Annotated in this window: 68 protein-coding genes and 1 pseudogene (2 of these 69 running past the window's edge); 20 read left to right on the top strand and 49 right to left on the bottom strand. The window is 70.6% G+C overall.

From position 1 onward, the window contains the following. Positions 1-209, top strand: partial view of a glycerol kinase GlpK gene (glpK, locus tag AC4MBH_RS06465; RefSeq protein ID WP_491793623.1) — the end only. 1330 nt of this gene lie to the left of the window's left edge; the window shows 209 of its 1539 coding nt (coding positions 1331-1539); the start codon falls outside the window, past its left edge; it ends in the stop codon at positions 207-209. Position 210: 1 nt separating this feature from the next. Here glpK and AC4MBH_RS06470 read toward each other — a convergent pair whose 3' ends face one another. From AC4MBH_RS06470 to AC4MBH_RS06505, 8 genes are all read right to left on the bottom strand, one after another. Further along, positions 211-654 carry a hypothetical protein gene (locus tag AC4MBH_RS06470; RefSeq protein WP_491793624.1) on the bottom strand — a complete coding sequence of 148 codons (444 nt, stop codon included), beginning with the start codon at positions 652-654 and terminating at the stop codon, positions 211-213. 73 nt (positions 655-727) lie between these two features. Continuing rightward, entirely contained in the window at positions 728-1048 is a 321-nt protein-coding gene (locus tag AC4MBH_RS06475; RefSeq protein ID WP_491793626.1) for a hypothetical protein, read from the bottom strand. Further along, positions 1048-1926: a phosphatidate cytidylyltransferase gene (locus AC4MBH_RS06480; protein WP_491793628.1), complete on the bottom strand. Its 879-nt coding sequence runs from the start codon at positions 1924-1926 to the stop codon at positions 1048-1050. The genes AC4MBH_RS06475 and AC4MBH_RS06480 overlap by 1 nt, the downstream gene beginning before the upstream one ends. 26 nt (positions 1927-1952) lie before the next feature. After that, on the bottom strand, positions 1953-2507 hold the full coding sequence (frr, locus tag AC4MBH_RS06485) for a ribosome recycling factor (protein ID WP_491794131.1): 555 nt from the start codon (positions 2505-2507) through the stop codon (positions 1953-1955). A 60-nt stretch (positions 2508-2567) separates the two neighbouring features. Further along, positions 2568-3281, bottom strand: a complete 714-nt coding sequence (gene pyrH, locus AC4MBH_RS06490; RefSeq protein WP_491793629.1) for a UMP kinase — start codon at positions 3279-3281, stop codon at positions 2568-2570. A 154-nt stretch (positions 3282-3435) separates the two neighbouring features. Further along, complete coding sequence (tsf, locus tag AC4MBH_RS06495) at positions 3436-4245, bottom strand: translation elongation factor Ts (RefSeq protein WP_491793631.1); 810 nt, start codon at positions 4243-4245, stop codon at positions 3436-3438. A 33-nt stretch (positions 4246-4278) separates the two neighbouring features. Continuing rightward, positions 4279-5343 carry a 30S ribosomal protein S2 gene (rpsB, locus tag AC4MBH_RS06500; protein WP_491793633.1) on the bottom strand — a complete coding sequence of 355 codons (1065 nt, stop codon included), beginning with the start codon at positions 5341-5343 and terminating at the stop codon, positions 4279-4281. A 416-nt stretch (positions 5344-5759) separates the two neighbouring features. After that, positions 5760-6098, bottom strand: a complete 339-nt coding sequence (locus AC4MBH_RS06505) for a hypothetical protein (RefSeq protein WP_491793635.1) — start codon at positions 6096-6098, stop codon at positions 5760-5762. Here AC4MBH_RS06505 and AC4MBH_RS06510 point away from each other — a divergent pair. Then, a pseudogene (locus AC4MBH_RS06510) lies at positions 6024-6182 on the top strand (M23 family peptidase); the annotation flags it as partial. The gene AC4MBH_RS06505 and the pseudogene AC4MBH_RS06510 overlap by 75 nt on opposite strands. Before the next feature lie 204 nt (positions 6183-6386). On the opposite strand, the gene AC4MBH_RS06515 reads toward AC4MBH_RS06510, so the two are convergent. Beyond that, positions 6387-7286 carry a tyrosine recombinase XerC gene (locus AC4MBH_RS06515; protein ID WP_491794133.1) on the bottom strand — a complete coding sequence of 300 codons (900 nt, stop codon included), beginning with the start codon at positions 7284-7286 and terminating at the stop codon, positions 6387-6389. 563 nt (positions 7287-7849) lie between these two features. Between AC4MBH_RS06515 and AC4MBH_RS06520 the strand changes: the two genes are divergently transcribed. The 4 genes from AC4MBH_RS06520 to AC4MBH_RS06535 all read left to right on the top strand — a co-directional run bounded on the left by AC4MBH_RS06520 (position 7850) and on the right by AC4MBH_RS06535 (position 9261). Further along, complete coding sequence (locus tag AC4MBH_RS06520; protein WP_491793636.1) at positions 7850-8413, top strand: HNH endonuclease; 564 nt, start codon at positions 7850-7852, stop codon at positions 8411-8413. After that, positions 8410-8592: a hypothetical protein gene (locus AC4MBH_RS06525; protein ID WP_491793638.1), complete on the top strand. Its 183-nt coding sequence runs from the start codon at positions 8410-8412 to the stop codon at positions 8590-8592. Before AC4MBH_RS06520 ends, AC4MBH_RS06525 begins: the two co-directional genes overlap by 4 nt. Next, a complete protein-coding gene (locus AC4MBH_RS06530) occupies positions 8592-8891 on the top strand; it encodes a hypothetical protein (protein WP_491793640.1) in 300 nt (99 codons plus the stop codon). The genes AC4MBH_RS06525 and AC4MBH_RS06530 overlap by 1 nt, the downstream gene beginning before the upstream one ends. 115 nt (positions 8892-9006) lie before the next feature. Next, entirely contained in the window at positions 9007-9261 is a 255-nt protein-coding gene (locus AC4MBH_RS06535) for a hypothetical protein (RefSeq protein WP_491793641.1), read from the top strand. A 53-nt stretch (positions 9262-9314) separates the two neighbouring features. On the opposite strand, the gene AC4MBH_RS06540 is transcribed toward AC4MBH_RS06535, so the two are convergent. Together AC4MBH_RS06540 and AC4MBH_RS06545 are read right to left on the bottom strand one after the other, a co-directional pair. Continuing rightward, a complete protein-coding gene (locus tag AC4MBH_RS06540) occupies positions 9315-10157 on the bottom strand; it encodes a DUF5677 domain-containing protein (RefSeq protein ID WP_491793643.1) in 843 nt (280 codons plus the stop codon). A 155-nt stretch (positions 10158-10312) separates the two neighbouring features. Further along, complete coding sequence (locus tag AC4MBH_RS06545) at positions 10313-10609, bottom strand: hypothetical protein (protein ID WP_491793645.1); 297 nt, start codon at positions 10607-10609, stop codon at positions 10313-10315. A 180-nt stretch (positions 10610-10789) separates the two neighbouring features. Between AC4MBH_RS06545 and AC4MBH_RS06550 the strand changes: the two genes are divergently transcribed. After that, on the top strand, positions 10790-11071 hold the full coding sequence (locus AC4MBH_RS06550; RefSeq protein WP_491793646.1) for a hypothetical protein: 282 nt from the start codon (positions 10790-10792) through the stop codon (positions 11069-11071). Here the strand turns inward: AC4MBH_RS06550 and AC4MBH_RS06555 are convergent. From AC4MBH_RS06555 to AC4MBH_RS06565, 3 genes are read right to left on the bottom strand one after another with little or no spacing between them, the layout of a single operon-like run. Next, a complete protein-coding gene (locus AC4MBH_RS06555; protein WP_491793648.1) occupies positions 11068-11505 on the bottom strand; it encodes a hypothetical protein in 438 nt (145 codons plus the stop codon). The genes AC4MBH_RS06550 and AC4MBH_RS06555 overlap by 4 nt on opposite strands. Positions 11506-11546: 41 nt before the next feature. Then, positions 11547-12188 carry a DUF8453 domain-containing protein gene (locus AC4MBH_RS06560; RefSeq protein ID WP_491793650.1) on the bottom strand — a complete coding sequence of 214 codons (642 nt, stop codon included), beginning with the start codon at positions 12186-12188 and terminating at the stop codon, positions 11547-11549. Positions 12189-12225: 37 nt separating this feature from the next. Further along, entirely contained in the window at positions 12226-12861 is a 636-nt protein-coding gene (locus AC4MBH_RS06565; RefSeq protein WP_491793652.1) for a hypothetical protein, read from the bottom strand. An 812-nt stretch (positions 12862-13673) separates the two neighbouring features. On the opposite strand from AC4MBH_RS06565, the gene AC4MBH_RS06570 reads away from it, so the two are divergent. The 6 genes from AC4MBH_RS06570 (at position 13674) to AC4MBH_RS06595 (ending at position 17867) form a co-directional block, all read left to right on the top strand. Further along, complete coding sequence (locus tag AC4MBH_RS06570; RefSeq protein ID WP_491793654.1) at positions 13674-14345, top strand: HIRAN domain-containing protein; 672 nt, start codon at positions 13674-13676, stop codon at positions 14343-14345. 242 nt (positions 14346-14587) lie between these two features. After that, positions 14588-14800 (top strand): hypothetical protein, encoded by a 213-nt coding sequence (locus AC4MBH_RS06575; RefSeq protein WP_491793655.1) that lies wholly within the window; start codon positions 14588-14590, stop codon positions 14798-14800. A 96-nt stretch (positions 14801-14896) separates the two neighbouring features. After that, positions 14897-15646 carry a hypothetical protein gene (locus AC4MBH_RS06580; RefSeq protein ID WP_491793656.1) on the top strand — a complete coding sequence of 250 codons (750 nt, stop codon included), beginning with the start codon at positions 14897-14899 and terminating at the stop codon, positions 15644-15646. Positions 15647-15810: 164 nt separating this feature from the next. Then, entirely contained in the window at positions 15811-16323 is a 513-nt protein-coding gene (locus tag AC4MBH_RS06585) for a hypothetical protein (protein ID WP_491793658.1), read from the top strand. Positions 16324-16424: 101 nt separating this feature from the next. After that, complete coding sequence (locus tag AC4MBH_RS06590) at positions 16425-16583, top strand: hypothetical protein (protein ID WP_491793659.1); 159 nt, start codon at positions 16425-16427, stop codon at positions 16581-16583. Positions 16584-16634: 51 nt separating this feature from the next. Then, positions 16635-17867, top strand: a complete 1233-nt coding sequence (locus tag AC4MBH_RS06595) for a hypothetical protein (RefSeq protein ID WP_491793660.1) — start codon at positions 16635-16637, stop codon at positions 17865-17867. A gap of 1 nt (position 17868) precedes the next feature. Here the strand turns inward: AC4MBH_RS06595 and AC4MBH_RS06600 are convergent, their stop codons facing one another. The 3 genes from AC4MBH_RS06600 to AC4MBH_RS06610 all read right to left on the bottom strand — a co-directional run bounded on the left by AC4MBH_RS06600 (position 17869) and on the right by AC4MBH_RS06610 (position 19285). Next, positions 17869-18114, bottom strand: a complete 246-nt coding sequence (locus AC4MBH_RS06600; RefSeq protein WP_491793662.1) for a hypothetical protein — start codon at positions 18112-18114, stop codon at positions 17869-17871. Between the two features lie 70 nt (positions 18115-18184). Then, positions 18185-18499 (bottom strand): NUDIX hydrolase, encoded by a 315-nt coding sequence (locus AC4MBH_RS06605; RefSeq protein WP_491793664.1) that lies wholly within the window; start codon positions 18497-18499, stop codon positions 18185-18187. Between the two features lie 249 nt (positions 18500-18748). Beyond that, the gene (locus AC4MBH_RS06610; protein WP_491793666.1) at positions 18749-19285 is read right to left on the bottom strand and encodes a hypothetical protein; all 537 of its coding nucleotides are present in this window, start codon (positions 19283-19285) and stop codon (positions 18749-18751) included. Positions 19286-19504: 219 nt separating this feature from the next. Between AC4MBH_RS06610 and AC4MBH_RS06615 the strand changes: the two genes are divergently transcribed. Then, entirely contained in the window at positions 19505-19648 is a 144-nt protein-coding gene (locus tag AC4MBH_RS06615; protein WP_491793668.1) for a hypothetical protein, read from the top strand. Between the two features lie 583 nt (positions 19649-20231). On the opposite strand, the gene AC4MBH_RS06620 is transcribed toward AC4MBH_RS06615, so the two are convergent. From AC4MBH_RS06620 to AC4MBH_RS06650, 7 genes are all read right to left on the bottom strand, one after another. Further along, the gene (locus AC4MBH_RS06620; protein WP_491793669.1) at positions 20232-20858 is read right to left on the bottom strand and encodes a calcium-binding protein; all 627 of its coding nucleotides are present in this window, start codon (positions 20856-20858) and stop codon (positions 20232-20234) included. Further along, entirely contained in the window at positions 20855-21676 is an 822-nt protein-coding gene (locus tag AC4MBH_RS06625) for a TolB family protein (RefSeq protein WP_491793671.1), read from the bottom strand. The genes AC4MBH_RS06620 and AC4MBH_RS06625 overlap by 4 nt, the downstream gene beginning before the upstream one ends. A 432-nt stretch (positions 21677-22108) precedes the next feature. Next, entirely contained in the window at positions 22109-22960 is an 852-nt protein-coding gene (locus AC4MBH_RS06630; RefSeq protein WP_491793673.1) for a TolB family protein, read from the bottom strand. A 194-nt stretch (positions 22961-23154) separates the two neighbouring features. Then, entirely contained in the window at positions 23155-23661 is a 507-nt protein-coding gene (locus tag AC4MBH_RS06635; RefSeq protein WP_491794135.1) for a sigma factor-like helix-turn-helix DNA-binding protein, read from the bottom strand. 68 nt (positions 23662-23729) lie between these two features. Then, on the bottom strand, positions 23730-23948 hold the full coding sequence (locus AC4MBH_RS06640) for a hypothetical protein (RefSeq protein ID WP_491793675.1): 219 nt from the start codon (positions 23946-23948) through the stop codon (positions 23730-23732). 540 nt (positions 23949-24488) lie between these two features. Then, complete coding sequence (locus AC4MBH_RS06645; protein ID WP_491793677.1) at positions 24489-24794, bottom strand: hypothetical protein; 306 nt, start codon at positions 24792-24794, stop codon at positions 24489-24491. Between the two features lie 62 nt (positions 24795-24856). After that, positions 24857-25705 carry an ATP-binding protein gene (locus tag AC4MBH_RS06650; protein WP_491793679.1) on the bottom strand — a complete coding sequence of 283 codons (849 nt, stop codon included), beginning with the start codon at positions 25703-25705 and terminating at the stop codon, positions 24857-24859. 156 nt (positions 25706-25861) lie between these two features. Between AC4MBH_RS06650 and AC4MBH_RS06655 the strand changes: the two genes are divergently transcribed. Next, positions 25862-26461: a hypothetical protein gene (locus AC4MBH_RS06655; protein WP_491793680.1), complete on the top strand. Its 600-nt coding sequence runs from the start codon at positions 25862-25864 to the stop codon at positions 26459-26461. Between the two features lie 3 nt (positions 26462-26464). Here the strand turns inward: AC4MBH_RS06655 and AC4MBH_RS06660 are convergent, their stop codons facing one another. The 7 genes from AC4MBH_RS06660 to AC4MBH_RS06690 all read right to left on the bottom strand — a co-directional run bounded on the left by AC4MBH_RS06660 (position 26465) and on the right by AC4MBH_RS06690 (position 31789). After that, on the bottom strand, positions 26465-26620 hold the full coding sequence (locus tag AC4MBH_RS06660) for a hypothetical protein (RefSeq protein WP_491793682.1): 156 nt from the start codon (positions 26618-26620) through the stop codon (positions 26465-26467). A gap of 149 nt (positions 26621-26769) precedes the next feature. Then, entirely contained in the window at positions 26770-27153 is a 384-nt protein-coding gene (locus AC4MBH_RS06665) for a hypothetical protein (RefSeq protein ID WP_491793684.1), read from the bottom strand. A gap of 284 nt (positions 27154-27437) precedes the next feature. Continuing rightward, positions 27438-27596 carry a holin gene (locus tag AC4MBH_RS06670; RefSeq protein WP_491794137.1) on the bottom strand — a complete coding sequence of 53 codons (159 nt, stop codon included), beginning with the start codon at positions 27594-27596 and terminating at the stop codon, positions 27438-27440. A 141-nt stretch (positions 27597-27737) separates the two neighbouring features. Beyond that, complete coding sequence (locus tag AC4MBH_RS06675; protein WP_491793686.1) at positions 27738-28643, bottom strand: hypothetical protein; 906 nt, start codon at positions 28641-28643, stop codon at positions 27738-27740. A gap of 334 nt (positions 28644-28977) precedes the next feature. Further along, complete coding sequence (locus tag AC4MBH_RS06680; protein ID WP_491793688.1) at positions 28978-30900, bottom strand: pilus assembly protein TadG-related protein; 1923 nt, start codon at positions 30898-30900, stop codon at positions 28978-28980. Position 30901: 1 nt separating this feature from the next. Continuing rightward, positions 30902-31381 carry a TadE family protein gene (locus AC4MBH_RS06685; RefSeq protein WP_491793690.1) on the bottom strand — a complete coding sequence of 160 codons (480 nt, stop codon included), beginning with the start codon at positions 31379-31381 and terminating at the stop codon, positions 30902-30904. 99 nt (positions 31382-31480) lie between these two features. Further along, positions 31481-31789 carry a DUF2469 domain-containing protein gene (locus AC4MBH_RS06690; protein ID WP_491793692.1) on the bottom strand — a complete coding sequence of 103 codons (309 nt, stop codon included), beginning with the start codon at positions 31787-31789 and terminating at the stop codon, positions 31481-31483. A 26-nt stretch (positions 31790-31815) separates the two neighbouring features. On the opposite strand from AC4MBH_RS06690, the gene AC4MBH_RS06695 reads away from it, so the two are divergent. Further along, entirely contained in the window at positions 31816-32574 is a 759-nt protein-coding gene (locus AC4MBH_RS06695; RefSeq protein ID WP_491793694.1) for a YqjF family protein, read from the top strand. On the opposite strand, the gene AC4MBH_RS06700 is transcribed toward AC4MBH_RS06695, so the two are convergent. The 7 genes from AC4MBH_RS06700 to rpsP form a co-directional block, all read right to left on the bottom strand. Continuing rightward, positions 32503-33237, bottom strand: a complete 735-nt coding sequence (locus AC4MBH_RS06700) for a ribonuclease HII (RefSeq protein WP_491793696.1) — start codon at positions 33235-33237, stop codon at positions 32503-32505. The two genes, AC4MBH_RS06695 and AC4MBH_RS06700, sit on opposite strands and share 72 nt — an antisense overlap. 13 nt (positions 33238-33250) lie before the next feature. Beyond that, positions 33251-34057, bottom strand: a complete 807-nt coding sequence (gene lepB / locus AC4MBH_RS06705) for a signal peptidase I (RefSeq protein ID WP_491793698.1) — start codon at positions 34055-34057, stop codon at positions 33251-33253. A gap of 46 nt (positions 34058-34103) precedes the next feature. After that, positions 34104-34457 carry a 50S ribosomal protein L19 gene (gene rplS / locus AC4MBH_RS06710; protein ID WP_491793700.1) on the bottom strand — a complete coding sequence of 118 codons (354 nt, stop codon included), beginning with the start codon at positions 34455-34457 and terminating at the stop codon, positions 34104-34106. A 229-nt stretch (positions 34458-34686) separates the two neighbouring features. Further along, entirely contained in the window at positions 34687-35835 is a 1149-nt protein-coding gene (trmD, locus tag AC4MBH_RS06715; protein ID WP_491793702.1) for a tRNA (guanosine(37)-N1)-methyltransferase TrmD, read from the bottom strand. A gap of 3 nt (positions 35836-35838) precedes the next feature. After that, the gene (gene rimM / locus AC4MBH_RS06720) at positions 35839-36378 is read right to left on the bottom strand and encodes a ribosome maturation factor RimM (protein WP_491793704.1); all 540 of its coding nucleotides are present in this window, start codon (positions 36376-36378) and stop codon (positions 35839-35841) included. Between the two features lie 72 nt (positions 36379-36450). Then, a complete protein-coding gene (locus AC4MBH_RS06725) occupies positions 36451-36693 on the bottom strand; it encodes an RNA-binding protein (protein WP_491793705.1) in 243 nt (80 codons plus the stop codon). Then, positions 36693-37286 carry a 30S ribosomal protein S16 gene (gene rpsP, locus AC4MBH_RS06730; RefSeq protein ID WP_491793706.1) on the bottom strand — a complete coding sequence of 198 codons (594 nt, stop codon included), beginning with the start codon at positions 37284-37286 and terminating at the stop codon, positions 36693-36695. Before rpsP ends, AC4MBH_RS06725 begins: the two co-directional genes overlap by 1 nt. Before the next feature lie 225 nt (positions 37287-37511). Here rpsP and AC4MBH_RS06735 point away from each other — a divergent pair, with 225 nt between their 5' ends. Together AC4MBH_RS06735 and AC4MBH_RS06740 are read left to right on the top strand one after the other, a co-directional pair. Beyond that, on the top strand, positions 37512-39590 hold the full coding sequence (locus AC4MBH_RS06735; protein WP_491793708.1) for a sulfatase: 2079 nt from the start codon (positions 37512-37514) through the stop codon (positions 39588-39590). Positions 39591-39717: 127 nt separating this feature from the next. Further along, positions 39718-40254 (top strand): hypothetical protein, encoded by a 537-nt coding sequence (locus AC4MBH_RS06740; RefSeq protein WP_491793710.1) that lies wholly within the window; start codon positions 39718-39720, stop codon positions 40252-40254. A gap of 6 nt (positions 40255-40260) precedes the next feature. On the opposite strand, the gene AC4MBH_RS06745 is transcribed toward AC4MBH_RS06740, so the two are convergent. Further along, positions 40261-41343, bottom strand: a complete 1083-nt coding sequence (locus AC4MBH_RS06745) for an amidohydrolase family protein (protein WP_491793712.1) — start codon at positions 41341-41343, stop codon at positions 40261-40263. Between the two features lie 37 nt (positions 41344-41380). On the opposite strand from AC4MBH_RS06745, the gene AC4MBH_RS06750 reads away from it, so the two are divergent. Then, complete coding sequence (locus tag AC4MBH_RS06750; RefSeq protein WP_491793714.1) at positions 41381-42055, top strand: hypothetical protein; 675 nt, start codon at positions 41381-41383, stop codon at positions 42053-42055. Between the two features lie 9 nt (positions 42056-42064). Here AC4MBH_RS06750 and AC4MBH_RS06755 read toward each other — a convergent pair whose 3' ends face one another. Next, the gene (locus AC4MBH_RS06755; RefSeq protein WP_491793716.1) at positions 42065-42448 is read right to left on the bottom strand and encodes a hypothetical protein; all 384 of its coding nucleotides are present in this window, start codon (positions 42446-42448) and stop codon (positions 42065-42067) included. Further along, positions 42445-44016, bottom strand: a complete 1572-nt coding sequence (ffh, locus tag AC4MBH_RS06760; protein WP_491793718.1) for a signal recognition particle protein — start codon at positions 44014-44016, stop codon at positions 42445-42447. The genes AC4MBH_RS06755 and ffh overlap by 4 nt, the downstream gene beginning before the upstream one ends. Before the next feature lie 77 nt (positions 44017-44093). Between ffh and AC4MBH_RS06765 the strand changes: the two genes are divergently transcribed. Further along, positions 44094-44378 carry a hypothetical protein gene (locus AC4MBH_RS06765; RefSeq protein ID WP_491793720.1) on the top strand — a complete coding sequence of 95 codons (285 nt, stop codon included), beginning with the start codon at positions 44094-44096 and terminating at the stop codon, positions 44376-44378. A 37-nt stretch (positions 44379-44415) separates the two neighbouring features. On the opposite strand, the gene AC4MBH_RS06770 is transcribed toward AC4MBH_RS06765, so the two are convergent. The 8 genes from AC4MBH_RS06770 to smc all read right to left on the bottom strand — a co-directional run. Then, a complete protein-coding gene (locus tag AC4MBH_RS06770) occupies positions 44416-46653 on the bottom strand; it encodes a [protein-PII] uridylyltransferase (RefSeq protein ID WP_491793721.1) in 2238 nt (745 codons plus the stop codon). 265 nt (positions 46654-46918) lie between these two features. Beyond that, on the bottom strand, positions 46919-47257 hold the full coding sequence (locus tag AC4MBH_RS06775) for a P-II family nitrogen regulator (RefSeq protein WP_491793723.1): 339 nt from the start codon (positions 47255-47257) through the stop codon (positions 46919-46921). Continuing rightward, the gene (locus AC4MBH_RS06780) at positions 47254-48576 is read right to left on the bottom strand and encodes an ammonium transporter (protein WP_491793725.1); all 1323 of its coding nucleotides are present in this window, start codon (positions 48574-48576) and stop codon (positions 47254-47256) included. The genes AC4MBH_RS06775 and AC4MBH_RS06780 overlap by 4 nt, the downstream gene beginning before the upstream one ends. Positions 48577-48762: 186 nt before the next feature. After that, entirely contained in the window at positions 48763-49905 is a 1143-nt protein-coding gene (ftsY, locus tag AC4MBH_RS06785; protein ID WP_491793726.1) for a signal recognition particle-docking protein FtsY, read from the bottom strand. 34 nt (positions 49906-49939) lie between these two features. Continuing rightward, positions 49940-50143 carry a hypothetical protein gene (locus tag AC4MBH_RS06790; protein WP_491793728.1) on the bottom strand — a complete coding sequence of 68 codons (204 nt, stop codon included), beginning with the start codon at positions 50141-50143 and terminating at the stop codon, positions 49940-49942. 193 nt (positions 50144-50336) lie between these two features. Beyond that, complete coding sequence (locus AC4MBH_RS06795) at positions 50337-51149, bottom strand: methyltransferase domain-containing protein (RefSeq protein ID WP_491793730.1); 813 nt, start codon at positions 51147-51149, stop codon at positions 50337-50339. Then, positions 51146-51619 carry an acyl-CoA thioesterase gene (locus tag AC4MBH_RS06800; protein WP_491793732.1) on the bottom strand — a complete coding sequence of 158 codons (474 nt, stop codon included), beginning with the start codon at positions 51617-51619 and terminating at the stop codon, positions 51146-51148. Before AC4MBH_RS06800 ends, AC4MBH_RS06795 begins: the two co-directional genes overlap by 4 nt. Beyond that, on the bottom strand, positions 51619-54138 hold the 3' portion of the coding sequence (gene smc / locus AC4MBH_RS06805; RefSeq protein WP_491793734.1) for a chromosome segregation protein SMC. It continues 1056 nt past the right edge of the window; the window shows 2520 of its 3576 coding nt (coding positions 1057-3576); its start codon lies off the right edge, out of view; its stop codon occupies positions 51619-51621. The genes AC4MBH_RS06800 and smc overlap by 1 nt, the downstream gene beginning before the upstream one ends.

Genomic DNA, 54138 nt, shown 5'->3' on the forward strand with positions numbered 1-54138 from the left:
GGGCCGCCTACGCCGCCGGGCTCGCCGTCGGGTTCTGGCCCGACCTCGAGGGGCTCCGCGACAACTGGCACCAGGCCGCGCGGTGGGAGCCCACGATGAGCGAGGCGCTGCGGCGCCGCGAGCGCGCGGCGTGGGACCGCGCCGTCGAGCGCACCCTGGGCTGGGTGGTCGACGGCGACACCGTCGTCCCGGCCCGCCGGTTCGGCTGAGTCAGCCGTCGTTGTTGAGCAGGAACCAGAACGTCAGGGACACCACGGTGAGGACGACGGCCGGGGTCGTGAGGATGCCGAAGAGCATGTAGCGGGCGAACCTGCGGGTGCCGCCCGCGACCACCAGCCCGACGTTGACCGCCAGCAGCACACCGAGCGCCACCAGGAAGACCCACGGGTGCTCGCTCACGTCGTAGCCGACGACCAGGTCGAGGATCGCGCCGAGCAGGCCGAGGACGACGACCACGGCGAGCACCCCGGTGAAGAACCCGGCCAGCGGCGTGACGACCGGGTGGTCGCGGCGCCAGAACGGCACCGCGTCGTCGTCGTGCAGGTCGGCGCGGACGCCGCGTCGAGCGCCGCGACGCGGCCGGGCCGGTCGGTCGGCGTTCGCGCGGTCGGCGTCGTCGGCCGGACCGGTCCGGACGCCCTCGTCGGTGCTCATCCTGGTGATCGTAGGCCGGTGCTCCACGCCCGGAGGCGCGTTCACCCCAGATCGTGGCGGATCAGGTGGGGCGTCATGGGGCGCCGGCCGGGTCGGAGAGCAGGGCGGCCAGGCCCGAGATGACCCCCACGACCACGGCGACGGTGCCGACCGTGCCTGCCGCACACCCCAGCGCGGCGCCGAGCCACCACCGCCGGCGTCCGACCGCGACCGCCGCCACCAGCAGGGCAGCGAGGGTCGGCCAGCACGCGACCGCGAGGAGCAGCAGGTCGTCGAGGACCAGGTCGGTCGACATCAGCGCGAGAAAGGTGAGGAGGACCAGGGCGGGTCCGGCCGGGACCCCCAGCGCGAAGGCGGAGCGGCCGGGTCGGCGCGGGGCACCGGCCCCCGCCATCAGGTGAGGACCAGGTAGTGCAGCAACAGCCAGATCGGGGCGATGGTGGCCAGCAGCGAGTCGAGCCGGTCCATCAAGCCGCCGTGGCCGGGGATCACGTGGCTCATGTCCTTGATGCCGAGGTCGCGCTTGATCACCGACTCGCAGAGGTCGCCGAGGGTCGCCATCACCACGGCGATCAGGCCCAGGCAGAGCCCCACCCACCAGTCGCCCTCGAGCAGGTAGACCACGAGGGCCCAGCCGGCGGCGACGCACGCGATCGCCGACCCGACGAAGCCCTCCCACGACTTCTTCGGCGAGATGACCGGCGCCATCGGGTGCTTGCCGAACAGGACGCCGGCGATGTAGCCGCCGATGTCGGAGGCCGCCGTGACCAGGATGAACGCCAGGATGCCCTGCACGCCCTCGTCGTCGAAGCCGCCACCGCCGAGGCCACCCTCGGCGAGCATCAGCGCCACGAACGAGCCGAGGAACGGCACGTAGACCAGGGTGAAGACCGAGGCGGTGGCGGTCTTGACGTAGCCGTCGATGCCGCGGTGCAGCAACCACAGCATCACGACCAGCGCGGTGACCGCGGTCGCGGTGACCAGCGCGTCGGTGCCCCACAGGTAGGCCACGACGACCATCACGGCGCCGCCCACCATCAGCGGCTGCTCCGGCAGGTCGATGTCGTGGGCGAGCAGTCCCTGGCGCAGCTCCCAGATCGCCACCACCACCGCCACCACGACGATGGCCATGAAGGCCGGTTTCCAGACCGCCAGCGACGCGATGATCGCGACCGCCAGGACCAGACCGGAGGCGATCGCCGCCTTGAGGTCGCGTCCGGCCCGCCCGTGGTCCTTCTGGGGCGGTGCTGCCGGGCCGGGGGAGCTCGTCATCCTCGGCTGCTCGAGCCGTCGAGGTCTCAGACCTCGAGCAGCTCGGCCTCCTTGTTCTTCAGCATCTCGTCGATGGCGTCGGTGTGCTTCTTGGTCACGCCGTCGAGCCGCTTCTCGGCACCGGTGACGTCGTCCTTGCCGACCTCGCCGTCCTTCTCGAGCTTCTCGAGGTTCTGCTTGGCGGTACGGCGCAGGTTGCGCACGGCGACCCGGCCGTCCTCGGCCTTGGACCGCGCGAGCTTGATGTACTCCTTGCGGCGGTCCTCGGTCAGCTCGGGGAAGACGCAGCGCAGCACCTTGCCGTCGTTGGACGGGTTGACGCCGAGGTCGGAGTCGCGGATCGCCTTCTCGACGTTGGCCATCGCGCCCATGTCGTAGGGCTGGATCATGATGATCCGGGCCTCGGGAGCGGTGAACGACGCCAGCTGCTGCAGCGGCGTGGGGGTGCCGTAGTAGTCGACGAGGATCCGGTTGAACATCGACGGGGTCGCACGGCCGGCCCGGATCGCGGCGAACTCCTCGCGCGTCGATTCGATCGACTTGTCCATCTTGGAGTCGGCCTCGTTGAGGATGTCCTTGATCACGGTGGTCTCTCCTGGGTGAGGCGGGTGTGGCTGTCGGGGTGCGCGACGAGATCGGGATCAGGCCGGGGTCACCAGCGTGCCGATCTTCTCACCCCGGACGGCGCGCTGGATGCTGCCGGGCTCGGCGAGGCCGAAGACGATCATCGGGAGCTTGTTCTCGCGGGCCAGCGTGAACGCCGTCTGGTCCATGATCCGCAGGCCCCGCTCGAGCGCCTCGTCGTAGGTGATCTCCTCGATGCGGGTCGCCGTGGGGTCGAGCTTGGGGTCGGCGGTGTAGATGCCGTCGACGCCGTTCTTGTCGAACAGCACCACGTCGCAGCGGCTCTCGAGGGCCCGCTGCACCGCGACGGTGTCGGTGGAGAAGTAGGGCATGCCCATGCCGGCGCCGAAGATCACCACGCGGCCCTTCTCCATGTGCCGGATGGCGCGGCGCGGGATGTAGGGCTCGGCGACCTGGCCCATGGTGATGGCGGTCTGCACGCGGGTGTCGATGTGCAGCTTCTCCAGGAAGTCCTGCAGCGCCAGGCAGTTCATGACGATCCCGAGCATGCCCATGTAGTCGGCGCGGACGCGGTCCATGCCGCGCTGCTGGAGCTCGGCGCCGCGGAAGAAGTTGCCGCCGCCGGTGACGACCGCGACCTGGACGCCGGACTCGACGACGTCGGCGATCTCCCGGGCGATGGCCTGGACGACGTCGGGGTCGACCCCGACCTTCCCGCCGCCGAACACCTCACCCGAGAGCTTGAGGAGCACACGCTTGTAGCCGGTCATCAGGTCCTTCCTGCAGGGTCGCACCGAGGTTACCGGTCGGCGTACCGGATCCGGAGAGGGGCATCACCGTCGCCACCGGGGGCGGACGCACCAGGAGCGCCGCCGTGACCGGCGGCGCTCCTGGGGTGGAACGGGTGGAGCTGGGTCGACCGGGTCAGGCACCGACCTCGAAGCGGGCGAACCGCTTCAGGGTGGTACCGGACGCGTCGAGGACCGCCTTGACGGTCTTCTTGTTCTCGGTGACCGACGGCTGCTCGAGGAGCACGACGTCCTTGAAGAAGCCGTTGAGCCGGCCCTCGGTGATCTTGGCGATCGCCTGCTCGGGCTTGCCCTCCTCGCGCGAGGTGGCCTCGGCGATCTCGCGCTCCTTGGCGACGACGTCGGCCGGCACCTCGTCGCGGGTGAGGTACTGCGGGCGCATCGCGGCGACCTGCATGGCCGCGGTGCGGGCGGCGTCGGCGTCGCCGTCGTACTCCACCAGCACGCCGACGGCGGGCGGCAGGTCGGCCGCACGCTTGTGCATGTAGGCCACGACGTTGCCGTCGAAGTGCGCGTACTGACCGAGCTCGATCTTCTCGCCGATGCTGATGGCCAGCGCGTCGACGACGTCGCCGACGGTCTGATCGTCGAGCGGCACCTTGCGCAGGGCGGCGACGTCGGCCGGCTTGGCCGCCGAGGCAGCCTCGGCGATCTTCTGCGCGGTCGAGACGAAGTCGTCGTTCTTGGCGACGAAGTCGGTCTCGCTCTTCAGCTCGACCAGGACACCGGGCGCGTGCGCGACCAGGCCGGACGACGCCTCGCGCTCGGCACCGCGCTTCTGGGCCTTCGCCTCGCCCTTGATGCGCAGCAGCTCGACGGCCTTGTCGAAGTCGCCGTCGGACTCCTGCAGCGCGTTCTTGCAGTCCATCATCCCGGCGCCGGTGAGCTCACGGAGCCGCTTGACGTCGGCAGCAGTGAAAGCCATGGGTACTCCTTCGTACGTGGTGGGAGAAGCAGGTCAGGACTCGGTGGTCGCCTCGGCGGCGGCCGGCTCCTCTGCCGGGACCGCCGACTCGGCGGCCTCGGTGACCTCGGCGGCGGGGGCCTCGGCGGCAGGGGCCTCGGCGGCCGGGGCCTCGGCGGCAGGGGCCTCGGTGGCCGGGGCCTCGGCGGCGGGGGCCTCGGTGGCCGGGGCGGGCTCGGCGGACTCGGCCGCCTCGGTGGCCACCGCACCCTCGGACGACGCGCCGGTCGCCTCGGAGGCCGCGGCGTCGGGCTCGGCCGAGGTGGCCTTCTCGGCAGCCTGGGCGGCGTCACCGGTGAGCAGCTCGCGCTCCCACTCGGCCAGCGGCTCGGCAGCGGCCGGAGCCGCGTCGGTGCCGGTCTTGGCGCCCGAGCGGGCGATCAGGCCCTCGGCGACGGCGTCGGCGACCACGCGGGTCAGCAGGCCGACGGCGCGGATGGCGTCGTCGTTGCCCGGGATCGGGAAGTCGACGAGGTCGGGGTCGCAGTTGGAGTCCAGGATGCCGATGATCGGGATCTTCAGCTTGCGGGCCTCCTCGACGGCGAGGTGCTCCTTGTTCGTGTCGACGATCCACACGGCCGAGGGCGTGCGGGCCATCTCGCGGATGCCGCCGAGCGACTTGTTCAGCTTGTCGCGCTCGCGACGCATCTGCAGCAGCTCCTTCTTGGTGCGGCTGCTGCCGGCGACGTCGTCGAAGTCGACCTCGTCGAGCTCCTTGAGGCGGTTGATCCGCTGGTGCACGGTCTGGAAGTTGGTGAGCATGCCGCCGAGCCAGCGCTGGTTGACGTAGGGCATGCCGACGCGCGTCGCCTGCTCGGCGATGGCCTCCTGGGCCTGCTTCTTGGTGCCGACGAACATCACGGTGCCGCCCTTGGCGACGACGTCCTTGACGAAGGCGTAGGAGCGGTCGATGTAGGCCAGCGACTGCTGCAGGTCGATGATGTAGATGCCGTTGCGCTCGGTCATGATGAAGCGCTTCATCTTGGGGTTCCAGCGTCGGGTCTGGTGCCCGAAGTGGACGCCGCTCTCGAGGAGCTGGCGCATGGTCACGACTGCCATGGTGGTTCTCTTCTCCTGTGTCGGACGCACCCCGTCCGTGCACCCTTCGACCGTGAGCGCTCGCGCGCGGCTGGCAGGGCACACCGGTGCAGGTCCGGTTGGTTTTCAGTTCGTCGCCGCCGGCGGGTGCCGGAGGCCCTGACGCCCGACGCGATCCGACCAGACCGGCACGCTGTCCGGACGGGACTGAGGATCGACGCCCGCGGACGGGTCCGCGGAGAGGGCGTGCGAATTCCCGCTCGTGAGAGCAGGTGGGGCCAGCGTAGACGAGCGGGGGCGGCACCGACGAATCCGGCGGCCCTGGGGAAACATCCCCGAGTCGTCCACAACCACGCTCCCACGCCCCGTCGTCCACAGCCGCACCCGCGGCGCGGGCTGGTCGTCGGTGCCCGGGCCGATGCTCGCCCCATGACCCGTCACGCTCCCCCACTCCCCGCCGGCCCGCCCCACGCCGGCCCGACCCGGGCCCTGCGGCGCGCCTGCGTGTCCTGGCCGTCGCGTGGGCACTGGTCGTCCCGGCCGCGCCGCACCCGGCGGCCGGCGCGCCGCAGGACCCGGACCCGGTCGGCGTGTGGCCGCTGCGTCCCGAGCCCGAGGTGGTCGCCGCGTTCGACCCGCCCGACACGCCCTACGGCGCCGGGCACCGCGGCGTCGACCTGCGGGGCTCGCCGGGCCAGGTGGTGCACGCCGCCCTCGCCGGTCGGGTCTCCTACGCCGGCCGGGTCGCCGGCCGCGGTGTGGTCGTCGTCGATCACGGCGTGACCCGCACGACCTACGAGCCGGTCACCGCCACGGTCGCGGTCGGCGACCCGGTGCCGCGCGGCAGCCCCGTCGGCGTCCTGGAGGTGCCCGGGTCGCACTGCTTCCCGCGGTCGTGCCTGCACTGGGGCTGGATCGAGGGCGCGTCGACCTACCTCGACCCGTTGCGCCTGGTCGGCGCCGGCCCGGTGCGGTTGCTGCCGTTGTGGCGCGACGAGCCGGTCGGCCGCACCGGCACTCGGCGCGCTGCTCGGTCTGTTCGACTGAGACCGGTTGCCGCGGCGTCAGGCCCGGGGGTGGGCCTGCTGGTAGGCGCGACGCAACCGGTCGGCGGTGACATGGGTGTAGCGCTGCGTGGTGGCCAGGGAGGCGTGGCCGAGCAGCTCCTGGACCGACCGCAGGTCGGCGCCGCCCTCGAGCAGGTGGGTGGCCGCGGTGTGCCGCAGGCCGTGGGGCCCGATGTCGGGGGCGCCCGGCACCTCGGCGATCCGGCGGTGCACGAGGGTCCGCACCGCGCGCTGGTCGATGCGCCGTCCGCGGGTGCCGACGAAGAGCGCGGGTCCTGCCCCGTCGACCACCAGGCGGGGGCGTCCCTGCCGCACCCAGAAGTCGAGCGCGCGGGCCGCCGGGCGACCGAACGGCACGCTGCGCTCCTTGCGGCCCTTGCCGAGCACCCGGACGACGTTGCGGTCGCGATCGACGTCGTCGACGTCGAGCCCCACCAGCTCGCCGACCCGGATGCCGGTGGCGTAGAGCAGCTCGACCATCGCGATGTCGCGCAGCCCGACCGGGCTGCCGTCGTCGGCGGCCGCGACCGCCGCGGCGATCAGGTCGCTGGCCTCGTCGGCGCGCAGCACCGAGGGCAGGGTGCGGTGGGCCTTGGGCGAGCCCAGGGAGGAGCCGACGTCGGTCGGGGCGCGACCGGTGCGCGCCATCCAGGCGGTGAACACCCGGGCCGCGGTCGCCCGGCGGGCGATGGTGGTCCGGGAGCGTCCCAGGCTCTGCTGCTGGGCCAGCCAGCCGCGCAGCGCGCGCAGGTCGAGCTGGGCCGGGTCGGTGAGCCCGAGGCGTCGTGCGTGCTCGAGGATCCCGGCGACGTCGCCGAGGTAGGCGCGCACCGTGTGGGGGGCCAGGTCACGCTCGGCGACCAGGTGCCGCTCGTAGTCGGCGAGCACCCGCGCCATCGGCTCGGGCAGCAGCTCGCTGCCGGCGTCGTCGCTCACCCGGTGATCGTAGGTGCGGGTCGGCCCCTCACCCGCGACCCAGCGCGGTGAGCCGCCAGCCGCCGACGTCGCCCTCCACGAGACCTGCCTCCTCGAGCCGGGCCAGCGACCCACGCACCTCCCGCACGCCGAGACCGGCGGTGCGGGGCGATGGAGTCGGTGCCGGCGGGCGAGGCGGCCGGGACCGCGTCGAGCACCTGCCGCTGCCGCGTGGTCAGCAGGTCGCGCGCGGTGGCCGGCTCGCGGGGTGGCTCGACGATGCGCTCGCCGGCGGGCGAGACGAGCTCGAGCACGTCGGCCCCCGAGGTGACCAGGGCCATGGCACCGGTCCGGATCTGCTCGTGGACGCCGGCGGAGGAGGCGCTGGTGACCGGCCCCGGGACCCCCATCAGCGGCCGGTGGAGCCGGGCCGCCCAGTTGGCGGTGGAGTGCGCAGGGTGGTTCGCTGACCTGCGCAAACACCCCCGTAACCCGTCTGACCTGCGCAAACATCAGGTGTTGCCGGTGGTCCTGGGTGGCCTCGGGTGGACGTCTTGCGGACGCTCTGCGGACTGGGGAAACCGCTGATGCCGGGCAACGGCAGCGACCTGAGCGTCGCGCAGCGAATGTCTTTACTGCTCGAGCTGCACCAGACCGACGCGGCGTTGCCCTCCTGGTACGTGTCCGGACCTTTCGACCTGGGCGGCATCGTTCAACCCCGACCCGAACAGCCGTCGTGCTGCACGGCGTTCACCGAAGAGCAGTGCATCGGATGCGGCGCGTGGGCCTGGTGGCACGTGGAGATCTGCTCCCAACTTGAGACTGAGGCTGGCTGGCACACCTCCGCTCAAGGACTCCACTGCGGCACTTGCTGGACCACGCGGCCGGGACGGACACCGATCCCCGCGCGAGTGCGCGAGGCCGTCATCGCCCGTGACGGGATGGCCTGCACCCTCTGCGGGACAGCCGTCGTCCGTAGCCCTGTCTACCGCCCGGACCAGCTGCACCTCGATCACGTCGTGCAGCTCGCTTATGGCGGGCCGACGACGGTGGAGAACCTCCGCGTCACCTGCGCGACCCTGCGCCCGAAGGCGCAACGGCCCGGATGACGCCGATGCACACCGCGTGGTGTGCGGACCCAACGACCAGGGAGCCGAGCGGCTTTCACGTATGCGCGACGCCCGAGACGTGGACGAGCGCCGACCGCGTCGCCGCCGAGCTGGCGGCGATGCGAGAGACGACCGCCCGGATCGAGCAGCGGCTCGCAGCGCTTGAGGAGCGCGCCTGATGAGCGCCGAGCAGGTCGACCTGGATCGGTGGCCGGTCGACGAGCCGATCCCGTTCACCGTTACGAAGCCGACGCGGAGCCGGCCCATGCACTTCGCCTGGATCGCCGACCTGCGGTTCGCCGAGCCGCTCGGCATCGAGGTCCGAGCGATCTGCGGGTCGACGTGGCTCGACAGCTGCAAGGTGGGTGGCGTTGAGGACCTCGTCGACACCGTCGGCGGTCTCATGGTCGAGAGGAAGCAGCGCGACTGTCGTCGATGCGTCCGGGTTCTTGAGGCCAGGCTGCGGCGGGCAATCTGATGACTGGCCACCTGAGGCCGGCGGTCTGCCGGAGTGGTGCCCGTCGTGGTGCTCGTCAGGAACCGAGGGTCACGCCCAGGCGCTCGAGGAGATCGGGGACCTCGCGGCCGCGAGCGTGCACCTGAGCGTCGACTACGGCGGCATGCTCATGGAGGTCCGCAACCCGGTCGACGGGCGGGTGATGCGCCCGTGGAGCGGGTCCTGGAGGGTCGTCGCGCACCAAGAGGCAGCGCTGGCTCCGTCGGTGCGCCTAGAGGTCACGGGCCCGGACCGCGCGCGTGAGATCGGCGTCGGCCTGACGTCGGGCGAGGCGCGGACGCTCGCTAGGCAACTGGTGCACCTGGCGGACGGGCTCGACCTCGTCGACTGACCGCGGGCGTACAGCCTCAGCGAGCCCCGTCCGGTCGTCCCGGGCGGGGCTCGCTAGTCGCTTGGCTCGGTGTTGCGGCGCCGGCGGCGGGGACGCCGCCAGCCGGCTCGGCGCCGGTCGCGCTCGGCACGCGCCTCGGCGGCTCGGGCTTCCTCGGTGAGGCGGAGGACCTCGGGGATCCCGAGTTTGCGCGCGACGCCGCGCAGGTAGTTGCGGTGTGGGCGGTCGATCTGCATGACGTCCAGGGCACGAGTGGCCCACACCATCGACGCGACGGCGAGGTAGAGCCAGGAGTCGTGATCGATGCCCTCGGGTTCGGTGCGGAGCCTGGCGTCGCCGTCGTTGTTGAGCACGAGGTAGTGGTCGATCAGCTGGGTCGAAGGATGAGAGTAGGTCGAGAGGAGCCGGTAGAGCGTGTACGCGTGGGCGCCTCCGCTCAGTGCCTCGCAGCGGCGCTGGAAGTACCGGGCTTGGCTGCCGGCGATGGTTTCGATGTCCGCGTCGTCGAGGTGAGCGATCTTGTCGGCGCCCTCCTGGAAGACGGCGCTGGCGGTGCGGCGCATGGAGTCGGCGAGGGCTCGTCGCTGTCGGAGGTCCTCGTTGTGCAGCGCGGGAACACCCTCCCGGCTGTCCGCAGCCCAGGCCGCGGTGACGGCGCACTCGAACATCTGCCGCACGAGCGCCATCGACTCGAGGGTGATGTCACGGCGGTAAAGGTCGGCGACGACCGCGCCCAGGCGCAGCGTGTGCTGTCGGAGGCCGTAGACCATCGGCAGGTGGGCGTGGTTGACGAGCCGCTCGGTCTTGGCCTCGACGACCCGGTCCTCGTCGATGGCCATGGTCTCGAGCAGGTCGTCGGCGATGGCCAGTAACTCCGCCCTACTGAAGGTCGCCATCCGCGCAGGATAGGCGCCCTAGGCGGGCACCGTCCGGGTTGCACAGGGCGGTGTCTGGCGGCCGCGCGTTGAGGTCGTAGATGCTGTCGTTGCCGCGCGTGCGTGGAGGACAAGCGTCAGATCGCCGCCTAATGCAGCGAGATGGTCTGTCGCATCTACCGGCCCGGTCGCTCCCCACCGTGCTGCCCGCCCTCCATGGGCAGGCTCTCGGCGCGCAGGGCCGCGCCCCTGCGCCTGACCCACACGTTCAGTCCCACGACAGCGATGAGGATGGCCACCATCCCCACAGGAAACGCGATCGCGACCGGCACAGGGCTGACGATCAGCAAAAGTGGGAACGCCACCATGAACGCCATCAGGACCCCAAGCACCGCCACCAGCCGCCAGCGGTACCGGGCAAACAGGAGCCCAACTTTCTGGATCGACGATTCGCTCCGCTGCTGCCAGTCCATAGCCGCATCATGACCGACACGCGGCCGACGGGCACCTATATCCACCGCGGAGCCTAGCGAGCGACCAGGACCTGCGCCTGTGGATCCGGCGGGCTGTACGTCGGTGCTGACCTGCGGAAACAGCGATCCTGAGCGGGAGGTGTACGCCGCGGTCTGGGGACGGATGAGACGATGCCGGGCGTGACGTCGTCGTTCGGGGAGTGGGCCGAGGGATTGTGGGGGCGTGCCCGTGGCACGCTGCCCGACGGCACCGCTGCCTCCCTGGATCACATGGTCGCCGAGCGGGAGTGGCTGGTCGTGGCGCTCGAGGCGCTGTACGTCGCTAGGCGGTCGGGAATCTTGACTGCTGATGACGTCGCCGAGGCACGGCGTCACCTGGATGCCGGGCGGTTCCACAAGTTCACCGACAGCGTCCGCGACGAGCTGGATCTCCACGCGGTTGGGGCCGGCGAGCGCTACTAGCTCGGAAGGACGCGGTTGAGCTCCTCCGCGTCGGTGATGTCGAGGCATCGGCGGCACAGCTGAGCCATGACGATCGCGACGGCGATCGGGAACACGATCGGGGTCGTGTCAGCGACGAGCTCGCAGACGTCGCATCGGTCGCCTGGTATCTCGTCGAGGGCGACGGCTGCGCAATCGCGGCACAGCATCCCGCGCGAGGGAAGCCAGACCAGGAAGTCGTCGTACTCCCGGCCGCGGGCGTGCGTACAGAGCGGGAGCGTCTTGGCCAGCGCCTGCTCGGTGACGACCTGGGCGAAGTAGCGGGCGGCAAGGCTGTCAGGGTCGGTCAGCGGCGGGGTCTCGCCTCGCAGCGCGAGCTGTTCGAGGTCCCGGGCGTGCCTCGCCGCACTGTCCTGACGGCGGTCGCTCAGTGAGCGGTCGGGGTCGGAGTCCACGTGCCGAGCCTAAGAGGGTCATGCGGGGCTGTCCGCCGAGGTCAGTCGCTGCCCTGGTCGATGACCTCGACGGGGAGGGGTCGGCGGGGGTCGTGCAGCTTCTTCTCGACCGCGTTGATGGCTTTCTCGACGTCGCGCAGGGACCCGTAGTAGACGGCTGCAGAGTCTTTCCAGTCGGTCATCCGGATCACGAATTCGTTGGTCTCGACCGGGCCGTAGGGTCCGTCGCAGTCGATCGTGACCTTGTGTACGAGCGGGTGGGCTGAGTTGAGCACGTCGGGCGAGGCGCCCAGCGCCCAGTGGAAGGTCCGGGCCGGGGCGATCGAAGCGACCCCGGCTTTGAGCGTCTTGTGGATCGGGCCCATCACGAACGTGCCGATGTCCGGGAACGGCGGGTCGACCACGACCCGCACGTTGGTGGCGACGGTGGGTCCGGAGTTGCCGATCACGAACTCCAGGACCCAACCGTTGCGTGACTGGAGGCGCACGTCGGCCCAGACGTAGGGCTGGGCGCTCGACTCGGCGATCTCGCGTTGCATCCGGACGCTGGCGTCGGCGATCTCGCGTTGCAGGCGTGTCTGGCGCTGCATCTCGCGGACTTGAAGGAACACGAAGATCGCGGAGACGACTGCTGCCAGTGCCGCGACGATTGCGACGGCGATCGTCATCGAGGAGTCGGTCATCGGGTCTAGCCGGGCGCGGCGTTTCGCCTGAGAGGGATTAGGCAGTATAGCGAATCGGCCCCGACCATGTCAGGCGGCGCGGTTTGGCGGATTGGTTGAGTCGATCGGTCCAGATCTTGTCGGTGCCGCCGTCGTCGTTGAACGTCTCGAATTTGGATTCCAGGAACCATTCGATCCGGCGTGGCGTGCGTATGCACTTTGAACTGACGGAGATTGCGACGAAGTTTTCGCGCTCGTTGTACCGGTAGCTTTGAAGGGAGTCGAGCCTCCTCTTGGGCAGATCGTCGGACTGTGTCCCGCAGGGGGTGGCCAGGTAGTAGCCGTTCATGGATAGGTCGAGTTGGAACAGGGACCCCTTCTGGGTCTTTGCGTTCCGAACGCCGACCGCGAGGCCGAAGTTGCGGTCCGCCGTCAGCGTCGCGAGGTCTCGATAGTGGACCCGGATAGTCACCTTGCCTTTGGCGTACCTGATCTTGTACTTCGTCATGTCCGCTGCCGCGTGCTGACGATCGACCCAGTACCTGCATCGTTCGCCGGAGGGACAGGCGAAGGTGTAGACGTCCCCTCTGCTGTCGACGTCGGCTACCACGCCAGCTCGGGCTGGCGTCGCTGCTCCGGTCAGGGACAACAGGGCGGTGGCGAGGGCTGCGACTAGGAGCGTGTAGGTGCGCACGTCACGATGGGATCACGGAACTCCCGGCGGCACTTGTGCTTTGCGAGAACCCGAGGCCAGCGCGGACTAGCGGACGACCATGAGCGCGGCTACGAACTATCGCTAACCGCCAGCGAGCCTCGACGATCCGCGGCAGTCACGGGAAACCTAGCCGGACTGCGCCGTCGGTCAGGCCGACAAAGGCCGGCGTTGTGGGCGTCGCCGGCACGGTGACTCTCCACCGGTACTTACTGCCGCCGGGATGCGGGCCACCAATCTGAATGCACCGCTGCGGTTCGTGCGGCCCTGCTTTTTCGTGACCCAGTGGCCGTTGACCTTCGCCGCGAGGATGACCCGTCGACCGGCGGCCGGCGCGGCGGGGGCCAGCGTGTAGGTGCCAGTAGCCACCCGCCGGCGCACCCGTCATCGTCCGGGCCGAACGTAGCGACTACAACGCGGGCGCGACCTCCCGGTATCCGAGTCGAACTTCCAGCGTCCGGTGTTCCGCTCGCCCCTGTACCAGCTGCAGCCGTTCGGATCGTACTCGCTGCACTCCCAGCGCCCTGGGGTGTCGATGGTGAGACTCACCATCCAGGTGCCGGTCGGAAGCGGCCTACCATCGGCGCCGCTGAAGGTCGTCTTGCCCGCGAAGAACTCGTTAGTCCTCCGGCTCGGGGCTGTACGCGAGCCGCAGCAGCGTCCAGGGGCCGTCGAACGGCGGCTGATCCGGCATCGGGTCTCCTCGTGTTGGGCGCGTGTCCTGGCGGGCGACGCTAAGGGACCATCTAGCCAGAGGCGAGACGACGCGCGTAGGCGCGACTACCGTGCAGCAGGTGTCCGGCGACCCGGAGTTTCGCCAAGAGCTCGAACGCGTGCTGCGCCAGGTTGAGGTCGATGCTGCTGCGCTTCTCGCCGAGGCCACGGTTGCCGCTGAGGAGGAGGCCGCGCGCGAGCAAGCCCGGGACGCTGAGGACGACGAGGGCGCGGGGCCGTCCGAGGTCCTCCGGCGCGTCGACTATGTGCCTCGCGAGTCGGAGTCGAAGTACTGCAGGCGCGACCCGGCCGGCCGCCTGGAGCTACGGCTCGTCGACGCGGGCGATCGGTTGGCCCTCTGGTCGCCCCGTGAGGGTGGCGCTCTGCTGAATCCGAGGGGTCGAGGCATCGTCGCCCTTGGTCTGGCGACGTCGGTCGTTCGCGGGTCCTACTACCGCCGTTCGGCCTACTCCTGGGCAGACCTTCGACCGTGGCGCAGGGTGCTGTTGCGGCGCGAGCGATACAACCCGCACGACGCGAACGCGATCGCGGTCCTGTCGACCAGGCGTGAGGTCATCGGCTACGTGCAGAGGGGGAAGGCGCCTGCGATTGCCCGCCGGATGGACGCTGGGGAGCGGTTCGCCGCGGTGTCTATGCGGGGACCGGGCCCGGGTCAGGACGACGCCATGACGATCGTGGCGGTCGGGGAGGTCGACGACATCGCAGCGCTGTTGGACCAGCGGACTCCATAGCCACGCAGCGTCGAGGCTGCCTGGCCAGCCGCCGGCAGCGGCCGCGAGGGCGATTGTTGGAGCCGGGAGTGGGGGAACCGTACAAACCGCTGTTTGCAGTGCGTCTCTCCCGGTCACCGCCCGAGGTGACCGGGAAGGGGGCTCCCCCCTCGTGGCCGTCGAGAGCGGTTACCGCGGGCGGACGCTCGGCTACTTCGAGGGATGTCCGGACGTCGGCCAATAGCTATGCCACGGTGTGAGCTGTGAGCTTCGGGATCTTCATCTTCCTGGTCGTCGCACACGCCCTGGCGGTTTGCTGTCCGATCATGGTGCTTGTTCGAGCTGTGGATGGCGCGATAGGCGTCGGGTCCAACAAAGCAGGGGAGATCCGGATGTTCGCGGCTCGCGGCGTTCTGGGATGGGTCACCCTGTTCATCGCTAAGGGGATGGGACTCCCACTTTTCTGGGCCCCCTGACTCGTCAGCAGATGGGCTCACCGTTCGCGTGAGGGCTATCGCGTCGCTTGTCCCGTTCGGGCCAGCGGAGGGTGGCACTGACATACCTTCGGTGGCGTGGACCATCAGCAGCTGCTCGCGTGGACCCTCGACGACCTCGCAGGAAGGACCGAGGGCACGAGCGAGTACGACGCGCTTGCCGCCGCGGCGCTGCTACGCAAACTTCTACTCGACGGTCCCGGGCTAATGAACCGCGCGAATCGTACTGGCAGAGCGTTGCAGTTCGAGGTAGTCACGTCCCACCTAGAACCGACGCGCACGACCATCGACGGGTGGCCGCGTGACGTGTTCCGCGTGAACGCCTGGATTGACCGCGGGAGATTCCTGCCAGACCCCCGGCGTGGGCCGAGCGAGCTACTGAAGCTCGATAGATTTCTCAAGCACCCAGTGGCATTCGTTCGCACCTCATCTCAGGCAACGCTCGAAGATCTGACTGTGAGGGAGTTCGTCAAGTACCTAGCCAACACAGCTGGCGGCGTGCACAAGAGCGACCCGAAGTCGGGCAAGGAGGCGTTGCTGCACAACCTCACCGAGGACCTCTTCAAGACGAGAACCCCGGCCGTCGCGACGATGGTTCGCTCGGTGTCTCTAATCGTACTAAGAGCTGCCGCGCCCGTGATTCGTCACTGGTACGACGAGGTAGGGCATGTGGGCATCGTTCCGTGGGACCAGCCCGGCTGGGGCGTCATCCCGGTCGGTGACGACGAGATCGACCAAGGAGGTCTCTTGATCGTCGGCCACGACATCATGCAGTTCACCGACTTTATGGAGAACCCGGGCGCTCACCCTCGGAAGAGGCATGTGTAAGGGGCGCTTGAGTGAGGTCAGCCCGCGTCGTATGCCAGGACTCCGCTTAGGACCAGGTCGGGTTCGGACATGGGGGCCTCCCTCGTGGTGTGGGTAAGTCCGGCACGGCGCAGCGTGCCGAGCGACCTCGTATGCGGGGCACGCGGGCATGCCACAATTCACGCGTGTCGAGCGCAGTGTCTTCGGACTCAACAGCCAATCCGCCTCAGTCCGATCTGCCGGCGCCATCCGCCCCGATGTGGGTGACGATGGCTGCCCTAGCCGTGGGCTTGATCGTCGGAGCAGTGGTACTGGTTCTCGACGTCGCGGAGGACGGCCAGATCCGATCGGAGTCGGCCACGCTGGGTGAGCTCTTCCCGTCGTGGTTCGTGGCCGTGGCCGCCGTCGTGGTGCTACTTGAGCTTGTCGCCACTACGCCTCAGTGGCGCGAGGAGGAGTCGACGCGGGCGGCAAGCCTGATCAAGATCGGAGCGGACCTGCTGGCGATGGTCGGGGCGGCCTACGCCGCGTTGGTCGCAGTCACCACATCGGTCTACAGCCAAACGGAGAACGCGAGCGAGTGGTCGAAACTCGAGCAGTTCGGCACGCTCACCGTAGCGTTCTTGGTCTTGTTCTTGCTGATCGGTCTCCTGCTTGTTCGCAGGAAGACCGCCGCGCCGGCTGCACCCGGCTCTTGAGCGGCGCGACAAGCGCGCGCACCGCGTCGTTTGCATGGCCGGGCGGATGCGAAGTGCGCTGATCTCAGGACGCCAACTCGGCGCGGCCATACGGTGCTCAGATGACAGCGATGAGAGACTTGGCGAAGCACCTCGTACACCTTGAGCACCTTGTGAAGCAGGGTGACTCCGAGGTGAAGATCGAAGCCGAGGAGAGGGCTGCCCAGCACGCTTTGAGGCTGGCGATCAGCGAGCTTGGCGGGCCGTCGACCCTGCACTGATCGACGTCAGGCCGAAAAGTAGGGAAGCGAGGCCTTATGGAGAACATGTCAGTGCAGCTCAAGGACCTCGAGCTCGACTGGGACAGAGACGCAGACGAGTGGCTCCACCACTTTCGCCTGGCGGTGCCGGAGGTCGATCCAAGCCTGTCGGTACAAGAACTCTCGGCGGCGAGAACTGGATACGTTGGCCAGCTAGGGGACGCGTCAGCGCGGATCGTGATTCGCCGAGAAGGGCGGGAGTTGCCCTCCGCGCTGCTCTTGGAAGCCACCCAAGGACGGTGCCGCGCGGCTGTCACCGGGGCTCACGATGGCCTCGCAGAGACTTTGCAGCAGGCGCTCGACCTCGCATTGATGCGTCTAGGCAGCAGTGAGCAAGAGACCGTCGAGTGGACCGCCATCATCGGCCTTTCGCCAGAGGCCAACGGGCTTGCATTCCGGCTGGGCAGTCCTATCCAGTTTGGCCCGTTCGCGCTTGAGTCGAGTGCGGCAGCCATGGTGGAGCCTGCTCCGCCCCTCAGCCCCTCGCTCACTTCCGCAGGGTCGCGGCACACGGTCCCAATATTGGTGTCCGGGGTCTCAAGTGGATACTCATCCGGCGCGGCGATCAGTAGCGGTCTGGATGAGCTCGGCCGCTTGTGCGGCCTTCTCTCCGTGGTTTGGGACGTGGCAATCACCGTGCGCGAGGCACCTGCGCCCCTAGATTGGGGACGCCGCACACCACCACGGGCTGTCATTGGATTCGCGCGCTTAAGTCAGGACGAGCCGCCGCCGGTCACCGACTTCACTCCGTTGGAGGTGCCGCCCTGGGCACTGGACGCGTGGGCGCGAATCTCCTCCACAAAGCGTCTGACACGCGCGATGAGCTCGTTCCTTGAGGGCGCCTGCCTTGAGCATCGTCACCCATCGATGGCGGCGGTCGCATATACAGCTGTGATAGAGACTGCCGCCAACCGAATGTTCGCCAGTGAGCATTGCAGTTGTGGAGAGGCCACCACGGGCATCAAACGTCGATTCGAGGCCGCCTTAGCGTCGGCGCTGTCGCCGCCGGCGGCTGAGAGCCTGATCGGGTTCTATCGACTGCGTTCCGCGACCGTCCACCAGGGGTCGCTGCACGGAGGCGAGATCGGGTTCGGCGCCGACTTGCTTCTGACGATGGGGATCGACCCGGTGAAAGAGTTTCGCCGATCAACGATCGCGCTCATCCGCATGGCCGCCCGGACGCTGCTCGCAGCGGACCTCACGGATCAGCTTCCTCCTCGTCGTGCCCTGAGCCAGAGCCCATGAGCTAGAGCGATTGATTCACCGTGGGGTGGGGGTAGGCGTCGTAGATCGGGGTGACCTTGACCCACATGCGGACGATGCCGACCTTGGCGACGCTGTTGCCGATGGTCGCGGCCGACCCAGACCAGGCTGTGAGGCACCGCGTCGGTGTGGGGCAGTGGGACAGGCTACTCGTCAGCAGGATGTCGAGGTCGGTCCCCGGGATGTCGAACGGTGGGGTGGTGGCGGGGTCTTCCTGGGTGGCGCCCATGGGTCCTCCTACGGGTCGGGGTCCGGGGGTGTCGTTTGGCGGCGCGTGGTTGCCACTGGGGCTGGCCGGGTCACGCTGTTGCCCAGCGGTGTTCCTCGACTCGGTCGAGGATGGTGCGCAGACCGGGGTGCAGGCGCCGGGCACGAACTTGGTTCAGCGTGAGCCACACGGTGCCGCCGGGACCGACCTCGGCGCTGGCGGCGGTCGGTGTGAATGCGGTGACAGAGTCGGCAACGACGGTGGTGTAGGACCAGGTGCCGTGGTCTTCGACCAGTTGTCCCAGGCGTTGCGGGTGCGACATGCGCCTGCCGGTCGAGGGCGTCGAGCTCGTCGGCAAGTTCGCGCAGTAGGCGTGCGATCCGGTCTGCGTCCATACGCCGACCATGAGCGGATCGCCCCAGCCTGGGCCAATCGGGCTGGGGCAGGTTCTCTGCCTTAGGCTCGCGCGGAGCACGCCGATGGGGTCGGCCGTCTTAGTTGTCTGACAGCGATCTGGAAGAACTCCCACAGCGCGACCAGTCTCCTGATCCGGACCTAGCCGACCTTAGTCAGTTCGCGAACGCTTTCGGGCTTGAGATGGACCTGCTGCTCACGCGCGGCGGGTGCCCTGCTAGAACGGCGTCAGCTGGAATGACTACCGCCGCCTTGGCTTGGCCTTCGTCTGCAATATTGCTGCAATCACCAGATTCAGTCCGGCTGCGACAAAGGCGACGAGTAGCACGATCGCCGCACCGTCGTTGCCATCGAGTTGGGCAAGGAGCGGTGATTCTGGCACTACAAGACCCCAGCCAAACGCCGCAATGGAGACTCCCACCACTTCAGCAACGGGGGCCCGGGCACCAGGCTCAGCCTTCCCCTTATATGTCGCCCACGTTATGGCCGCACTGAGCACAACGAGCGCGGCCAGACCCGCCCACCGATATCCAAGCAGTTCATCAACCTTTTGGTTGGATTTGTCCGAGGCATCAATGAGCTCCACCGTCGCAGCCGTCAGCGCCGTGTAGGCGGCCACCATCCCGGTTGGCACCTGCTTCACGAGCAGCTGAGGAAGAGTCGCGTCCGGTTTGCCGTTGGCAGGCGTAGAGCCGGCTGGAAGTTCCCCAGCATCAGCCTTCGTTGGTTTGCGGGTGTTGCGCGCCACCGCCACTGACGTAAGCGAACCGATCGACATGGCTGAGCCTCCCGTTGGTTTAGCGAAGACTCCGTTGTACTCCGCCGCCGGCCCCGCCGTGCTCAATCAGGAAAGATTTGTCATCGGAACTCATTCGTCTCTGCCAAGACTCGTCGGCAGGAGCTGGTCGGCCGGCAAGGTGCTAATCAGCGTGACCACCACGGACAGAGCTGTTGCATTCAACAGACACAGCGGGTGCGCAGTCCGCACACTCCGTATATGCGCCAACTCCTCTCGGCCACCGCAGCCGCCGCCATCCTGTCCGTCGCCGCCGTCACCGCGATCGCGACCCCGGCCGACGCCGCCACGAAGTACAGCTCGTGCGCCAACCTCGATAAGGACGGCACGGCCTGCGAGAACTGATCACTCGATGACGAGTCCCAGTAGTCCGGGCTGGCACCCCGCACCCCACGAAACGTGGTAAGTACGGCTACTTCGTCGGCCAGACCTGGGACGACGGTGTCAGGACGTCCCACCCGGGCGGTGGGGCCACCGTCGAGCGCGACCCGCTCGACGTCTTGGCTAGCACCCGCCGGACAACGTCGACCACGACGATTGGGCTGCCTCGCCTACGGCGCCCTGCTCGCCCTCCGTTACGACCGATCCACTCGAGGTTGACGCGAGGCTCCTCAACCGTGCAGGTGGGACGGGGAAGCTTGGCCGGAACGGCCCTAGTGTCGGCGTCCAGGATGAGTTCGATGACGGCCTGCTCGTCGGCGTCCTCGACTCGCCACATCCGTACCTGCGTTGGTATGCCACGCGCAGCGCCCCCGCCTGAGGTGACCTTGTAGCCCACCTTGGTGAACGCTGCGGCGATGTCCGCCCGCTTGCTGGACGGCGTTGCTGACGTTGTAGGTCGCGCCAATCCGCAAGAATGAAGTGAACCGCCCAGGCCGCGTAGCGCGACCGGGACGGTTCATCGGGCGACTGCCCAAATCTTCAGGCGCTACACCCAGTCGTTGCAGCTGTAGGCCTGCTCTAGGGACCGGCAGCGGTTGAAGTCGGCACTGCCCCAACCACTGTCCGATCCAGGGCCGCCGTCGAGGAAGTCATCGCCATCCTCGCCAACGATGTTGTCGTTGCCGCCATCGCCGAACAGCCCGCCAGCGAAGTAGGTGGGGCCTGCCCCTTGGCAGCCGCCGTAGATCGGAGGCAGGTCATTCCCATCGCTTCCGGCCAAAAGGTCGTTTGCACCGTTGCCATGCATCGAGTCGCAGCCCAACCCGCCGTCCATTCGGTCGTTGTCGGGTTCAGGGGAGGTGTCCCATCCTTGGCCGGGTATGTAGCGATAATCCCCTTGAATGACGTCTCGGCCCTGCGCCCCGCAGAGGGTGTCGCGTCCCCCGCCTCCCATCAGTGTGTCGTCGCCCTGACCTGCGTTCATAGCATTGTCGGCTGCCCCGCCGTTGAACAGATCGTTGCCCGCGGCACCGTCGTATCGAGACTCGACCGTCACCCCCATGCAGTCAACGGCGAAGGAAGGGGCCCCGCCGCTTGGGGAGAGGGCGAGCGATCCCGCGAGGGCTACGGTGGCCAGTGCGGCCCGGCAGAACCTACTGGAGATGCCGATCATGGGGTCTGCTCCTCGGGGATGTCTTGAAAGTTGGGCACTCCGAGCACTTGATCTAGGTCTGTCCTGACTAGTTCTTGGTCGAGTTCCAGTACTCGGTTTTCGTTGATCGAGGTGCCGGCCAGCGCCACTTGGACTCGATCGCCATCTTGCCAACCAACAGCGACAACATCACTGGCTACCTCCCGCACCTGCTCGACCGTCCCGCTGTCCTTATCGAGAAGTGCTACGACCTCGCCGCGACCTTGCGCCTCCGCAGCCACCAGCAGTACGGAGCCGTCGGGCGAGAATGCGGCCTTGCTGTAGTCAAACGCCGGGGTGTCGATGCGCTGTTGCAGTTCACCGTCGAGCGAGGCGATAACGACGTCTGCGCCATCCGCGCTGTTCTCGATGTAAGCGAACCCATCGCCACTGGCGCTCCAGGTCGGCAGGACCGAGACGGCGCCACTGTCAACTAGAGTCCGCGTCTGCTTGCTCTCAATCGAATGCAGAATGATCTGCGTCGCTCCACCGTGCTGCTGTGAGTAGCCGATAGCGGAGCCGTCCGCCGTCCACGCCGGATTGCTGATCGGCAGTTCCGCTTGAACCACGTCGTCGACCTCCCCAGACAGCAGGTCCCGCACTTGAAGGACGTATTGGTCCGACTCGATATTGAAGTTTTTCGTTACGAGTGCGACCGACGTGCCATCGGGCGATAAAGTTGGCGAGTAATACTCCCGCTGGCTTCCGAAACCGACAGAAAACGGTGCGCATGCGGACGTAACCCCCTGCACCCGCTGACGGAGATCATCCTCGGCGACCGTTTCGACCACCTGGCTCACTTCAGCAGTGCAAGTTACTGCGGCAGGGGTGGTCGGGGGTGGTTCGGTGTCGGGCTGGGCAAAGTAGTCGACGCCGATTATTCCAAGCGCCGTTGCCAGGACTATCGATGGAACTGTGAGCCTGGACGCGGGAGGGGATGCCATGTGCGCTCCGATTCTGAGTGGAAGGTCTGCTGGGAACTTCACCTACGAGTCGGCGGCGGTCAACCCCACGCTTTGCCTGGACTAGACAGTTCATGACTATTCTTGACAGTTTGTCGAGGATGAGTTCTTCCAGCGCAGCGAGGCTGTTTGCTCGGGGTCCGTGCGGATTCTGCGAGCGCCACTACCCTCGGACATGGCAAGAGTTCACGCGTTCGTCACCTGCCATTCCCGCTCCTGCCGAGGTCGAGGGGCCGGGAGAAGCTCGTGCCTGCATTAAAGTCCGTAGGCTCACGCTCCTGCCAGATCTGGTTCGCCCGCGACCTTCGTCGACCTGAAGTTCGTATCAAGATTGGAACTCAATGCGAGAACTTCGAGCGCACGAGATGAAGCGGGAGACGTGACCACGTAGACCCGACGATCGAACACGCCCAGTGATAGCACCGCGCGATCGGCACCGATGTCGTAGGTACCCAAGGAGGTCCCGGTTCGCACGCTAACGGCCTCCAAAGTGTTCAAAGAGGGACGGTAGACCACCAGTTCATCAGACCCGTCGGCCCAGTCCAAGAGTGCAATATGCGCCAACGCGTCTGGCCGGGCGACCTCGTCTGACGAGAAGTTGTAGATCGCACCCGACGTACCGTTCTCTACGAAGGCCAACTGCTTCGAATCTGGGGACCAGACTGCGTCGGTCTGCGGAGCGTCCCCGGGCACTATTGCGCCAGAGACGCCCGAAGAGATGTCGAGAACCTCGATTCTCGGAGCGCCGTCGACCTCGGCCCAGTATGCGATTCGGGTGCCGTCGGGAGACCAGGACACGTCTCCGATCGCTCTCGCGCGTGCCACTGTTCGATCCGCATCAGCCTTAAGATCCCGGACGACGAGCTCAGCCTCCGACTCTCCGCTCTTAGACAACGCCACGTAGGCGACAGACCCGCTGTCGGGAGAGAGCGTCGCGTGTGCGGCTTCAGTCTGTGTCCGTAGCGGGCGAACGGAGCAATCCTGATCGAGGACGCCGACGGCGTGTACGGGGTCTTCGCCGCTCGACTGCAGATCTACGGCGACCGGCGGGCACTTTGCGACGGTTCCATCGCCGGCAGTAGCGACCTCCAGCGTCGGGTCCGTGCTAGATGACTGCGTCATCAGGTACGAAGTAACTCCTAGTCCCAGTCCAAGGGCTGAGCACACCAACCCTGCGGTCGCGACCCTGGTGCGCCGCCGCCGGCTCCTCCCAGCGGTCGAAATCTGACCGATGGGCATAGGCCCCGGGGTTACTAGGCTCGCGGCCCGGTGCAGCACTTCCGACGCTTCGCGCTCCATCTCAAACGAGCTATCCACTAGGATCCCTCCCGTTGCTTGAATCTTCGCAAGTCAGCGAGTGCTCGCGAAGTCCGACTCTTGACGGTCCCTGTCGGGACTTTGAGGATTTCTGCTGTCTCTGCTTCGGTGAACTGCAGGAAGAAGCGAAGAATGAGGACCGCCCGCTTCTCCTCAGTCAATCCGGCCAGCAGGTCATGTGGATTAACTTGGTGCGTGTATGACCCGGGGTCGAGGTCCGCGTCGACTGTCACACGCTGATTCCTCTTGAGGTTCTTGCGGGCTGAGTTCAGAACCACGGTATGGACGTATCCGATCGGATTGTCCATCTTCGTAATCCGGGACCAACGCGCGTTGCACACGATCAGTCCGTCCTGCACAGCGTCCTCCGCCGACCCGACGTCGAGGCCCAGCAGACAACAAGCCCGCACTAGTCGATCCCAGTGAGCGGCGACGAAGCCATCGAAGTCGAGCGCAGTCGGGACGCGAGTCCGCGCACTGGTTCGGTCTACTCGCGATTCATCCATGACTTCCACAGACCTATAAGGCACTCAGGGGGCCGATCGGTTCCACTGTCCCAGCAAGCCGTCCAGGGTCAGCCTGTCGCCGTCGACCCAGCGCCGTGGATGATGTGGCCTTTCCACGCCTCAGTGCCGCGGCGACACTGAATGAGCAGGCCGGGCTCGCTGCCGCTGGGGGTGGTGACGTAGACGTGCTCAGCGACCGGGCGCATATCAGGTGTTTGCAGGTCGGCGGTGGTGTGGGTGCGCTCGCCGAGAGGCTTGCCGGGTCCGTTGCTCGTGCCGCCGACCATGGAACGAGCGTAGGACCGTGCACCGACCTCGACCGACTCAGGTGCGCATTCCAGGCTGTGCCGAAGTAGGCCGCTGACATACTGTCGACATGCAAGGCTGGGCTGCCACGGCGACTACCAATCCACTGCTCGTCCCGCTGGTTGCGGCAGTCGCACTTCTCATTGGCACCCTTCTGACGGGGGCCTTCCGACTACTCGGTGACCGTGTCGCCCGGTTGTCAGAAGCACAGCGCACCGCGTTGCACGATCTCCAGGACGCATGCCTGCAGTTGCGTACAGCGCTGCAGCGATACGGCAACGCGTTGCCTCGACCAACTGCAGACATAACCAACGATGTAGATCGCGCCGAAGGACTCTTCGACGTCATGGTGAACCGAGTCGACTACGCCGACTTGCGCGAGCACGCCAGAGCATGGCGGCTTCTCGCTCGCCGCGCGTGGCTCCGCGACCTCACGGTCCCACTTAGTCGCGAGAAGGTGGCCTGGGACCGGGTCAACTACTTCGCTGGCGACGCTCTGCGCGAACTGGACGGCTCGTACTTCAGGCTGAGGCGACCGCGAGGATCTGCAGGCGCTCCGACACCTGGTGCTCCACCGCCGACGACCTGAGGTCAGACGTAACATCCTCAGGCGCTCCGAGCACGAGTAAGGCGCTAGCCCCGCCGTCGACAAGGAGCGCCAACACGAACTCGTCGGCCGCAGATGGACTGACGGCCAGCACCTGCGTGGCGTCTAGCTCAACTTGGCGGCCCCGAACCTCACCCAGTTCGGCGACGAGCTCACGGGCGGTGGGACGGCTGCCAACCAACCTCGGAAGTTCAAGCTTCGGGTTGATCTGCTGGCTCATTGCGCCTCCCCCTACATCGTCGCACCGGTCACGTCAAGGCTAGGCTATATAGCCCCTCGACACTAGGTGTAACTGGCGAGCGTGTCGAGTGATTCCGCGAGCGGCATCGTGGCCTGGAGCAGGGTACCCGTCAGGGCATGGGCTCCTCCTACCGACACCGTTGCCCCCGCAACGCCGCGCGAGATCAGCGCGTGAGGCCCACTAGCCAAGTACAACTCGCCACCCGCTCGGTTAACGACCTTCCGCGTCCCAAGGATGCCTTTGCCGCGCCCCGGCTTGCCCGTTCGGGACACTCCGGACGTGAAGAGCCGATGCATCACGTCGAGCTCGGTATCGAACGACAGAGCGCTTAGGGGTTCGAGGATCCCGAGGCCAGAGTCGCCGATCGCAAAGCTGACCGTGTTGGCTCCTTCGACCGTAACGGCCGCGATATACCCAGCCGTCGCCTGAGCATGCTCGTCGACATTGACGCCGATCTCGCAGATGCCATTGTGGATAGCCACTGCGGTCTTGGACTCCCCCAACTGACTCTGAACCAACTCGCCCAGTGACTCAGGGGCGTTCTTATCAAAGCGCCTGAGCTCGATCAGGCGACCTCGTTGGTCTCGGACGCCTACATCGGGAAGGTCGTGCCACCCTCCGAAGTCTTCGACCAGCCAGTCGAGATTCATGCGGGCGAGATAGCCGCCGCGCTCCTGCTTGCGTGGCGCCTCCAGCCGCGGAACCCGTCCAATCCGAGCCTGGCTCTCAACGAAGGTGGCTAGCGAGACAAGTCCCGCTGGTTCAAGCCAGTTCAAGGCGCGCAGATTGATGACGCAGACATCACTGGTTGGGTCACCAGCCCGCAGGCATCCATGTATGGCCGACGCTCGCAACTGGTAGGGGGCGACGAAGTCCAACGGCACCGTCACCTGTGCGCTCCCTTATCTGGCCTCACCTCAGTCTTGTGGCGACTCGCAGGTTAACCAATGAGGGGTCGTCATCGGAGTATTGGCACAGGCGACTCGCCCAGACCGCGCAACTAGTCTCAGGCTGAGACGAGAGCGCACTTGAGGAGGCACGGAAGCGTGCGTGGCAAGAACGACGCCTGCGTGCCGGCACGTGAGGCTGCGGCGGCGCTCGGCGTCGGTATCGGCCACATCCGGTGGCTGGTCGAGCGCGGGCGCCTAGCCGCTGAGCTGCGCGGTGGCAAGCGGTGGGTCCGGCGCGACTCCCTCGAACGCCTCGTCCAGGTCCGAGCCGACGAGTCCGAGGCGTGGGTGACCTACGAGGAGGCGGCGAAGGTCGCCGGGGTGTCGCGGCACACGGTCTGGCGCGCAATCCAGGCCGGCCACCTAGCGCCCCGTGAGCAGCTGGGCACGACGTTGCCGTCGCTGTCGCGCGCTGAGGTCGAGGCGTGGGCCACTGCCCGGATGCGGCGCGAGCGCGAGCTGCGGCGGCGGGTGGCCGCTCGGACTGCGCGGTCGACGGGCTCGGATCCGCCGAACGATGGGCACGTGTGGCTGAATCCGACGACGGCGGCGTTGGTGCTGGGGATGTCGCCCACGGGGGTGCGGTACCGGGTCGCGCGGGGGCTGCTGCCGCACGTGAAACGGGGGAACCGGCTGTGGCTGCGTCGTGACCACGTCGAGCAGGCCGCGGCCGCGCGAGCGCTCCGCGGGGGATGAGGGTCAGTCGACGCGCATGACGTAGAGCAGCAGAGCCCCGGCGGGCTGGGTGTCGATCGCGGCCTGGTAGGCCTCGTCGTAGGTCGGCCGGTCGAAGGTCTCGCGGACGGCGGCCTCGTCGGCGTCGCCGCGGCGCCGGTAGCAGGCGAGAAGCTTCACGAGCACTAGCGTGCCACTCAGGTACGACAGACACCCACCGGAGCGGCGGCGAGCGGTGCAGTTGGCTGTTCGAGCTCGAGTCGGATCCGCAGCTCCAGGATAAGGTTCTTACCGTGCATCACGCATGCATCCAGACACTCGGCGAGACGCTAGAGCTGTCCGCCATCCGTGCCCGTTTCCTCGTCGCCGTATGTTCCGTCGTCTCGGCGGGAGGGCGCTGATGGGAGTGTGAACTCAGCGTAGTCGCCGTTGTCGTCGAGGTACCTCACCAGTGGAGGGGTCCCCCCAAGCCACCTCACCCCGGTCTCTGCTTGTGCTGCGGTCCAGGCCCGGGTGGCAACAGTCGAAAGGGCCCATTGCACGCGCTCGTTCACGTCCATGTCGAGTACGCCAGTGATGTTCCCCTCGGCGTCACCCGTGAGGTGTAGATCGAATGTTCGTAGTGCGTCTTCGTCGACTACCTCGACCTCGAACTCCATCCATAGCCTCTTGTACTTGCCCTGGGGCTGCGGCGGGAAGACGGGTTCGCTCATCGCTACAGCGTAGAGCCGCCACCGCCATTTCGGCAGCAGGCCGGTACATCGGAGCCGCCGCATCTGAAGCGGCCATGTCCGGATAGCGCATAGAACCGCCCCCACCCAGCCCGTGCTTGGGCTGGGCGGGGGCGGTGTGAAGGAAGCCGGCGCGGTTGTCTCTCCTGCCGGACTCCGTCTCGGGAGCCTCGGACGCTACGCCGGGGGTCAGCTGTTGTCGAGGGTCTCGGCGTCGACGAGTGACGGGCCGGTGCCGCCGGTGACGGCGTCGGACCCGATGCTGGTCAGCAGCGAATGACGCCGGCCATGCCGGCGGCCGAGCCGAGGGCAACCCAGCTGGTCTCGAGGAGGCCGGTGCCATCGGCGACGAGCAGCGCGGCCGCGGTCTGTGCGGTGGTCTTGTGGCTCGCTCGGCGGCGGCCTTCCAGAACTTCTTGGTCCAGATGCTCACGCTGTCTCCCTGATGTTGAGGTGCTTGACGACGTCCCAGAAGGGGGCTTCGAGGTCGACCTGGGTCCGAGCCACTGGTGCCTTGGCGGGGCAGCGGTAGCCGCACCAGCGGCAGTGGAATACGCCGTGCCGCTTCATCCGGGCACCTCGCTGGAGCGCTCGATCGCGGCGGCCTCGAAGTACGCGCGGCGTCGGGTGCCGCGGTCCTGGGGGTCGACGCCGGCGACGGCGGCGACGTAGTGGGCGAACGCGTCGGGGTCGACGTCGTAGCGGCCGGACAGCTCGGCGATGCGAACCCAGTACGTGACGCTTTGGACGACGAACACGAGGGTCACGACCACGCCGACGTGGTCAGCGCCCTTCGGCACCAGGTCGGGGTCGACGGTGTCGGGGTCCTCGAACCGCGACCGGTAGCCGTGCCCGCGGGCGATGAAGTCGATGCAACGGCGAGGCCGGCTGCGGGCGTCGTGGGTGCCGGGCGGGTTGGGTACGCCGTCCCACATGAGGTCGAAGGTGGTGAGGCGCTCGACGTGCTCGACCCAGGCGTGGTCGAGGTGGACGTTGCCGTCGCCGGCGAGGATGTGGAGCCATTTGGGGTGGCGGCGGGCCTCGCGTCGGGCCCGGTCGCCGGTCTTGGTGAGCCCGCTGCGGTGGGTGTCGACCTTGGCGGCGGTGTCGCGGTCGCCGCGGCGGTAGGTGGTGCCGTCCTGTACGCCGGAGGCGAGGTGGACCAGGATCCAGCGCAGGTCGATACCGGAGGCGAGGTGGCGGGTGAGGAACAGGCCGAGCCACAGGTCGCGCCACCACTCGCGGGGGTTCTTGTAGACCCAGGTCGCGCGGCGGGACCGGCCTGCCCGGCGGTGGCGCAACACGCCGCGGCGCACGAACGCGGCGTACTCCCCACTCGGGAGGGCGCGGCGGCCGGCGAAGGCAGGGACGAGGGCGCGGCGGACCGCGCGGTACTGGCGGCGCCTGTACTGCTCGGTGACCAGGACGACGTCGACCGGCGGTTCGGGGTCGCGCCGGCGGTCGGCGGCCACGGTCACTTCACCGCGCCGGACCTGATGAGCAGCGTCTTGAGCGCGCGGCGCACAGACCAGCCGCGGAACCGCTCGTCGCCGCCGGGGTCGTTGATGTTGAGACCACCATCCCGGCGCCGACCAGGTGTCGTTCGGCGACTGCCTCGCCGTAGGCGCCGAGCGCCTGCTTGCTCTGTGCCGTTGTCGTCATCTGCTGACCTCCTGGGGCCAGCGTCAGGGGTGGCGGCGACAACCCGCCCCGGTCCCGGCGGGACCTGTGGACGATCGGGGTGGACGCCCAGCCTGTGGACGACTCCGGGACGTTTCCACAGCGGTCAGCCCGGGCGGGCGGCCCTCAGCCGACCAGCCGCGGAGGTCCACCGCAGGAGGGCCGGGCCACGCTGTACAGGTCGGCGCCGGCGCCGGAGAGGCCCAGCAGCGGCAGCAGCACGCCCAGCGCGTCGTTGACCGAGCCGACGACCTCGTCGTTCACGGCTCGGACCAGGCCGGTGAGCACTCCTTCGATCGTGGCCCCGACCACGGGGATCGCACCGAGGTCGGAGAGCCCGTAGTCCCCGAGCACCCGCTCGACCGGCGCCCACGCGGCGAACGGCCCCGACTTCCTCTCGTACCGTGCCACCAGGCGGATCGTCCCCGACGTGACGTCGTCCGAGAGCGCGACGTCGCCGAGGGACACGGGCTGCGGGGCGGCCGGCACCGACACCGGCTCGCCACCGGTCCGCACGTTCTGCGGCACCTCGAGCGACGCCACGTCCGAGCTCGTCGTCCCCGAGGAGTCGGCACCGAGGTCGATATCGAGGTCGAGGTCGACCCCGAGCTGGAAGTCCCGGTACTTCGGGTACAGCAGCGGGTCGAGCAGCGGGTCGAGCAGGTCGCCGAGTAGGCCCAGGTCGAGGACCGTGTTGATCAGGTCGACGACGCCGTTGGTGGCCGTGCCGCCGATGACGACGGACCCGTTGACCGAGACCGGCAGGTCGAGGGTGACGCCGAGCAGCCCCGAGGTGACGTCGACGGAGTAGGTGTCCGGGTCGGCGAGCGTCCCCTCCCCGCAGTGCTCGATCCCGGCCAGGACGCCGCGGGCGTTGCCGACGCCGCCGGACAACGTCGCCGGGCCGACGACGGCCGCGATCGAGCCGGACGTCACACCGGGGAGGCTCGCCGGGAGCACGGGCAGCTCGGTCGGCCCGAGCGAGAGCCCGACCTCCACCTGGGACTGGCGGGCCGTCGCGCTCTCCGTGTTCGGCCGGCCGCACGCCCGCCGCAGGCCCTGGGTGGCGGTGAGCGTGAGGTCGGCGGACCCGAGGCCCGGCACGTCGACGGGCACGACGACGTCGACGAAGTTCTCCTCGTTGGCCAGCGCGAGGGACGCTCCGACCAGCTCGAGCACGTTGAAGGCGGCCGACAGCGCGGCGGCGTCGCCGGCATCGAGGCTGACGACATCGGGGACGACGACGCTCCCGTCGAGGTCGAGACCGGAGCCCGCCGCCACCAGGTCGTTCAGGGCTGCCAGCGCGAGAGCGGTCTCGGCGTCCCCGTTCTCGTCGTCGTGCTGCAGCGCCCAGATCGTGGCCTCGACCAGGTCCCCGATCCGGACGCCGCTCGGATCGAGCAGGGCGTCGGTCGACCCGATCGACGGTGCGGCCGCGACGTCAGCCAGGGAGACGTCGACCCCGGCAAGCGCCTGGTAGCTCGCGAGCGAGAGGGTGGTGCCGAGCCCCAGCCACGTCGAGAGCGGACCCGCGATCGAGTCCCCCAGGTCCAGCGCCGCGGCGAAGGACCCCATCTCGAAGCACGCCGAGTCCTGGGCCTGCTGGCTCACGGCCGACCTGGTCGCACGGCCGCTGTCGGCGATGCCGAAGGCGAAGTCGACCTCGGTGCTGGCCGCCACCTGCACGGCGGTCGGGACCTCACCTCCGGACATCTCCTGGAAGTCGCCGGCGTCGTCGACGTACCCCAGGACCGGGATGACCGAGGGTGTCGCGCCGATGGTGCCGCCGTTGCGGTCCCGGCTCTGCTCAGCGAGGGTCTGGACGGTCGGAGCCTGGGTCTCGAGCTCGTCGACCGTCCGCGTGCCCAGCTCCCGGGCGAGATCGAGGGCGACGACGTCGGCCAGCGACTGCATGTCGGTGCGGGCGACCCGCTGCATGCCGAGGTCGACGGTGAGCGCCGCGACGCCGAGCAGGACCAGGCTCAGCAGGCCGGCGAGCAGCGCCGTCGCGCCCCTGTCGTCGCGGCGCCTCTGCCGGGTCGTGGCCACGTCAGCTGACCCGTGCCTGGGCCGAGTAGGTCAGCTGCTCCGGGATGACGACGCCGACCCCCGGGAAGTTGGGCACGAGCGGGTGGTCGCGGTAGTCGTAGGTCAAGGTGACGGTGACGCACTGGACGTCCTCCGCGGCCGAGGGCTCGCACTCGCCGGGGGAGCTGACGTCGCACGTGCCCACGGTCGTGCCGTCCCGCTCCAGGATCCCCCCGTTGCAGTCCACGCCGAAGGCGTCGAGCGCGTCCTGGACGGCGCCGTAGCCCTCCGCCTGCTTGTCCTCGGTGTCGATCGTGACCGCGGCCGCTCGTGCACCCTCGGTCGCTGCCTGGCTCAGGCTCTGGCGGAAGCTGAGCATCATCCCGTAGCTGATGATGCCGAAGAGGATGACGAGCAGGACCGGGACGATCAGGGCGAACTCGACCGCAGCAGCGCCACGGTCGCTGCTGCGGCCGCGGCGACGACGGAGGACGCGTCGCACCATCTGCTCCTAGGGTGGGGGGAGACGGTCCGGGGACCGTCACCGCCAGGGTAGAGCGCCCGTACCCGGGCGTCCCAGGACCAGGACAGATTCACCCGGTCACGGCTTGGGCGGGTCGACCTCGGGCTGCACGAGCTCCTCGACGTTGACGTCCTTGAAGGTCAGCACCTTGACGTTCTTGGCGAACCGCGCGGGCCGGTACATGTCCCAGACCCAGGCGTCGGACATCGAGACCTCGAAGAACACGTCGTCGGCCTCGGTCCGGGCCTTCACGTCGACCTGGTTGCACAGGTAGAAGCGCCGGTCGGTCTCCACGACGTACTTGAAGATCCCGACGACGTCGCGGTACTCGCGGTAGAGCGTGAGCTCCTGCTCGGTCTCGTACTTCTCGAGCTCCTCGGCACTCATGTGGTGAGCCTAGGACACTGGACCTCGTGACGACGGACGACCGGTTCGACCCGCAGGGGCCGGCGCTGCCCGGGCGGCGGTTGCTGCACCAGTGGTGGCGCGACATCACGTTCGTGCACTGGCGGGTCGAGCCCGACCTGGTCGCCCCGCTGCTGCCGCCCGGCGTCCGCCCCGACCTGTACGACGGCAGCAGCTGGGTCGGTCTCATCCCGTTCACCCTCTCCGAGGGCGGCTTCGGCGAGCGGGGACGGCCGGTGCCGCGGTGGGGCACGTTCCTGGAGACCAACGTGCGGCTGTACTCCGTCGACGGCGACGGCCGCCGCGGCGTCGTGTTCCGCTCGCTCGAGGCCGAGCAGGTGCCGGTGGTGGTGGCGGCCAACGCCTCGCTGCGCGTCCCCTACCGGCTGGCCCGGATGCAGCGGTTGCCCGCGACGCTGCCGGACGACCCGACCGGCACCACCGTCACCTACCGCACCCGCCGGCGCACCCGCGCGGCGCCGGCCAGCCGCCTCACCGTCGAGGTCGGCGCGCCGCTGACCCGGCCGAGCGACCTCGAGCTGTTCCTGACCGCACGCTTCGGTGCGCACACCCGCGCCTGGGGCCGGACGCTGTGGGTGCCCAACACCCACGGCCCGTGGCCGCTGCGCAGCGCCCGGCTGGTCGACCTGGACGACGACCTGGTCGCCGCCGCGGGCCTGCCCGGCGTCGTCGGCTCACGCCCCGAGTCGGTGCTCTTCTCCACCGGCGTCCAGACCCACTTCGGCCGTCCCGTCCGGGTCGGCTGACAGCGGCGGCTCCAGGCCGGCGGCGCGGCGCACGTTGACGAACCGCATCCGGTGCACCGACGACGGCCCGTGCGCCTCGAGCGCGGCGGTGTGCACGTCGGTGATGTAGCCCTTGTGCGTCTTGAAGTCGTACGCCGGGTGGTCGGCGTCGAGGGCCACCATGATCCGGTCGCGGGTCACCTTGGCCAGCACGGACGCCGCGGCCACGCAGGCCGCGACCCGGTCGCCCTTCCACACCGCGAGGCCGGGCACCCCGAGGCCGTCGACCGGGAACCCGTCGGAGAGCACGAAGTCGGGACGGACCTGCAGCCGGGCCACCGCGCGGCGCAGCGCCTCGACGTTGGCGACGTGCATCCCCAGCCGGTCGCACTCGTCGTGCGGGACCACCACGACCGACCAGGCGAGGGCGCGGCGCACGACCTGGGCGTAGCAGCGCTCGCGCGCCTTCTCGGTGAGCAGCTTGGAGTCGGCCAGGCCCGGCACGATGCCGGCCTTGCCCGCCGGCAGGATCGCCGCGCCGGCGACCAGCGGCCCAGCGCAGGCACCACGACCGGCCTCGTCGACCCCGGCGACGAGCTCGGCCCCGTGGCGGCGCAGGACGCGCTCGTAGCCGTACAGGCCGGCGTCCCGGCGTACGGTCAGGCCGCGCGGGAGGGTGCTCATCGGCGTGTGGGAGTCACTCGGCGTCGGGGACGTCGGCGAGCTCGTCGGGGCGACCGACGAACCCGGCGTGCCCCAGGGGCCAGGCGACGGCGAAGACCTTGCCGACGACCAGGTCGGTGTCGACGAACGGGTCGCGGCTGCAGTCGACCTCCTCGGGCAGGCACATGTGCGTGGTGGAGTCGGCCGAGTCGGACCGGTTGTCGCCCATCACGAACACCTCGTCGGCCGGCACCGGCCCCGCCGTCCACCGGCAGGACACCATCGGTCCGTCGCAGTCGATGCCCTCGGGACGGGGGGCCATGTAGTCGACCCCGTCGAGCGGCTGGCCGTTGACCATGATCCGGCCCTGCTCGTCGCAGCACTCGATGACGTCGCCCTCGACCCCGATGACGCGCTTGACCAGGTGGCCGCCCTCGGGGTACAGCCCGATGGTCGACAGCAGGTCCTGGAGCGGGCCGGGGTCGTCGTCGGTGTTGCCGAGCCAGCCGCCGGGGTCCTCGAAGACGACGACGTCGCCGCGCTCGGGCGAGCCGCCACCCCAGTAGGCCACCTTCTGGACCAGGATCCGGTCGTCCTCGACCAGGCCGGGCTCCATCGAGGCCGAGGGGATGTAGAAGGCCTGGACGAAGAGGGCCTTGACGACGACGGCCAGCACGACGGCCGCTCCGACGAGGATCAGCAGCTCCTGCCAGATCGGGCGCCGCCGGCGACCGTCGGCCTCAGCGGGCGCCGGGTGGGCACCCGTGGGCTCGTCGGGCCCGGTCGAGACGCGGCCCTCGCCCTTCTCGAGCGAGGGCCGGCGGTCGTCGTCGGTGCTCACGCGCAGAGCCTAGGACGAGCGGGGGTGTGATCCGGGCAGACCCGGCTCACGCCTCGCGGCGCTCCTTGATCTTCGCGGCCTTGCCGCGCAGGTTGCGCAGGTAGTAGAGCTTGGCGCGGCGCACGTCGCCGCGGGACACGATCTCGACCTGCTCGAAGATCGGGCTGTTGAGCGGGAAGGTGCGCTCGACGCCGACGCCGAAGGAGACCTTGCGGACGGTGAAGGTGCGACCGATGCCGCTGCCGTGGATCCGGATGACGACGCCCTGGAAGACCTGGACGCGGGCGCGGTTGCCCTCGACGACCTTGACGTGGACCTTGATGGTGTCGCCGGCGCGGAAGGCCGGGACGTCGTCGCGCTTCTGGGCGTTGCCGAGCTCGGCGATCACGTTGTTGCTCATGGTATCTCCTCGCGAGTGCCACAGGTCAGCCGCGGAACGGATGGGTGGTGCGGACGTGTTCAGGTGTGCGGTCGCGACCGTGGGTGCCGGCGGCGTGAGGCGTCCCCTGTGGCAGACGCCCGACGCAGTCCCCCCGGGTGCGTGTCGGGGCGGACCTTCGGCCGGTCGGACCGAGGGTCGAGTCTGCCACAGGCGTCCCGGCCGCGGGTAATCCGCCGTCGGCCGGGATTCACGACCGGCGCTTGGTGAGGATCACGGCGAGCGGGGGCGCCTCGAGGTCGGGCCGGAGGCGGAACCCGGCCTTCTTGTACATCCGCAGGTTGTCGGTGCTGCGGTGCCCGGTGAACAGCACGTACGACGTCGCCTCCGGCGGGGCGACCTCCTGGACGTGCTCGAGCAGCAGGCGACCGAGGCCACGGCCCTGGAGGTCGGGCGCCACCATGATCCGGCCGATGTCCCAGGTCGTGCCCTCGAGGCGGCCGCGGCAGGCGCCGACCAGCCGCCCGGCGACCCGCACGACGTACGTCGACCACTCCGGGAGCCAGGCGCGGACGTCGTCGAGCGACTCGTGGAGGGCGGGGATGCCGGCGACGTCGTCGTTGGCGATCGCCTCCTGCAACCAGCAGGCGCGCTGCAGGGTCAGGATCTCCCCGGCGTCGGCCGGCTCCGCGGGCGTCACGACCCACTCCCCCACGGCGCTGGGCGGGACCAGGTCGGGACGCCGCTCGGCGGTACGCCGCACGGCCTGGTCACGGCGCCAGGCGGCGATCCGGGCGTGGTCGCCCGACAGCAGCACGGGCGGCACGTCGAGGCCGCGCCAGGACGCCGGCCTGGTGTAGACGGGGTACTCGAGCAGGCCGTCCTCGTGGGACTCCTCCACCAGCGACGCGGCGTTGCCCATGAAGCCCGGCAGCAGCCGGACCACGGCCTCGGTGATCGCCAGCGCGGCCACCTCCCCCCCGTTGAGCACGTAGTCGCCGAGGCTGACCTCGACGACCTCGGCGCGGCCGGCGGCGTGGTCGAGGACGCGCTGGTCGATGCCCTCGTAGCGCCCGCAGGCGAAGACGAGGTGCTCGCGGGTGGCGAGGTCGCGGGCCAGCCCCTGGTCGAAGCGCCGGCCCGACGGCGTCGGGACGACGAGGGTGCCGCCGTCGGGGAGGACGGCATCGAGCGCCTCACCCCACGGCTCGGGCTTCATCACCATGCCGGCGCCACCCCCGGTCGGGGTGTCGTCGACGGTGCGGTGGCGGTCGTGCGTCCAGGTGCGCAGGTCGTGGACGCCGAGGCTCAGCAGGCCGGAGTCGACGGCCTTGCCGGGCAGCGAGAGCGACAGCGGGGCGAACCAGTCGGGGAAGATCGTGACGTAGTCGAGCCGCACGGCTCAGTCCTCGAGCGGGGCGACCAGGCCGGGCCGGTCGGCCACCACGACCCGGCGGGCGGCAAGGTCGACCTCGGGCACCAGCGCGGCCACGAACGGCACGAGCGTGTCCCGCCCGTCGACGGCGCGGACCTGGAGCAGGTCCTGGGCGCCGTGCACGAGTCCGGTCACCTCGCCGAGGTGGGTGCCGTCGACGTCGTGGACGGCGAGCCCCACGAGCTGGTGGTCGTAGTACTCGTCCGGGTCCTCGGGCACCTCGTCGGCCGCGATGCGGGCGTGCAGGACGACGCCACGGGCACCCTCGGCCTGGGTGCGGTCACCGAGCTCCTCGAACGTCACGAGCAGCACCTGCTGGTGCCAGCGGGTGCGGGCGACGGTGAGGGTGCCGTGCGGGAACGCCGAGCCGCGGGGCGCCTCCGCGCGCAGCACGGCGCCGTCGGCGTAGCGCCGCTCCGGCTCGTCGCTGCGGAGGTCGACCGTCAGCTCGCCGCGGAGACCGTGCGGCTTGCCGATCCGGCCGACCAGGACCTCGATCGTCTCCACGGTGCTCCTCTCGGTACATGCCGCTGACCCGTCGTACGAGTACGACGGGTCAGCGGGGTGTGGCGGTGCGACTCAGCGACGCCGGTCGACGTCGACGAAGTCGATGCGCGCGCCGTCCTTGCCGGCCAGGGCCGAGATGACGGTGCGGAACGCGGAGGCCGTGCGGCCCCCGCGGCCGATCACCTTCCCGAGGTCGTCGGGGTGGACCCGGACCTCGAGGATCGAGCCACGACGCAGCTGCTTGTCGGACACCGTGACGTCGTCGGGGTGGTCGACGACGCCCCGGACCAGGTGCTCGAGTGCGTCGGCGAGCATCAGGCGCTCGGCTCGGCGTCGGTCTCGGCGGCCTCAGCCGTCTCGGTGGCCTGCTCGACCGACTCGCCGGCCGGGGCCTCGACCGCGGGGGTCTCCGCGGCGGGAGCCTCCTCGGCCTTGGGCTCGTCGGCCTTGGGCTCGTCGGCCTTCGGCTCCTCGGCCTTGGGCTCATCGGCCTTGGGCTCGGCCTTCTTGGTCGCGGACTTCTTGCTCGCGGCCTTCTTGGTCACGGCCTCGCCGGTGGACTCGCCGCCGGCCTCCTTGAGCGCCTCGTTGAAGACGTCCTGCTTGGAGGTCTTCTCCGGCTTGTTCCGCAAGGTGCCCTCGGTGCCCGAGATGCCCTTGTAGGTCTGCCAGTCGCCGGTGATCTTGAGGATCTTGGCAACGGCCTCGGACGGCTGGGCGCCGACGCCGAGCCAGTACTGGGCCCGCTCGGAGACGACCCGGATGTAGCTCGGGTCCTCCTTCGGGTGGTACAGGCCGATCTCCTCGATGACCTTGCCGTCGCGCTTCTTGCGCGAGTCGACGACGACGATGCGGTACTGCGGCACCCGGACCTTGCCCAGGCGCTTCAAACGGATCTTGACGGCCACGGTTGTGGTGTCTCCTCAGATTTCGTGTGTGGGTGAAGGCGCTCGAACCGGGTGGGGAACACCAGGTCGACAACCTTCGAGGGCCACGACGCGTCGGAGAGAGGGTCCGGTCGCGCGGGACTCAGCGCCCGAGTGTGCCAGACCCGCCCGCCGGCCGGGTAATCAGCACCACCGAGTCAATCCCATGTATGTTTATACAGATAGTGCTATCCGGAAGGTCGTCCCGTGTCCTCATCATCCCCCAGCCCCGCCCGCCGCACGATCCTGCTCGGCGCAGCCGCCGGCACGGTCGCCGCCGCCGCCGTCCCCAGGCTGCTGTCGGCCGACGCCGCCGGGGCGCTCCGCACCACCCGACCCGCCGTCGGTCCCGCGGGCCGGCCCGAGCCCGACCGGGGGCGGCCGGGTCGGCGTACCCGGCACAACGTCGTGGTCATCTCGATCGACGACCTCGGCTGGGACGAGCTCGGCTGCTACGGCAACACCTTCAACGAGACCCCGCGCATCGACGCGCTGGCCGACAGAGGCGTGCGCTTCACCCAGGCCTACGCCGCCGCGCCGCTCTGCTCGCCCACCCGGGCGGCGCTGGTCACCGGGCGCTACCCGGCGCGGACCGGCGTCACCGACTTCCTGCGGCCCGAGGACGCCGTCAGCGACAACTTCCTCTCCCCGAGCATCCCCACCGTCCCCGACGTGCTCGGGCCCCGCGGCTACACCACCGGCCTGATCGGCAAGTGGCACTTGACCGAGACCTACAGCGGGCCGTACGCCGAGCGCCCCGGCAACCCCTACGCCCACGGTTTCGACGAGGTCCGGCTCAGCGAGGAGCGCTACATCGGCGGCGGCGACTACACGCACCCCTACTTCTTCATGCCGTCGGTCGGCGCGCTGCGGCCCGGCGAGCACCTCACCGACCGGCTGGCCGCCGAGGCCGCCGACTTCGTCGCCCAGCACGCCGACGAGCCGTTCTTCCTGCACCTGTCCAACTACGCCGTGCACACCCAGCTCGACCCGAAGCCCGACCTGCTGGCCAAGTACGCCGCCAAGGCCGGCGCCGGTGAGCCGGGCAAGCGCCCCGAGCTGGCCGCGATGCTCGAGAGCGTCGACGCCCAGGTCGGGGTGGTCGTCGACGCGCTGCGCGAGCACCGGGTGGCCGACCGGACCCTGGTGGTCGTCATCTCCGACAACGGCGGCGCCGACCGCGACGCCAACCGGCCGCTGCGCGGCGGCAAGGGCCAGCTCTACGAGGGCGGCATCCGGGTCCCGATGATCGCGACCTGGGCCGGCGGGTCGCAGCGTGAGGGCCGGGTCGTCGACACCCCGGCGAGCACGATCGACCTGCTCCCGACCGCGCTCGAGCTCGCCGGCAGCCGGGGCCACGGCCGTCACCGCTTCGACGGCATCAGCCTCGCGCCGTTGCTGGCCGAGCGCCCAGGACGCGCGCAGCACCGTGAGGCGCTGTTCTGGGTCTACCCCCACCACATCGGTCAGACCCACCCGCACGCCGCGGTCCGCGCCGGCGACCTGAAGCTGGTCCGACACCTGCGGGACGGCCGCGAGGAGCTCTACGACCTCCGCCGCGACGAGGCCGAGACCACCGACCTGGCCTCGAGCCGCACGAGCGACCGTCGGCGCCTGGCCCGGCTGCTCGACGACCACCTGCGCGACGTCGACGTGCTGCCACCCGCCCCCTCCTCCTCGGCCTACCCGGTGGGCGAGCCGGCGGTCACGTGGGACGCCGTCGACACGCTCGTCGTCCCCGCCGGCGGCGCCGCTGCCACCACCGAGGTCGTCGGCGACCGGCTCCGGGTCAGCGCCACCCGCGTCTCCCACCTGGTGCTCCGCTCCCCCGTCGCGCCGTCGTCCGACCGGGTCGCCGCGGTGCTCGAGACCGGGGGCTTCAGCAGCACTGGCACGCAGGAGACGGTCTTCCTCGGCCTCGCCGTCGACGCCGACAACTACCTCCTCGTGCGCTACCGCCACGACCTCCGCCGGGTCGGCTGGGACCTGCGGGTCGACGGCACCCTGCGCGACGGCGGTGCCGAACCGCTCACGTCCCTCGACGGCAGCACCGACCTGTCGGCGCCCGGCTCGCGCCTCGGGTTCGTGCTGCGGGGCAGTCGGACGGCGGCGTACGCCGACCAGGGTCGCGGTGGCGGGTGGGAGTTCCTGTTCGCGTTCGACACCGCCGGCGCCTTCGACCTGCGCGACCCGGCGCTGCGGCGGCGCACGCGCTACGCCGCCGGCGCCCGGGTGCAGGGCACCTCGCTGGAGATCGGCCCGCTGACGGTGGCGCGGGCGCGCTGACCGGTCGTCGTGACCGGGATCCCGGTCGTCGCGACCCGGATCCCGGTCGTCGCGACCCGGATCCCGGTCATCTCGGATCGACCCGGATCCCGGTCGTCACGACCCGGGTCCCGGTGATACTGCGGCCATGACGAACCCCTACCCGCCGTCCCCCACGACGTACCGCCCGCGTGCCCGGTGGTTCGTCGTCGGCGCCCTGCTGCTCGTCCTGGCCGGGGCGTCCTTCGCCGTGGGGCTGTTGACGGTGCTGCGGCCGCTCGCCCAGGAGGACGCCGTCGTCACTGCCGGGGCCGGCCCGGTGACGGTCGAGGTGCCGGCCGAGGAGGAGCGGGTGCTGTACACCCGGTCCGGCGAACCGGTCGACTGCACGGTGGTCGACGCCGACGGCGAGACGGTCGAGCTGCGCCCGGTCGACGGCGACTTCACCTACGAGGAGTGGACCGCCGACGTGCGGTTCGACACCGGCGCCGGCGACGTGGTCCTCGACTGCAGCGCCGCGGCCGAGGGCGCGGAGGTGCGGGTCGGACGGCTTCCCTCGGGGGCCGGGTTCGTCGGCGGCCTGGTGCTGAGCATCGCCGGCCCGCTCGTCCTCGGCGGCGCCGGTTTCGTGGTCCTCGTGATCACCGGGATCCTCTGGGCGGTGCGTCCCGCCCGACCCCGCTGAGCCGGCTCAGACGCGGGTCGCGACGACGGCGCCCCGCAGCACCACGCACGCCGGGCGCGCGAGCGTGCCGAGGTCGACGCGCGGGTCGGCGTCGAGCACCACGAAGTCGGCCGGGGCGCCCTCGGACAGCAACGGCTCGAACCCCAACCAGCCCCGCCCCTGCCACGACGCGGCGGCCACCACGTCGGCCACCGGGAGCCCCAGGTCGACCATCGCGAGGACCTCCTCGGCGAGGTAGCCGTGGCGACCGGTGCCGCCGCCGTCGCTGCCGACGTACAGCGCGATCCCGGCCTCGTGGGCGGCCAGCAGCGTGGCGCGGCGCCGGGTGTGCAGCTCGTCCATCGTGGCGGCGTACGCCGGGAACCTCTCGCGGCCGGACGCGGCGAACTCGGGGAACTTGTCGGTCTGCAGCACGGTCGGCACCAGCGCGACGCCGTCGGCGGCCATCCGGTCGAGGTGGTGCTCGCGCAGGCCGGTGCCGTGCTCGATGCAGTCGATGCCGGCCTCGAGCAGCCCGTCGAGGACGTCGCTGCCGAAGCAGTGGGCGGTGACCTTGGCCCCCTCGGCGTGGGCGGCGGCGATCGCCGCGGCGAACGCGTCGGCCGGGAACGACGGCGCCAGGTCGCCCTCGTCGCGGGAGATCCAGTCGCCGACGAGCTTGACCCAGCCGTCCCCGGCCCGGGCCTCCCCCGCCACCGTCGCGGCGAGGTCGTCGGGCTCGACCTCGTGCGCGTAGCTCCGGATGTAGCGCCTCGTGCGGGCGACGTGGCGGCCCGCGCGCACCAGCCGCGGCAGGTCGTCGCGCTCCTGCACCCACCGCGTGTCGGCGGGCGAGCCGCAGTCGCGCAGCAGCAGCACGCCGGTGTCGCGGTCGGCGACCGCCTGCCGCTCGGTCTCGGCGTCGTCGACCGCGCCCCCGTCGTCCATGCCGAGGTGGTTGTGCGCGTCGAGCAGCCCCGGCAGCAGCCAGCCGCTCGCGACGGTGTCGGCGCCCCGCTGCGGCTCGTAGGTGACGTGGCCGTCGACGACGTACAGGTCGCGGGTCTCCTCCTCGGGCAGGACGACGCCGCGGAAGCGCAGGGCACTCATGATTGCCGACCCTAGTGAGGGGGTAGGGCCGCTGGCCATGAGCGACGACCCCGTGTACGACGCCACCGAGCGCGTCAACGACCTGACCGACGACTACTGGGGCACCCAGGGCCGCACCGACCGCACCGGATTCATCGGCCACGGCCCGGCGCTGGCCTGCGACTCCTGGGCGCTGCTGCCGGTGTGGACCGGCAGCAGCGGCATCCTGAGGACCTCCGGTCTGGCCGGCCCGCTCGAGGTCGGCGCCGACGGCACCCCGGCCGGCGGCGAGCAGTTCGAGCTGTACGTCGAGGCCCCGGCGTGGGCGGACCGCACGATCGAGGACTTCGCCGAGGAGTGGTGGATGACGGCGCTGCTGCGGGTGCTGCAGCAGTACGCCGGCGGCTCGTTCAAGGAGACCATCGACGCCCACGGCCTGCTGACCATGGCCTGTGAGGACTTCCCGGACCGGCAGCACGCCTCCCTCGAGGGCTGGCTCGACGACGCGGGCCGCGCCACGGTGGGCATCGGCCGACTCGACACGGCACGCGAGGGCCGCACCATCGACGTCGGCTGGGCCGAGCACACGATCTTCGCGGTCACGCCGCTGCTGCCGGCGGAGACCGCGTACCTGCGCGAGACGGGTGACCGCGCCGGCCTGCTCGCCGCGCTGCGGCGCGGCCCGACGAGGCACTGGGCCGTCGCGGACCGGGACCCCGTCATCAGGACGTGACGGCGCCGCTCAGTCGAGCTCGCCCAGCAACCAGGTCGGGCTCATCACCCGCGCGCCGTGGAACTCGACCCGCCCCATCAGGATCCGGTCGGCGGTCACGACGCTGACCCGCGAGCCGCCGACGGCCGCCTTCTCCGTCTCGGCCACGATCGCGTCGTCGCCGCTGCCCCGGGCGTGGACCGTGCGCACGTGGGCGTCGCGGCCGGCGCGGACGCCGCCCTTGGCGGCACCCTCGAGCACCAGGACGACCACGTCGTGCGGCAGGTCGGCGGTCATCAGCCGCTCGTGCAGCCGCTGGGCGGCGCCGGCGCGGTCCTTCCACCAGCCGTCGGGCCGGCTGCCGACGACGTTGGCACCGTCGACCACGAGCACGGTCGCGGGCGTGCGGCTCACTTGAGGAACTTGGAGAAGTCCTTGGGCAGCTCGAGGTTGGCCGCGGCGGCCTCGTAGTCGACGTCGGCGCCCGGCGTCCCGAACGGGTTGCTCGCCGCCGCCGCGGCGCGCTCCTGGGCGGCCTTGGCCTCCTGGGCGGCCTTGGCGGGGTTGCCGGAGCGCTTGGCGCCCTTGCCCTTCTTGACCTGCTGCTTGGCCTTGCCGCGCTTGCCGCCGCCGGGCGCGCCCATGCCGGGCACACCCGGCATCCCGGGCATCCCGCCGCCGCGCGCCATCTGCATCATCATCTTGCGCGCCTCGAAGAAGCGGTCGACGAGCTGGTTGACGTCGGAGACCTGGCGGCCAGCGCCCCGGGCGATGCGGGCGCGGCGGGAGCCGTCGATGATCTTGGGGTTGTCGCGCTCGGCCGGGGTCATCGAGTGGATGAGCCCCTGGATGCGGTCGATCTCGCGCTCGTCGAAGTTCTCCAGCTGCTCGCGCATCTGGCCCATGCCGGGCAGCATGCCGAGGATCTTCGACATCGAGCCGAGCTTGCGGACCTGCTGCATCTGGGACAGGAAGTCGTCGAGGGTGAACTCCCCGCCCTGGCCGCTCAGCTTGGCGGCGGCCTTCATGGCCTCGTCCTGGTCGAACGTCTTCTCCGCCTGCTCGATCAGGGTGAGCATGTCGCCCATGTCGAGGATGCGCGAGGCCATCCGGTCGGGGTGGAAGAGGTCGAAGTCGGTCATCTTCTCGCCCGAGGAGGCGAACATGACCGGCCGGCCGGTGACCTGGCGGATCGACAGCGCGGCGCCACCGCGGGCGTCGCCGTCGAGCTTGGTCAGCACGACGCCGTCGTAGCCGACGCCGTCGAGGAACGCCTGGGCCGTGGTGACGGCGTCCTGGCCGATCATCGCGTCGACGACGAAGAGGACCTCGTCGGGCTGGACGGCGTCGCGGATGTCGGAGGCCTGCTTCATCAGCTCGGTGTCGACGCCGAGCCGGCCCGCGGTGTCGACGATCACGACGTCGTGGAGCTTGCGCCGTGCCTCCTCGACCGCCGCCCGGGCGACGGCGACCGGGTCGCCGACGCCGTTGCCGGGCTCGGGCGCGAAGACGGGTACGCCGACCCGCTCGCCGTTGACCTGCAGCTGGTTGACGGCGTTGGGGCGCTGCAGGTCGCAGGCCACCAGCACCGGGGTCTTGCCCTGCTCCTTGAGCCAGAGCGCGAGCTTGGCGGCCAGGGTCGTCTTGCCGGCGCCCTGGAGGCCGGCGAGCATGATGACGGTGGGACCCGACTTGGCGTAGCGCAGCCGCCGGGTCTCGCCGCCGAGGATCTCGACGAGCTCGTCGTGGACGATCTTGATGACCTGCTGCGCCGGGTTGAGGGCGCCGCTGACCTCCTCGCCGCGGGCACGCTCCTTGACCCGGCTCACGAACTCCTTGACCACCGGCAGCGCGACGTCGGCCTCGAGCAGGGCGATCCGGATCTCGCGGGCGGTCGCGTCGATGTCGGCCTCGGAGAGCCGGCCCTTGCCCCGCAGGTTCTTGAACGTGTCGGCGAGGCGGTCGGAGAGGGTGGCGAACACAGCGGTCCCGTCGGGTGGTAGCAGGGTGGTCCGGTCGAACTGCCCCAGCCTAACCGCGAGCGGGATACCGTCAGGGAGTGGTCGTCCCCATCACCGTTGCTGCCGTCATCGTGCTCGTCGGCCTGGCCATCTGGTTCGGCAACCACAGCCTGAAGTCGCCGGGTCCCGCCTCCGGGGGCAACGCCCTCGGGGGCATGGACGTCTTCGACCCCGGCCAGGCGCGGGGCAAGGAGGACCTCGACTCCAAGGAGACCGAGGGCGAGATGTTCGCGGCACCGGGTGACGACGACCGGCCGATGCGGGTCGACCTGCGCACCGGCAAGGTGCACATCCGCAAGCCGCAGCCGCCGCCGGACGCCTGAGTCCCGGCTCAGCCCGGCTCAGCCCGACAGCGCCGGCTCAGCCCGACAACGCCGCCCGGACGGCATGCGCGGCCTCGGCGGCGCGCGTCTCCGACAGCGCACCCGCCGACGGCTCCTGGAGGTAGAACACGTCGACGGCCTGGGGGCCGAGCGTGTCGACGTGGGCGGAGCGCACGGCCACCTCCAGCGACGCCAGCGCGGCACAGACCAGGTAGACCACCCCGGGTCGGTCGGCGGCCCGCACCTCCAGCACGGTCGCCTGCTCGCTGGCCTCGGGGCGGACGACGATGCTGGGGGCGAGGTCGCCGGTGGCGGCGTCGGTGCCGGCGTAGCGGGTGCCGGGGTCGAGGCGGCCGCCGACGATGGCGTCGTACTTGGTGCGCAGGATGGCCGCGTCGACCTGGTCGGAGGCGATCTCCCACACCGAGACCCCGTGGTCGCCCTGGGCCCACACCCGCGCGGCGCGCACCGGCACGCGCTGGAGGGCGAACATCGCGGCGAGGTCGGCCAGCAGGCCGACCCGGTCGGCGGCGACGGCGGTGACCCGGCACCCGTCGGCGAGCGGCTCGACCTCGACCCACACCGAGTCGGGCGGCAGCGCGTCCGGCAGCGCGACGTCGTCGGTGGTGATCGACGGCAGCGAGACGCCGGTGTCGAGGGCGGCGTGGGCACGCCGGGCGAGGTCGACGACCAGGCCGGCGCGCCAGGAGGACCAGGCCTTGGCCGCGGTGGCCTTGGCATCGGCCTCGGTGAGCGCGCTGAGCAGCGACATGGCCTCCGCGGTGGGCACCCGGGAGGTCACTAGCTCGACGGTCGCCGGGTCGTCGGGGTCGCGGGTGGTGGCCGTCTCGGCGAGCAGCAGGTGCCAGCGCACCAGCAGCGCGACCAGGTCGACCTCCTCGGCGTCGAAGCCCATCCGGGTCGCCACCCGCCGGGCGATCGGCTCGCCGGCGACGCTGTGCTCGGTCAGCCCGCCCTTGCCGATGTCGTGCAGCAGCGCCGCGACCACCAGCACGTCGGGACGGCGTACGGACCGGATCAGCGCGGAGGCCTCGATGCAGGTCTCCACCACGTGCCGGTCGACGGTGAAGCGGTGGATGACCGAGGCGTGCGGGAGCATCCGCACCCGCTCCCACTCGGGCAGGAGCCCGGCCAGCGCCCCGGTCTCCTCGAGCGTCTCCCACACCTCCAGCAGGCCGCGGCCCGACGCGAGCAGCCGCACCAGGAGGTGCCGGGCCTCCTCGGGCCAGGGGTCCGGCAGCGGGGCGCACTCCCGCGCGAGCCGGGCGGCCGTCGGCGGGGCCAGGGCGACGCCGTGCTCGGCGGCGAGCGCGGCGGCGCGCAGCAGGAGCAACGGGTCGCCGGCCGGGTCGGCGGCGCGCTCGAGCACCACCTCGCCCTTCGACAGCGCGACGCCGGGCGCCAGCCGCTCGAGGACCGGACGACGGGCCGTCCGCGGCGACGTCGGGCCCGTCAGGACGCCGTCGACCCGGCGCCAGGCGAGCCGCGTCAGGTGCGTGATCCGGCGACCGGCCTCGCGCACCAGCACCTGCGCGGCGTGGCCCTCCGGGTGGCCGGGACGTCCGGGCAGGTCGAGCGACGCCGCCAGCTCGGGCCACATCTCGGGGGCGACCCGGTCGGAGGCCCGCCCGGCCAGCGCGTGCACGAGGTCGCGCACGTCGAGGAGCACCTGGCGGCTGCGCTCGAGCTCGGTGTGCGGCACGTCGACCAACCAGGTCGCGACCAGGCCCCGCAGGGTGGTGGCGTCGCGCAGCCCACCCTCGGCCTCCTTGAGGTCCGGCACCGAGAGGTGGGCGAGCTCGCCCATCAGCCCGTGCCGGGAGTCGGACGCGGCGCGGATCTCGGGCAGCCGGTCGCGGGCGCCACGCCGCCAGTGCGTGAGCATCGTGGTCCTCAGCCGGAGGGTGAGGTGCGGGTCGCCGGCGACGTGCCGCACGTCGAGCAGGCCCGAGGCCACGCGGTGGTCGGCCTCGGCGGCCGCCAGCATCTGCGGCAGCGACCGCACCGAGTGGTCCAGGCGCGCGCCGGAGTCCCAGATCGGGTACCAGACCAGCTCGGCCAGCTCGCCGAGGTCGACGTCCTCGTCGTGGACCAGCACCACGTCGAGGTCGGAGTACGGCGCCAGCTCGCCGCGGCCGTAGCCGCCCACCGCCACCAGCGCGACCCCGGTCTCGGGGCCGCCGTGCGCCTGGTAGGCCGACGAGCAGAGCTCGTCGGCCTCCGCGGTGCGGGCGGTGCGCTCGGCGGCGGTCACGGGACGGCGGTCAGGACGCGTCGGCGTCGCGGTCGCCGGTGCGGACCCGCAGCGCCGAGTCGAGCGGGCTGACCCAGGTCTTGCCGCCGCCGATCCGGCCCGTGCGGGCGCTGCGGCCGACTGGTCACGAGCTTCATGCGTCGTCCTTCCTGGGAGCAGTGCGGAGGCGGTGCGGATGCGGTGCGGATGCGGGCACGGGGGCGGCCCGGGCGTGTGAACGGCCCGGCTGTCTCACGACAGCCGGGCCGTTGTCACGACGCGGGGCTCAGAGCGCGGCTTCGTCCTTGTCGCCGGTGCGGACCCGGATCACGGTCTCGACCGGGCTGACCCAGACCTTGCCGTCGCCGATCCGGCCCGTCTGGGCGGTCTTGACGACGATGCCGACGACGTCGTCGGCGTCACCGTCGTCGACCACGATCTCGATGCGGATCTTGGGCACCAGCGCGATGTCGTACTCCGCGCCGCGGTAGACCTCGGTGTGGCCCTTCTGCCGGCCGTAGCCGCTGACCTCGCTGACGGTCATGCCGGTGACGCCGAAGGTCTCCAGCGCCTCGCGGACGTCCTCCCACTTGTGCGGCTTGATCACCGCGGTGACGAGCTTCATGCCTCGGCCCCTTCCTTGCTGGTGGTGGAGCTGGTCGGCGCGGTGGGCGCCGCGGTGTGCTTGGCCAGGACGCCGGTCACGCCGCCGCCGCCGCTGATGCTGCCCGAGTGCAGGTCGTAGGCGCTCTCGCCGTGCTCGGCGAGGTCGATGCCGCCGACCTCGTCGTCCTCGGAGATCCGCAGGCCGAGGGTGAACTTGATCGCCGCGGCGATGACGGCGGTGAGGATGCCCGAGTACGCGATGGCGACGAGGACGCCGAGCGCCTGGTCGACCAGCGAGTCGGCGCCGCCGCCGTACAGGAGGCCGTCGACGCCACCGGCACCGTCGGAGGTCGAGAAGACGCCGATCAGGACGGTGCCGACGATGCCGCCGACGAGGTGGACGCCGACCACGTCGAGGGAGTCGTCGAGGCCGAGCTTGAACTTCAGCCCGACGGCCCAGGCGCAGACGGCACCGGCGATCGCGCCGATGGCGACGGCACCCTCGATGTCGACCGCGCCGGCGGCCGGCGTGATGGCGACCAGACCCGCGACGATGCCCGACGCGGCGCCGAGCGAGGTGGCCTTGCCGTGCAGGAACCGCTCGACCAGCAGCCAGCCGAGGATGGCGGCCATCGTGGCGAGGGTGGTGTTGGCAAACGTGCGACCGGTCTCGGAGAAGAACTGGGCCATGTCGGCCTCCTCGCTCTCACCGCCGAAGACGATCGAGCCGACGTTGAAGCCGTACCAGCCGAACCACAGCAGACCGGCGCCGAGCATGGTGAGGGTCAGGTTGTGCGGGCGCATCTTGTCGCGGGGCCAGCCGACGCGCTTGCCGAGGAAGATCACCAGCACCAGGGCGGCGACACCGGCGTTGATGTGGACGGCCGTGCCGCCGGCGTAGTCCTGGGCACCGATGCGGCCGCAGATGAGCGAGTCGTCGGTGCAGCTGAAGACCATGTGGGCCAGCGGGAAGTAGACGATCACGGCCCACAGCGGGACGAAGAGCAGCCAGGCCGAGAACTTCATCCGGTCGGCCACGGCGCCGGAGATCAGCGCGGCGGTGATGATCGCAAAGGTCATCTGGAACATGACACCGATGTAGGTGTCGGTCGTGACGCCGTCGAGCCAGAGCAGCTCGAACGGGTCGGCGAAGAACGTGCCGTCGCCGCCGAAGCCCATCGACCAGCCCACGGCGACGTAGAGGATGCCGACGATCGCCGCGGCGACGTAGGACATCATCATCATGTTGAGCACGGACTTCGAGCGGGACATGCCGCCGTAGAACAGCGCCAGCGCAGGCACGGTCATCATCAGGACGAGCGCCGTTGCGACGAGCATGAAGGCGTAATAGCCGTCCACAGAACCTCCATGGGAGTGAGAGCTCGGGAGGGCACACGAGGTGCGACGGCGGTGTCACTGTTCGGCGCCCGATTCGCTGGGAACTCTCGCGGCACGACATTTCGCCGTCGTCCGCGTGATGTTGCGGCCAGGAAACGAGTTCGGCGGTTCTGTTTCGGGGAGGTTTCAGCCGAGCAGGGCGTCGACGAACGCGCCGGCGTCGAACGGCGCGAGGTCGTCGGGGCCCTCGCCCAGGCCGACGAGCTTGACCGGGACGCCGAGCTCGCGCTGGACGGCGACCACGATGCCGCCCTTGGCGGAGCCGTCGAGCTTGGTGAGCACGATGCCGGTGACGTCGACGGCCTCGCGGAAGACGCGGGCCTGGATCAGGCCGTTCTGGCCGGTGGTCGCGTCGAGGACGAGCAGCACCTCGGTGACGGTGGCCTGCTTCTCGATGACCCGCTTGACCTTGCCGAGCTCGTCCATCAGGCCCTGCTTGTTCTGGAGGCGGCCGGCGGTGTCGACGATGACGGTGTCGACGCCGTCGTCGACGCCCTTCTTCACCGACTCGAACGCGACGCTGGCGGGGTCGGAGCCCTCGGGGCCGCGGACGACCTCGACCCCGACGCGCTCGCCCCAGGTGGCGAGCTGGTCGACGGCGGCCGCGCGGAACGTGTCGGCCGCACCGAGGGTGACCGTGCGGTCCTCGGCGACCAGGATGCGCGCGATCTTGCCGACCGTGGTGGTCTTGCCAGCGCCGTTGACGCCGACGACGAGGATGACGCCGGGCTTGCCGTCGGCGCCGGAGACCTGCAGGCGGCGGTCCATGGTCGGGTCGACGAGGGTGATCAGCTCGTCGCGGAGCACGGCGCGCGGGTCACCGGCCTCGGCGCCGCCGACGCGCAGGCGGGTGCGGAGGTTGTCGACGACCTGCTGGGTCGGGGCGACGCCGATGTCGGCAGTGAGGAGGAGGTCCTCGATCGACTCCCAGGTGTCCTCGTCGAGCCGGTCGCGGCTGAGCAGCGCCAGCAGGCCGCGGCCGAAGCCGCCCTGCGAGCCGGCCAGCCGCTCGCGCAGCCGGACCAGCCGCGACTTGGTGCTCTCGGGCTGGTCGCGCGGCGGCGCCTCGAGGGGCGGCTGGACCAGCGGCGGCTCGGTGACCGGCGCCTCGGGGCCGGCGTCGACGTCGACCTCGGGCGGCGGCGCGAGGACGTCGGTCCGCGCTGCCGGCGGGAGGGTCGGCCGGCGACGGCCGCGGGTGGTGACCAGCCCGACGAGCGTGGCGACGCCCAGGACCGCGAGACCGATGACGAGGTAGAGCCACTCCATGTCGCTATCCAACCAAGCCAGGGGGGTCAGGCGCTCATCGGCGGGCGACCCGCTCGGCCGGCCGCGGGTCCAGGTCGCCGTCGTCGACGACCGGGACGGCCTCGGAGGCCCGCTCCAGCAGGTCGCCGAGCCACGGGGCGCCGGGCACCTGCTGACCGCGGTGCGGCCACGCGGCGTACGCGAGGGCCAGGACGGCGACGACCAGCACGACGGCCATGGTGACGAGGACAGGGGTCATGACGTGGGGGCACTCCTCCGAGACGGGGTACGACGGGCACCGACCACGGTGTCACACCAGCCCCACCAGTCCCAGCCGGGGTCGACCCGTCGCATCGTTGCGACGGGTCACCGCCGATTTCACGCTGACCCGTCGCAACGATGCGACGGGTCACCGCGGACTTCACGCTGACCCGTCGTACATGTGCGACGGGTCAGCGTCGGCGGAGGGCGCGGCGGGCCTCCTGGCGCTCGAGGCGGGTCTGGGCGAGCTCGGAGACGAGAGCGTCGAGGGTGGAGGTGAGGGGGCTGGTGGTGGGGATGGTCCAGGCGGTGGGGGCGTCGGCGGGGCGGACCAGCCAGACCGACTGGTCGACGCCGAGGCCCATCCAGGCGTTGGCCTCGGGGCCGAGGTAGTCGGCGGGGGTGACCCGGGTGACGTCGAGGCCGCCCTCGACGAGGCGGTCCTCGACGTCGTCGCCGTAGTAGCGGACGTGGTCGGCGAGGCCGAAGCGGCGGATGCGCTCGTCCTCGTCGGCGTCGGGGTCCTCGTCGGTGACGGTGCCGGGACGCCAGGGCACCTGCAGGATGCCGAGGCCGTCGGCGGCGAGGACGCGGCCGATCTCGGCGATCGCGGCGCGGTCGTCGACGATGTGCTCGAGCACGTGGTAGCAGACCAGCAGGTCGACGCACCGGTCGCGCAGCGGCATCGCGGTGAGGCTGCCGCGCAGGTCGACGCCGCGGCCGGGCCGCAGGTCGAGGCGCACGTAGCTGCGGGGCTCGAGCTCGAGCAGCCGGGCCCGCGCCTGCGGTGCGGGGGCGACGTCGAGCAGGGTGCCGACCTCGCCGATCTGGGGGCGGATCGCGCCGAGCAGGACTGCGAAGAAGCGGTGGCGCTCGAGCGAGCGGCACCGGGGGCAGGTGGCGTCGGGGCGTCCGTCGGGTCCGGGGAGGAAGCCCTCGCGCAGGTGGCGGTCGCAGCAGGGGCAGTAGCGGCCGCGGGTGGCCGAGATCGCGGTCTCGGTCATGCCGGCTCGCGCAGCAGCGGGAGGACGGCGTCGCGGACGACGTCGGGCAGGGGCGTGACGGCCCGGGCGCCGCCGTCGGTGTTGTCGACGTAGACGTGCACGAAGCGCCCCTCTGCGCGGGCCAGGAGCCCCTCGTCGCCGTCGCCCTGGAAGAGGCCGACGCGGTAGATGACCGACGACGTGCCGACCTTGTCGACGACCAGGCCCATCTCGACGTCGGCGGGGTAGCCCATCTCGGCGAAGTAGCGGCACGAGACCTCGGCCACCACGCCGATGGCCGGCAGCCGTCGGATGTCGGTGCCGGTGGCCTCGGCGAGGTGGACGTTGACGGCGGTGTCGATCAGGTCGAAGTAGCGCGCGTTGTTCAGGTGCCCGTAGACGTCGTCGTCGGACCAGCGCGTGGTGGCGGTGCGCCAGGCGACGTAGTCGGCCCGGGTGGGCCGGGTGGGCCGGGTGGGAACGTCGGCCATCAGGCGTCCTGGTGGTCGCGCAGTCGCTGGCTGATCACCGTGCTGACGCCGTCGCCGCGCATGGTGACGCCGTAGAGGGCGTCGCCGACCTCCATGGTGCGCTTCTGGTGGGTGATGACGAGCAGCTGCGAGCTCTCGCGCAGCTCCTCGTAGATCTCCAGCAGCCGGCCGAGGTTGGTGTCGTCGAGGGCGGCCTCGACCTCGTCGAGGATGTAGAACGGCGACGGGCGGGCCTTGAACAGCGCGACCAGGAACGCCACCGCGACCAGCGACCGCTCGCCGCCGGAGAGCAGCGAGAGCCGCTTGACCTTCTTGCCCGGCGGCCGCGCCTCGACCTCGATGCCGGTGGTGAGCATGTTGTCGGGGTCGGTCAGCACCAGCCGGCCCTCGCCGCCGGGGAACAGCCGGGCGAAGGTGGAGTCGAAGGCCTTCTCGACGTCGGCGTAGGCCTCGGTGAAGACCTGCTCGACGCGGAGGTCGACCTCCTTGACGATGTCGAGGAGGTCCTTGCGCGTCGACCGGAGGTCCTCGAGCTGCTCGGTGAGGAACTTGTGCCGCTCCTCCATCGCGGAGAACTCCTCCAGCGCCAGCGGGTTGACCCGGCCGAGGTCGCGCAGCTGGCGCTCGGCGGTGCGCAGCCGCTTCTGCTGCTCCTCGCGGTCGTACGGCACGGGCTCGGGCGGCTCCTGGCCCTCGGGCACCTCGACCGACGCCGGCGGCGGCACGGGCTGGTCGGGTCCGAACTCCGCGACCAGGCCCTCGACGTCCATCCCGAGCTCGTCGAGCACCCGCTCCTCGAGCTGCTCGATGCGCATCCGCTGCTGGGCGCGGGCCATCTCGTCGCGGTGGACGCTGTTGACCAGCTCGTCGTGCTCCTTGCCCAGGCCGCGCAACGCGGCGCGGACCTCGAGCAGGTCGCGCTCGCGGCCGCTGCGCGCGCGCTCGACCTCCTGCTTGGCCTGCGTGGCCTCGTGGATCGCGACCTCCAGCCGCGCCAGCGTGTACGACGCCGCGACCGCGACCGCCTCGGCCGTGGCGCCCTCGCGCAGCAGTCGCTCGCGCCGCTCGGCGGCGCGCTCGCGGGCCTCGCGCTCGGCCCGGGCCTGGCGCAGCAGCGAGTCGACCCGGCCGTGGAGGGCACGGGCCCGCTCCTCGCCGGTGCGCAGGGCCAGTCGCGCGTCCATCTCGCCCTGCCGGGCGGCCTTGGCGGCCTGGGCCAGCCGCTCGCGCTCACCGGTGTCGGGCTCCGCGCCGGCATCGAGGCCGTCGTCGCCGGTCGCCTCGGCGGCCACGAGCCGCTGCTCGAGGTCGGCCAGACCAGCGAGGTCCTGGTCGCGGGCGGCCTCGGCCTTGGCGATCGCCTGGGCCAGCCGCTCGGCCTCGCCCTTGGCCGCGCGGGCCTGGGAGCCGTACTGGCCGAGCTCCTCGGCGACGGCGGCCAGGGTGGCGTCGGACTCGTGCAGCTTGGCCAGCGCCACGTCGACACGCTTGTGGGCCTCGAGCCGCTCGGACTCGAGCCGGCTGAGGTCGAACCCCAGGCGCTCCCCCGCCGCGGTGACCTCGAGCAGCGCCTCGGCCGCCTCGTCGACCGCGCCCTGGATCTCGATCAGGCTCTGCTGGTGGCGCGACCCGCCGGCCGCGACGTGGACGCCGAGCAGGTCACCGTCACGGGTCACGGCCGTGACGTCGGGCCGGGCCTCCACCAGCGCCCGCGCTGCGTCGAGGTCGTCGACGACCGCGGCGCGGTCGAGCAGCCGGGTCAGTGCGGGACGCAGCCGGTCGGGGCACTCGACCACGTCGATGGCGTAGGTGGCGCCGTCGGGCAGCGGCGGCCAGTCGTGCGCGGGTGGGGCGCCGCCGGCGAGCAGCAGCCCGGCGCGGCCGAGGTCGCCGGCCTTGAGGTGGGTGAGCGCCGCGACGGCGGCGGCGGTGTCGGCCACGGCGACGGCGTCGGCGGCCGGACCGAGGGCAGCGGCGACCGCGGCCTCGTAGCCCGACCGGACGCCGAGCAGCGCGGCGACCGAGCCCATCAGCCCGTCGATCGAGTCGCTGTCGGCGAGCAGCGCGCCGGCGCCGTCCTTGCGCGCCAGGCCCATCTCGAGGGCGTCCTTGCGCGCGGCCAGGGTGGAGCGGTCGCGGTCGGCCTGCTGCACCTCGGCGCGGACCTTGGCGAGGCGTTCCTCGAGGTCGTCGAGCAGCGAGACGGCCGCCTCGTGCTCGGCGTCGAGGCCCTCCTCGCCGGCGTCGAGCCCGGCGACCCGGGTCTCGAGCGCGGTGAAGTCACGCTGGGCGCGCTCGGCGCGGGCGACGGCCTCCTCGCGGGCCAGCGCGAGCCGGCCGACCTCGTCGGCGGCGGCCGCGGCGCGCGAGCGCAGCGCGTTGACCTGGCCGTGCAGCCGGGCCAACCCCTCGCGCCGGTCGGCGGCGGCGCGCTGCAGCGCGGCGATGCGGCGCTCCTCCTCGGCGGCGGCGTCCTCGGCGGCCCGGCGCGCTGCGACGGCCTGCTCGAGGGCGGTGCG

The organism is Nocardioides sp. WJ219 (assembly GCF_058559815.1).

Excerpts from the sequence above, each read along its gene's own strand:
- AC4MBH_RS06740 (WP_491793710.1), top strand. The coding sequence starts at position 39,718 with ATGACGAACCCCTACCCGCCGTCCCCCACGACGTACCGCCCGCGTGCC.
- tsf (WP_491793631.1), bottom strand. The coding sequence starts at position 4,245 with ATGGCTTTCACTGCTGCCGACGTCAAGCGGCTCCGTGAGCTCACCGGC.
- AC4MBH_RS06525 (WP_491793638.1), top strand. The coding sequence starts at position 8,410 with ATGACGCCGATGCACACCGCGTGGTGTGCGGACCCAACGACCAGGGAG.
- AC4MBH_RS06540 (WP_491793643.1), bottom strand. The coding sequence starts at position 10,157 with ATGGCGACCTTCAGTAGGGCGGAGTTACTGGCCATCGCCGACGACCTG.
- AC4MBH_RS06630 (WP_491793673.1), bottom strand. The coding sequence starts at position 22,960 with ATGACGCAGTCATCTAGCACGGACCCGACGCTGGAGGTCGCTACTGCC.
- AC4MBH_RS06635 (WP_491794135.1), bottom strand. The coding sequence starts at position 23,661 with ATGGATGAATCGCGAGTAGACCGAACCAGTGCGCGGACTCGCGTCCCG.
- AC4MBH_RS06750 (WP_491793714.1), top strand. The coding sequence starts at position 41,381 with ATGAGCGACGACCCCGTGTACGACGCCACCGAGCGCGTCAACGACCTG.
- AC4MBH_RS06640 (WP_491793675.1), bottom strand. The coding sequence starts at position 23,948 with ATGGTCGGCGGCACGAGCAACGGACCCGGCAAGCCTCTCGGCGAGCGC.
- ftsY (WP_491793726.1), bottom strand. The coding sequence starts at position 49,905 with ATGGAGTGGCTCTACCTCGTCATCGGTCTCGCGGTCCTGGGCGTCGCC.
- AC4MBH_RS06700 (WP_491793696.1), bottom strand. The coding sequence starts at position 33,237 with ATGAGCACCCTCCCGCGCGGCCTGACCGTACGCCGGGACGCCGGCCTG.
- AC4MBH_RS06605 (WP_491793664.1), bottom strand. The coding sequence starts at position 18,499 with ATGGTCGGCGTATGGACGCAGACCGGATCGCACGCCTACTGCGCGAAC.
- AC4MBH_RS06690 (WP_491793692.1), bottom strand. The coding sequence starts at position 31,789 with ATGAGTGCCGAGGAGCTCGAGAAGTACGAGACCGAGCAGGAGCTCACG.
- AC4MBH_RS06560 (WP_491793650.1), bottom strand. The coding sequence starts at position 12,188 with ATGACCGACTCCTCGATGACGATCGCCGTCGCAATCGTCGCGGCACTG.
- AC4MBH_RS06725 (WP_491793705.1), bottom strand. The coding sequence starts at position 36,693 with ATGCTCGCCGACGCACTCGAGCACCTGGTCCGGGGCGTCGTCGACCAC.
- rplS (WP_491793700.1), bottom strand. The coding sequence starts at position 34,457 with ATGAGCAACAACGTGATCGCCGAGCTCGGCAACGCCCAGAAGCGCGAC.
- AC4MBH_RS06475 (WP_491793626.1), bottom strand. The coding sequence starts at position 1,048 with ATGGCGGGGGCCGGTGCCCCGCGCCGACCCGGCCGCTCCGCCTTCGCG.
- AC4MBH_RS06645 (WP_491793677.1), bottom strand. The coding sequence starts at position 24,794 with ATGAGCCAGCAGATCAACCCGAAGCTTGAACTTCCGAGGTTGGTTGGC.
- AC4MBH_RS06795 (WP_491793730.1), bottom strand. The coding sequence starts at position 51,149 with ATGACCGAGACCGCGATCTCGGCCACCCGCGGCCGCTACTGCCCCTGC.
- AC4MBH_RS06470 (WP_491793624.1), bottom strand. The coding sequence starts at position 654 with ATGAGCACCGACGAGGGCGTCCGGACCGGTCCGGCCGACGACGCCGAC.
- AC4MBH_RS06610 (WP_491793666.1), bottom strand. The coding sequence starts at position 19,285 with ATGTCGATCGGTTCGCTTACGTCAGTGGCGGTGGCGCGCAACACCCGC.
- AC4MBH_RS06745 (WP_491793712.1), bottom strand. The coding sequence starts at position 41,343 with ATGAGTGCCCTGCGCTTCCGCGGCGTCGTCCTGCCCGAGGAGGAGACC.
- AC4MBH_RS06620 (WP_491793669.1), bottom strand. The coding sequence starts at position 20,858 with ATGATCGGCATCTCCAGTAGGTTCTGCCGGGCCGCACTGGCCACCGTA.
- AC4MBH_RS06780 (WP_491793725.1), bottom strand. The coding sequence starts at position 48,576 with ATGCTCGTCGCAACGGCGCTCGTCCTGATGATGACCGTGCCTGCGCTG.
- AC4MBH_RS06545 (WP_491793645.1), bottom strand. The coding sequence starts at position 10,609 with ATGGACTGGCAGCAGCGGAGCGAATCGTCGATCCAGAAAGTTGGGCTC.
- AC4MBH_RS06480 (WP_491793628.1), bottom strand. The coding sequence starts at position 1,926 with ATGACGAGCTCCCCCGGCCCGGCAGCACCGCCCCAGAAGGACCACGGG.
- AC4MBH_RS06530 (WP_491793640.1), top strand. The coding sequence starts at position 8,592 with ATGAGCGCCGAGCAGGTCGACCTGGATCGGTGGCCGGTCGACGAGCCG.
- AC4MBH_RS06790 (WP_491793728.1), bottom strand. The coding sequence starts at position 50,143 with ATGACCCCTGTCCTCGTCACCATGGCCGTCGTGCTGGTCGTCGCCGTC.
- AC4MBH_RS06775 (WP_491793723.1), bottom strand. The coding sequence starts at position 47,257 with ATGAAGCTCGTCACCGCGGTGATCAAGCCGCACAAGTGGGAGGACGTC.
- AC4MBH_RS06665 (WP_491793684.1), bottom strand. The coding sequence starts at position 27,153 with ATGAGCGAACCCGTCTTCCCGCCGCAGCCCCAGGGCAAGTACAAGAGG.
- AC4MBH_RS06615 (WP_491793668.1), top strand. The coding sequence starts at position 19,505 with ATGCGCCAACTCCTCTCGGCCACCGCAGCCGCCGCCATCCTGTCCGTC.
- AC4MBH_RS06590 (WP_491793659.1), top strand. The coding sequence starts at position 16,425 with ATGACAGCGATGAGAGACTTGGCGAAGCACCTCGTACACCTTGAGCAC.
- pyrH (WP_491793629.1), bottom strand. The coding sequence starts at position 3,281 with ATGACCGGCTACAAGCGTGTGCTCCTCAAGCTCTCGGGTGAGGTGTTC.
- AC4MBH_RS06800 (WP_491793732.1), bottom strand. The coding sequence starts at position 51,619 with ATGGCCGACGTTCCCACCCGGCCCACCCGGCCCACCCGGGCCGACTAC.
- rpsB (WP_491793633.1), bottom strand. The coding sequence starts at position 5,343 with ATGGCAGTCGTGACCATGCGCCAGCTCCTCGAGAGCGGCGTCCACTTC.
- AC4MBH_RS06515 (WP_491794133.1), bottom strand. The coding sequence starts at position 7,286 with ATGGCGCGGGTGCTCGCCGACTACGAGCGGCACCTGGTCGCCGAGCGT.
- AC4MBH_RS06600 (WP_491793662.1), bottom strand. The coding sequence starts at position 18,114 with ATGGGCGCCACCCAGGAAGACCCCGCCACCACCCCACCGTTCGACATC.